This is a genomic window from Nitrosopumilus sp., from assembly GCF_025699255.1.
Lineage (GTDB): Archaea > Thermoproteota > Nitrososphaeria > Nitrososphaerales > Nitrosopumilaceae > Nitrosopumilus.
This window is the reverse complement of record NZ_JAILWA010000005.1, coordinates 1-56,133: the sequence shown is the minus strand read 5'-3', so window position 1 is coordinate 56,133 and position 56,133 is coordinate 1. Positions and strand designations below refer to the sequence as shown.

The window sequence follows — 56,133 nt, the reverse complement described above, 5'->3', positions numbered from 1 at the left end:
TGATTCAGTCAATGTTACTTGGACATTGTTTGCCCAACATCTATGACATATACCCATAAAAATTGGAACATATGGAGAGGAAGGGACTCCCCATATGTTTGAATCAGGTGTTCTATGACTTATGCAAGTGCTGCGACTGTGTGACATAACATCTCCTCACTGTACATGCATTGACTGTGAAATCTAACTTCTGTGGGTTGCAAACATTTTGTACAAACTAGCTGAACTGGTTGATGGCAATGCAAGCATTGCTTTTCTGTATCTAGTTCACCACCACATTGTCTACACAAAGTGTCTGGCATTTTTTTCACATCAGGGAAAGTTTCTCCTGCCAAACTTCCATTTGGAAAAAACTTCCTCACATTCTGAGGAAACTCTCTCCATAGAAGATTTGAAAGAGTCTTTGACTTGCTTTAGGGATGAATTATAATCCATCATTTTTCCCTCCAGTTATTCCACTGACACCAACTTGCCCTGAGGTTTTTCCTTGGCAAGAGATATTGTCAGCTCCAAGACTCCGTTTGTATATTTGGCTTTGGCAGAATTTTCATCTACTTTTGAGGGTAGAGGAATTTTCTTTTTGTATTTTCTATCGCCATGTTCGGCTGAAAACAATACCAGTTTATCTGACACATTTAGTTTGATGTCAGACTTTTCAATTCCTGGCATCTCAGATACTATCTTGAGAGTATGTTCTTGCTCATTGACTGAAACGTCAACGTATGGATCTCTCACTGTAGAATCTGCAAGAGAACTAGATGGTTTTGTATTGCCCCATTCTGTTACATGGGGAATACCATCTTCACCTACAGTCTTCACATAACCATAGTAGTATGGTTCAAAAGTTTGGACTGTTCCATTTGGATTTTCGAAAACATCTCCCATTGAAAAAAAGGGGCTCGATAATCTTCGAAATGTTTTTTCAAAGTGGTCATCAAACATCTTTTAATCACCAAATTAATGTAATAGTGATGACAATATATAAAAATTATGCATATATTATCTATACCTGACAATATGTCATATTTATGACAATATTAAAATATCTGGTTTATTATCACATCCCATGCAAACTGCAATTTTAGAATATGAAAAACAATCAATGCCTAGATCTCAAAGACAGGTAACCTACTTTTGCAGGCTATGTAGAGAATATGGGATAAAGACAAGAAAAGCACATCTGCAAAATTTCCACAACGCAAGTAGAGATACTATAACTAAGAGAAGCAACAATGATCTTGTTGATGTGGTTTTTATCGAATCAAGATAATTAAGATCATAGAAATTTGAATTTTTAAATCAAAATGCAATCAATTATTCTAATTTTAGAGTCTGTCCCTTGGAATTTTTTGTAGGCATTTTGGATGAGGAATTTTTATCACATTCACAAACAGCGTAAAACTGTACAGATTCAAAAAATCCATCTCCTGCCTTTGCATTGTTTCCTCTAAAATGATCTTTCATAGGTCCTCCCAAATTAGAGTTTGAAAAATCAACCACTTTACCATCAAAAGTTGCAGGATGGTTATGACCATAATCCTGATAAGTTATTTTATTTCCGCTAATTGATGTGAGGTCAACCCAATGACCAAATGAAGGGATATCATAGACTAACATTTTGACATTGCAAATATCGTTCCATGCTTCAAGATTAGCAGGAGTTGTGTCTTCAATTTCAGCTGCACAATATTTCTTTCCATTGCCAGTAATGACTTTGTTTCCAAAATTCTTGTTGACATTTTCAACAAACTTTCCCCCTCTTTCACCAAAAGTGTTAGAGTGATCTAGGTTATCTCCTAGCCTGTCCCATTGTGCAGAGTTTGTTCTGATATCATGAGATAATGCTCCGGGGAAAGTCGTTTCCATAGAATGAATAAATGCGCTAATACCACAATAGTTTGCATTATGTCTAGATTTTTCAGGAGGGGTTGGTCCACTTAGAGTACTTCCTGCAGGAGGTAAAAGACATTCAGAGAAGAATAGTTGTTCATTTTTCAAATAATCCATCAATGACATTTCAGATTCATATTCAAATTCAGCAGATGAGAAATCATCAAATGAAGAATATACAGCATCAAAACCAGGTGGAATTTCATAGAGAGGAGTGTTTGTTCCAAACTCAATTAAAGGTGAATCAATAGGAGTCATTACTAATTCAGGATTGGACGTAATTTCAGAATACTCTATGGCAGTTTCAAATGTAGTGTAATCAGAATTCGGATTAGTAAGAGAGATGAAAACCAAATCATGTTCAGCAGGTAAAAAGATGATTTGATGGTCATCATTTGACATTATCTCTACAAAATCAGAAATATTATTTCCGTCAGAATCAAAAATTGCAATTTGGATTGATGAATTCGAGATGAACACAGTGGTTGTAAATGATACAGGTAACCAAAAGTTTGAGGTATCATGAGGGCCAATAATAATTATAGATTGTAAAATTCTTGCCACATCTTCAGGATATTGGTAGAGATCTGTAGAATCTAGTTTGTAAGTAGAGTCAAATGGATTTTCATCAAGTTGTTCAATCATGGAATGAGTTTGAATAATTGAAGGATCAAACAACCGTTCAAGCAAAAATGGTGTCCTTATCTTCACTGTAGAATCTCTTTGATCATTTGAATCCAATATGAGTTTCAAATCAATCCATTTAATACCAGTAGATGTTGTTCCCAAAGAAGAATCATAATTGTATGTGGGATCCCAAATAAAATCAGGATGAGTTCGAGGATATTCTTCATCAGCTTGCTGTTTTAGTTGAATTACTGACTCTTCAGCCTTACGTAAGGCATTTTCTGCAAATTCTTGAATTTTTTCCAAAGCCTCAAAATATTCAGATTCATTTGTTATAGAATCAATAATTTCTAAATCAAATTCCAAAGGAAGATCACGTTCTATTTGCAAATACTCATCTTCAGTAAGTTCAGACAGTTCCTTTATTTTCTTGTAATTTTCAACAGCTAGTAACGCATCACTTTGTGCATTTTCACTTTTTTCTTTGTAAATCAACATTTGGTTCAAATGTTCAAACGTTTTTGATTCAGAATACATCAGTAAAGAATTTTCATAACTTTTTTTGTGAATCTTTTCTTCACCATCTTTTAGTTTGAAAAGCATTTCAGATGCAAGTTTATTCCATTGTTGTGCTTCATTGATTGCAGAAACTGTACCACGCTTTAATGTAATATCAGCGTATTTTTTTAATCCAGGCATTTTTGTTACAGAAACATCTTCAGATCCTGAGCGATAATCAATTGGAGGAGATTCAATTTCCAAGCCTGAAATTTCTGAAAAACTTGTTCGTTTTTCTCTAATTATTTCTGAATCAATTATTCCTTCACCAATAAGATGACCGATAGAATTTACAATTTCACCATCAGATACTAGACCTTCACTCCAAAAACCAAAGACATCTTTTTGATAACTTGGAATGTAGAAAGTTCCACCTTTTTGTACACCCGCCTGATGTTCAATTCCAGAAGAGTCTTTCAAAAAGTTATCAAGAGGAATGACATCTTGCTCAATCAAACTTTCTAGGGCATTTATCATATCAGCATCAGAAATAAGTCCATCTTGCCACCACTTTGCATTTGTTTTAAACCACTCAGGCATCACATTTTGAGAAATTCCAGGATCATGTTCGTTGTAATCAGTCCATTGACCATACGAGAGGATAAAACTTTGAGAAACTAAAATTATTCCAAAAAATACAAGAAAAAATATTTTCATAGATTTGTTTCAAAGATATACTAATTAAAAAATTAGGATTTCTTTATAAACAAAATGGAGCGGCATCAAACCAATTACACACACCCGTTCAGAGTTTTATAAAAAACAAAGATCAGTCATAAAAGATTGTCCTAATTTTTAATGTTAATCCAAATCCTTTGTAAATGAAAATGCAGATTGTACAAATCCTAAATGTTTGTAGAATTCATGAGAGTTTTTTCGTGAATTTCCAGATTCAAGTCTAATTCTATGGCAATTTTTTTCTTTTGCAAATTCAATACAAGAATTAATTAGTTTTTTTCCTATTCCTTGATTATGATATTTTTCAAGAACTACCAACTCTGGAACATACATCTCCAAGGTGTCACGATTTAATCTAGATAAAAACATCATACTTATCATGCCAACAATTTTCACATCATTATAAACTGCAGCAAGAATTTGTTTGTCTGAATCTGTGACATATGTCATTACTAATTTTTTAAATGAATCAACATCAGAATCTTTTTGTGGTTTTGGACGTCCTAGATCATATAACAATCCAAGAATTATCGGAATATCATTTTTAGATATTTTTTTGATTGTAATGTTTTCCATAAATCCAATACACCATTATGACTTAAGAATTGAACACCTAGAAACTAAAATCATTTTTAAAACGTTATTCAATCTAATACCTAAGAATTAATCAGAAAACATTGTCCTAAATCCCTACTTGATTTTATCAAATATTTATCACTCAATATGTTGTAAATTTTGCATACATTTGTTCTTATGAGGATTTTTTAGAAAATGAATGTGAAAAATTTAGAGTGTGAACATTATTGGAGTGCAAATGGAACATATTTTTGCATACATTGCGGAGAAGACATCACAAAGCATTAAAAATTTGGGGTATTTTATCAAACATAATTTTGAATTAACATTTACAGGAATAAAAAATGAAAAAATTATTGTGTAGTTTCCAACAACATTCTATTTACATCAATTACCATACAAGCTGGATGTGCTGTTTTTTCAGCCATTACACCACATGTATGACAAAATAGTCGTGTTGGTTCATCACAAAATTTGCATGTGCTTTCAACTTCTAATGAAGAAGAACATATTTGACATGATTTGTTGTTCATGTAATAGTTTAGTAAAAATTATTTAAAAATCGTTCTAAAATTAGAAGAAGCTAATTAGATAAAGCTAATTAAAAAATAAAAATCAACATGTTGACAAGTCAGCTGACAAGCTTACTATACTCTATTGCTAACTAGAACTAACAATAATCATGAAATCACAACAAATCTCAAATTGGGATAAAATGGTTCATGCTCCCTTCAAAAAGGTTGTAAAATTCGACCTCATCTGCATGGGAATCGGTGTAGTAATGGGAATTGGAATTGGAGCATACTCTGTTGCTAGCGGAATCTTCGGTTAGCAACAAATTTCTTTTTATTATTTACATAAATTAGAAACATTTTGGATTATGATTTTTTTATTCTAATCTGTGCTAAGTGTAACTAGTGTTTTGAATCCCAAATAGCTTTTTCGGCTTTCCATAATGACATTTTAGCTTTCCATTTGTCTAATTTGATTTTGATTGCTTTTCGTTTTTTTGTTAGGGCAAGTCTTTGCGGACTACCAATTTTTGTTGCAGTTCTTTTTGCATCAATTTCCGCTTCGCTAGCTTTTAGCATGGCCTTTTGAGATTTCAAAACTTCCTTTTCAGATTTCCATTTTTCTTTTGTCATATTTTTTCTAATCTTCATGAATTATGTAACACTTCATTGCTATTAAGTCAGATTTTTAAATTAAAGAATAGATTCCTTGCATTCGCATTTACTTTGATTGGCAAATCTTGGATATTTTAGTTTGTGACATACTTCACAGTATAGTTGATTTGACACACATCACCAAGTATGTTATAGTATTTCCCCTTTTTTTATGAAAAATTAGTCCTAATTGTTTTAGGTTTATTCTTTTTCAAGTGGATTTTTTCGTGTTCGCGTACCTCATCAAAGGTATATGAGGTACCAATCCAATGAAAATCGCATTCAGAGCATTGATATTTCATTTTTTAAAACACTTGCACTCGCAATCAAACATTCCAGCTTTCCCCATACATTGATCATGATGTTCGTTATAGCATTTATTACAAATTACCATTATGCTAAAACTCTCTCTTTGTGAGTCTTTTCATGTAAAAGTAATTTTTGTATATTACCTTCCACTGGATCCCAAGTAAAACTACAATATTTGCAATGATATGTCAATTACTTTTCTAAATCCTCTGGATTCTTTGTCTCAGATTCTGCAAATGAATTTACGTCAGTGGCTTTAGTTTTGTAAGAACCAAATTTCAATTTTCCAAGTATTTTTTTAAACATACTTTATCTAGTTTATCTCTGATATATACCGACGTAATATGGCAAAATCCAAGGATTAATACAGATTATCAACAATGCAAAAAAATATGCATCCTTAAGTGCAATGATTTTCTAATACAATTATGTCAAAAAGAATAGAAGAAGAATTAGCAGAGATGAATCGATTAAAAAGATTAGAATTAGAATTTCTATTTTTCCAAGCTAAAATGGATACTGTAACATTCTTGAAATATCGTGATGCATTATCTAATGAAAAGACTGTATCAGAACAGGTAAATCAGGAAATTCAGCACTTAAACGTCTCATAATTTCAAGCAAGATTGGAAAGAAATTTGTTTAAAAAACACAATGCCTGATGAGGAGTTCCTTGAAGCAGTAGAGATAAGATTTACCTGCTGGGAAAATAATGCTGAAAAAATTGGTGAAATATGATAGTTTTGATGATTTGCCAAAACATCTTGTAAACAAGATGAAAGAATTTGAAACGCTAACCTTGTTTGGCAAAAAATGGAAAATTTTGGATATTGATAAGGATCTTCGAGTTCACGGTGAATGAATGAGAATAAGAGTCAGATTGGAAAATATATCACCTAATCCCAAATAGTAGATGAATCTACAATTTATTTATCAAATTTTTAATTTGATAAGTGGATAAATTTGTGGCAACGTGTGCATTCATACATATCCTTGTATCCTGCCATCTTGACTTTAGCATCGTGATAACAAGTTTTTGTAGTCAGTAAACTATTTGCCAAAATTATCTTAAGGTTCCCAATGACAATCACAATTACATCCTTCTCTGCAATGCACTCTCTTACAGTCTGAGCAAATTTTTTGATAGTAGGATCTAGCTGTATTCATGGTTGCAATATTACTTCAAATGCCCTGACAAGATGGTCTGGATCCTATGAATAATATTATTTGGACCTCCAGCATTATCCAGTGTAACTATGAGAAGCATTTCCTCACCAAATGGAAAAATACATCTCATCAAGTTGTCATATACCTGTAGTGTATAATTTGCATTTCCAATTTTTTCTGAAATTGTATTTCTAAAGTTCCAAGACTCTATAGTGTGCTTTAAAGCAGTTTTATTTTCTTCTTCTGTTAGCAAATCTGTCACTCCATCCATTTTACGTTTATGAATCACATTTCCTTTCAAATCATAAATCATGACATATCGTATGTTTGCTGAAACATTCATGATGCTATTTAGGAATTTTTCTTGATCTACAAGTTTTACTTTGTTCATGGGTGATATTATGAGATGATGGAATTAAAGAGATAACAAGTTGACTTGATTCTAAATGAAATCAATTTCTCTCCTCCTTTAATATCAAAATCATGGTAGAATATTCAAAAGGTGAAAAAATGAATATTTATGATACAAAATCAGTTTGTTGTAGAAGCTGTGGAAAAACCATAGGAGAAATTGATTATGATGCAACTGTGATATTGCCTGAATGTGGTCAGTGTGCAAACCCAATGCCTGAAGGAGATAACATATTGTATACTGTTAGTGCCATCAAACATCAGCAAAAACAAATGACTGCATGAAAGAAGATAATCCGAGTAAACCATCTATTTTTATGAGGTGTGAGATGAATCATAGAAAAATGGAAATGATTTGTGTACATTGTGGAAAATCTTTTGAAGGGGATAGAGAAAAATTTTGTTCTCAAGGGTGTAGAGATTCATTTATTGTAAATATTGAAAAGAGGGCCAGAGAAGCAGTTAGAAATGATCCTAGTCACACTTCTAATATGAGTAATGAGTAATTGTTCGATACAAGTGAAAAAGAAAGCAAATAAAGAAAAATTTTGCATGTGCTGTAAATCAAAAGATAACCTACAAGCTAGCATCAATCTCCTTACTGATCCTGCTTATCTTTGTAGCAAATGCATTGCAGATTATGATAGTCAGAAAAATAAAAAAAAGAAAATTAGGAAACTATGATTGTTCCTTGCATACTAGTATGCAGTGCACAAAAATAGTCATACGTTCCTTTCTCATTGAGAGTTAGATCAAACTTTTCTCCAGGTTGCAAAAGACTGCTATCAAACTTTCCATCAAATTCAGTAGTTCCAGATTTAACAGATGTGACAGTGTGTTGATTTCCATCCACATTATCAAAGGTAATAGTTTGGCCAGAAGTCACTTTGATCATATTTGGAACATAAAATGGAGATTCCAATCCTACAATGTCAACGGCATTTTCTTTTACATTTTCTACAGGTCTCATGCTTTGCATGATTTGAGAGGTCTCCTCATTTTCATGAACTTGAATTACAAATAGGGTTGAGGATTCACCAAAATTTGGTATTGAGTAGGGTATGGAACTCAAATCTGCTGTAATCAAGTATGTTCCGGGTTGTGAAAATGTATGTGTAGTTGCCATTGCACCTTTGTGACCATGATATGCACCATGTAATGGAATTGGTGCATCGGGTTGGTCTGCAGAAGATGATGGATAATGATAGTATCCTCTGCTAATAGTCAACTGGCCATCTACATGGGTTGCATCTTCTCCAGTTTTTGCATCATTTACGTCAATGAGTATAGTAGTTGGTTGTCCTACAACAATTCTTTCAGGTTTTGTAGTGAACTTAACTAAGACTTCAGTATCAGGTTGAGAACCTGCTAAAGCAATAGTTTTTCCTTGATTAACTACATCTACTGAAAATTCAAAGGTTCTTGAACCAAAATTGTTCTTTGGGTCTTGCTCAAATTTCAATATGTCTCCTGATACTACTGCTCTTGTTTGACCTAGTTCGGGTATTGGTAACCCAAGCATGAAAGGTCCAGATGAGGACACAGTATACTTTATCGTATATGTTCCAGCTTCAGGAAAACTATCTTTAAAGTTCATTACTCCAAAATGCCCATGAAGTGTGGTGGTTTTATGAACAATTTCTCCATTAAGACCAATTATTGCATATGCCCAATCAGTATGTGAAAGATTTGCATCGAGATTGGAATCAACAACTTTTGCGTTAATTGGAACTAATTTCCCTGCTACAATTATTTCAGGCACATTGAATTCTACTGAAATGTTTTCTTGTGATTGAATCTGCCCTATCATTGGTATAGAATCTTGTATCATAGAATTTTGTTCTGCAAACACTTCTTGTGAGACATTTTCTGAAGGTTGAACAAACAAAGCCATCAAAGATATTGATAGAATTGTTACAGACATTCCCATAAGTTTCGTTCTTGTCATTGAAAAATAAACTTCAATATTGTTTAAGATGTTTTTACCAAATAATCCCAGAATAATACCCAAATTGTATTTTAAAAAAATTATACAGAAATCCTTGATACAATCTCATCAAAGAGGATTTTATTTTTTTCAAAAATAGAAGATAGATAAAATGTCGCACCGTATTGAGCGTTAAACTTTCCAATAATGTTATTTTTTTCTAAAATTTCCATATGATGTTTAATTGCCTTGTAATCCATCATCAATTCTTGAGAGATTTGATGAGTGTTGTAGGGTTGGTTTTGTATTAAATTCATGATTCGAATTCGTGTTTTGGCCCCTTTTGATGTTGCAAATAGATACCAAAAAATTATTTTTGTCTCTGGATGAGACTCTGTATGAATTGAACGCAGAGTTATATTGTTCATTTGCATGCTCCCAAAAGAATAGAATTTGGATCATCGTATTTTACTAAATGACATTGTTCCATAGCATCAAACATATCATAATATTTTGTTGATGTATGAACACTAGTTTTCTGTAAAACACTCACCAAAATCATCACCTACTTTTCTAATCTCACATTAATTGGGGTAGGTCGTGAGACAGTGTTGGCTACAGGGGAGACATTTTTTGCAAGATCAATTAGCTCTTGCAGCGTTTCATCTGAGGCATCAGACTCTATCTTGAATTTGATATCTATTCCACGATATCCAGGATTCACTGACTTGTCAATATGTAATAATCCCTGCAGATCAATGTCACCTTCAAGTGTAGATTCAATTGAATCAATCTTGATTCCTCTAGCTGCTGCATGACAAACCAAACTAGTTGTAACACAGCCGGCTAACCCTGCTAATAGATATTCAACAGGATTTGCACCGTTGTCATTGCCTAGCAAAATTTCGGGTTCGTCTTTTACAAACACATGAAGTTTGCTTCTTTTGTGAGTCTTGCAAGCGCCATAATATTCATTTACAGTGGTACGGTTTTCAGTTCCTCGGATCCACTTGTTTTTTGCACAGAAATTGAACTTTGCAATTTCTTTGTGTTCTTTGATGTGTTCAATCGTATCAAAAAGTTGATTGACGTCCACACCGTTTACTATTTTTGTTTCAAGTTTTGCTGTTTGCATATAATGATATCATGATATCATTATATTAACATTACTCTAAATGCTATCATGATATCATAATTTATATAGTTATAATCATCAATGATAACATTGGCAAAAGACATTCTAATTCGTGGATTTGATAATTCAACTCATTCAGAGCTTGGAAAAAAAGCAGAGCAGATGGGAGTTTCAATAAATAGCATAGTAAAAGATGCAGTGGAACAATGGCTTGATAAAAAAGCACCAACACCGCATGTTCATGACTTGTTGATTTATTCAGATGAGAAATCAATTGAAAGTTTTCTCAAATCTCTTGATAGAATGACAAATGAAACTGAATGGTTTAGGTCATATGCAATTCCACCAAAACACAGTACAGAAAAAACACTTTCAAAACTTGATTGGTTTAATGGAACAATCAAACCATATAAGCCTCATGGAAAAGATGGTTCAAAATATTGTAATAAAATAATTCAAAACATAGTAAAATCATCAGAGAAAAAACCTCTTTGTTGTGTAGATTTTGTCATAACAGATATTGCAGAACATTCATTTTCCCATGCAATGGAGTTAGAAAGAACTTATGATATGACAAGACTACCAGGATTGATGTTTTGTCCATACAAAGCAAGTGATTTGTCAAAATCAGACATAACTGACATGATTGAGTTGTTTTTGATGCATGACAGAATCTTTGTTTTAAAAAATGATGAAATTTACAAACTTAACATCACTAAAGAAAGCATTCACAAAATATTTTTAAATTAATTCAAAGAATCTCGAATAATTTTTGTGTCGGTAAATTGTCTAAATTGAACTATTTTGTTTTGTTTGATTAAATATACATGAGAGAAAGACACATCAAATTCTTTGTTTTTGAATGATATTCCACGATATTTTCCAGTGACCATCACATGATCTTTGAAATCAAGAAATTGTTCTGGAATGGTATGAAATTCTTTGAAATGAGATAACATTTTTGGGAAATATTCCTCAAAAATAGATTTTATGCCAACATATCTTCCACCACTTGGCATTCCATCCATTGTTATCCATTCTATATCATCATGACAAAACTTTGAGAAATCATTCTCTTTATTTTTAAAAGCAATATAGAAATTTTTTATTAATTCTTGGTCTGTCATGGTTTTGCGACATAGAAATAATTCATCGGATCATGAGGGAGTTGTTTTACTTCAACACTCGAGAATCCAGCATCTTTTAGCATTTGAGTAGCAAGTTCTTTTCCCCACATTGCACCTAACCCCTTTCCATCAAGGGATAGAGAAACAGTCATGCAGTGAAGACAAGATATGGTATACAGAAATGGTGCAAAAGGATGAGCCATGTTATTTTCAAGATTTGAGGAACCAGCAATGTCTTGCATCAAGAAAACACCATCAGGTTTTAGGGAATTTCGAATATTTTTGAGAACTTTTTCGGGATCTGCCTGGTCATGAATTGCATCAAAAGCAGTGATTAAATCAAATTGTTCATGATGATCAAAGTTTGCTGCATCTTGTTTTTCAAAAGAGGTATTAGAGATTCCTAGTTTTTGAGATTCATTTTTTGCATTTTGAATTGCTTCATTTGAAAAATCATATCCAATAAAATGAGAAGAAGGAAATGTTTTTGCCATTAGATTAATTGCTTTTCCACTTCCACATCCCACATCCAGTACTTTGATTTGTTGTTTAAGCAAATCAGTTAATCCTGGAACAATAGGTAAAATTCCATCAATTAATTCAGACAATACTGTCTGATTACTATCTTCTGCCATTACATCATGGAATCTATGAAATGATTCGTATGGAACTCCACCGCCATTCTTAAAACAGTCAAGGATTTGTTCTTCAACATTTGCCATTACAGGAATAAATTGCATTGATGTTGCAAAATTAAAAGAGCCATTACGGGTAAGAAGGTCAGCCTTTTCTTTAGAGATAGAGTATAGTTTAGGTTCAGGATCATAATCAATTATTCTTGCAGTGACTAGTGCACCTAGCCATTCTCGAACATACCTTTCATTAAGGCCAGCCTTTGCTGCAATATCATTACTTGTAGATGGTGGAAGTTCAGAGATAATATCAAAAAGTTTTGTTCGATGACCAATTGATATCATTAATGCCAAAGCAGACTTGTTCATAATATCTACAAGTTCTTCATCAAAAGATTTCTCCAACATAATTGAAGAAAAAGTTATTGAAAATATTAATCTTAGAAAATTGAACTGTTATTGAAGAGATTTTGAGCCATCAAATGGATTGAGTATACTAGTTTGACTCAAAATTTTAAAAAATCTAATTTTGTTTATAAACAAAATGGGTGGGCATATAGAAGAAAAAGAGAATATTTGGACTAAAATCAAATTACAAAAATAAAAAATATCAGTTTCCTGATATTAAATCCCAGATAAATTCAAAGAATTTTTTTATCATGTTGCTTTATTTGTAAAAAAGTAGTTAATTTTGAATCTGAATATTCTTTGACAAATCAATATCAAAATAGCTATTCATGTCAATCTAGATAAAATCAAGAATCCTAATTTTCATTTCAGGGTATTCCTACAGTAATCACACCACTATCCCCCACAATATGATCTTGAAAATTTGTTATCTGGATAGTACTCATTTTGTGTAATTTTGTTAATTTCACCTATAGAAATCCAACTGTTTTGTACAGGTTTCATGGCAACAGCCAAAAAAACAACCATTAAAAAAACAGCAGCAAAAAAAACAACCAAGGCTTCAAAAAAGAAATAGTCTCTTGAGGTCTTTATTTTTTATCTAGAATAAAAAAAGAATATTTGGACTGTAAATCAAATTACAAAAATAAAAAATGAAGATAGATCATTTAAGATCCTGAATAGTTTTGACAATTTTATTCATCTCAAATACCATCTTCTTTTGTTCTATGACATTTTTTGACTTTAAGAAATTGTTTTGAATTTCAGAAAGGGATTCTCTTAGATTATCTATTTGTGTAGGTTTTGAATCAAGTGACGTTCTCTTTATTGGAACTGATTGTTCGGAATTAATTTTTACTTTGGAAATTTTAGCATCACATCCATAACAGGGAGTTTCAAGATCATTTTCGTATCTTGGAAGTTTGCCATTAATATCAAAATGTGATTGTATGTCACTTTGTGCAAGGTTATGTTTTATGTTGAGTTCTCTGACGATATTTTGCATTTCAACTTTTGGCATTTTTGCAAATTCAACATATTTCTTCATTGCGTCAAAATATGTGCCTCCCTGACTAAGAACTAAATCTCGGGCATCTTTTGCTAAAGATATTTTTGTTTGTAGATAGTCAAATTGATCCCAGAAAATGTCATGATTTGTTGCATTCAGACTCGAAACATATTTTGCAAATGCATTTCTAGGCGTAAATTCTTCATAATTTTTTTCCATTCTTTGAAGTTCTTGTTTTGTTGATTCTTGAGCAGCAATACGTTGTTCATCAATGAATTTTTGATGTTTATCACGTGCAATCTTCTCTTCTTGGGATTTCAGATATTGTTTTTTTGAAAATTCTATTTTGTCAAGAATGTCTCGAAAGACAGGATTGTTTTGTATGTCACTGCCTTCAATTTTGTTAAAATCAGACTGAGCAAGAGCATTTGGAGTAAATGCAGATAGCGTGATTATAGCAGTAATAATGAAGGCAGGAAGTAGTTTTGTCATTGAACATAAAAATTAAAAATTACTTAAGAGGAATTCGTAGAAATAATTAGAATTAGTTCTACTAATTGTTTTAATATTCATGAATAATGCAATATCCAAAATTAACTAGAAAACTAAAAGGAGTAAAAAAGATACTATCGTTAGGAAGTGTGTCGAGAAAAATAGTTGAAAATGTAAATTGTCCTGTCACATTAATAGACGTAGAAAATTTGTAGTTGTGTTCTCAAATCAAATTATATTTGATCGCTGACCTATATAGTTACACATAGATGCCATAGATTAGTCTTTAATTACATAATTTTTGCAACAATTCATGGGTCAATGGTTATCATGGATAAAATCCAATGAAAAAGAACTATTAAAAATTCTAGATGATTTGGCAAAAAAAGCAGTTGAAACCTCTGAAGCAGTGGTGGTTTTATTTGAAGATCTATCAGATATAGAACAAGGAAAAAAGATTCACGAACTTGAAACTGAAGCGGATGTTTTGACACGAGATATTTTTTCTGAGTTAAACAAGACATTCATCACTCCACTAGATCGTGAAGACATGCAAAGAATTGCATCTAAAATTGATGATGTGATTGACTTTATGGATGGAATTGCTGCCAGAGTTTACAGCTATAAAATCACCACCCCTCCCCCATATACTGTTGAGATGGCTCATGAACTGGTTAAAGCCACAAAAGAAGTTGAGTACATGGTTTCAAAGCTACAACGTATCAAAAATCCCAGAGACATGATTGAACATTGTAGAAATACAAGCGATATTGAACACACGGTAGATGATTTGTACAGAGAGGCAATCAAAGAACTATTTGAAACCGATGATCCAATCAAAATCATCAAGCTAAAAGACATCTATGAAACGATGGAAACAGCATCAGACAGATGTGTTGATGTTGCAGATGTCATTGAAGATATTGTTCTAAAATATACATGAGATGGCAAAATGATAGAGATAGCAATAGGTGCAATCATTGTTGCATTAATCTTTGATTTTGTAAATGGTTTTAATGATTCTGCAAATTCTGTTGCAACTGTAATTGGAACCCGTGTTCTAAAACCAATTCATGCTGTAGGCTTGTCTGCTGCAATGAATTTCATCGGACCCTTTGTTTTCGGGGTTGCAGTTGCAACTACCATTGCAAAAGGAATAGTCAGTCCTGATGACATTACTGTTTACATGATTGTGGGTGGATTGGCAGGAGCAATAGGATGGAGTACTCTTTGTACTTATTTTGGATTGCCAATTTCAAACAGTCATTCGTTAGTTGGTGGAATAATGGGGGCAGGTATTGCAGGGTTAGGATTTGAAAAACTAGTTTATGGGGGATTAACCAAAGTATTTGCAGGAATTGTAATTGCCCCAATTGGCGGAATTATTTTCGGTCTATTGTTAACAACTTTGATAATTACAATATTTGCTAATTACAAGCCAGGACCTGTCAACAAAACGTTTGGTAAATTACAAATTATCTCTTCAGCTTGGTTTGCTTTAACTCATGGAGCAAATGACGGACAAAAGACCATGGGTATTATTGTATTAATTCTATTTTCAGCAGGAATGATTCCTGAACTAGATATGCCATTATGGGTAATTTTTGCTGCTGCAACTGCCATGGGTTTGGGTACCTTCTTTGGAGGATACAAAGTAATCAAAACTTTGGGTGTAAAAATTACTAAACTTCGACCATATCAGGGATTTGCAGCAGAAACTGGTGGAGGATTAATGCTTGCAATATTTGCAGTATTGGGTATTCCTGCTAGTACCACACATGCAATTACTGGAACAATAATGGGTTCAGGTGCTGCAAGAAGAAAACGTGCCGTAAGATGGAAAGTCAGCAGACAGATAGTATTTTCTTGGCTCATCACCATCCCTGGTGCGGCATTAATGGGAATTGGTTTTACATATCTGATTCACTTGTTTGTTTAATCCATTTCAATTTTGTATGTGATTTGAAGTTTGGTCGTAGCATTATTGATACCGTCATCAACTATCACAGTATAAGTGTCAGGAGTCAAAGATTCTGGAACTTGCCATATTTCAGAAAAAGTACCATCTTTTGTAACCTCTGGAATTAATTCAAAGTTTTTTTCAGGAGACGTAATCTGAATTATAGCTTGAGATTCTGAATTTATTCCTGTTCCTGAAATGGTTACAAATTCCCCATGTCTGTATGGTTCGTCTTTATCTAATTTTACAGTTAGGATTTTTTCTTCTCCTACCACCTCAAAGGTTACTTCAGAAAGTCTTTCACCATTGCTAACCTGAATTCTCCACAATCCGTTTTGTTTTCCAAGTGAAAGCTCTAATGGATATGTGAATTTACCATCATTATCAGTATAATATTCAATTTTATCAATAACTTCTCCAGTAGGATCAATCAAGTCTATTCTAATTCGTGTATTGTCTGAGGATTTTCCAATTAGAAGAACTGTTTCACCAATTTTGTAATAATTATCATCTACTTGGATTTCAATAGGTGCAGTTCCTACACCCAGTCCAACTGTAAACTCCTCAATTGTTTCTTCAGAAGCATGGTTCAGTGCTAAGTAATAATTCCCTTTTTTGTAGCCTGAAAGATCAAGCAAATATTCAGCATAGCCTGTTTTGTCAAGCAGTATTGTATCCTCAAAACGTACATTATCACGAAAGTCAAAAACCGTTAATGAGATATTTGATGAAACAGGTCCAAAAATTTCAATTGAAGCTTTTGAGTCAAAATCAAAGTGGAATTGTTCAATAACAGCTGCAATTTCTCCTGTCGATTCACCAATTTGGATAGGCACTATTTCAGAGTCATCTTCTTGTTTTAAAATTAAAAAATATGCCCCTTGAGTAAAAGAATCATCAGTTTTTATCTCAAAACGTACTAGACCAGAATCATCAATCTCTAAAATATCGGCGTAAACCTTATTGCCTTTGGAATCTTCTAGTTCTACCTCAAGACTTGTGTTTGGCACAGATTCTCCTGTAAAAACCATTGTAGAACCTAAAACATACGTATCACGTGCAGACTGTATCATGATTTTTTCAGGGGAAATGTCTGTATCTATTTGGACTTCCTCTAATGTTTCTTCCTTGTCATTTTCTACATCTCTAAGAGAAACATCTACAATTTCTGCCCTTTTTGAGTCAATCCATTTTTCTACAGAGAGTAATTTTACACATATTGCAGTTCCATTACTTCGAATCATTAATTGTAATTCTTTTTTACACACAACATCTTCTGCAGCTATGCCATTTTCCATTTGTTTTCGTGGAGAATCTATGTTTGCAAAGGCAGTAGAAGAAATTAAACCAGTAAATAATACCAAAAAAAGAAAAATAAGAAAAGGTTTCATATTTTGATAAAACCATCTGCAAATAAAACCATTGATACACAAAGATACTTTTGTTTTTATTCAGAATCTAATTTGGGAATAAATTTTTGAACAGAATAAGACTCACAGGCGTAGTTGGTTTGTATGGGTTAAATGAAATTCAGTTTTTTGGTAATACTGAATTAGGGTTTTGGATGATATAATGAAACATACACACAGAATTATCAGTACATTGACATTTCATATCGGAGAGACAAAACAGAAGTATTTAAGATATGTGTGAATTGACTTTGTTTAAAATAAGATCAACCCATATTGAATTTAAATAATTTTTAATTTAAAAACAAAAATATCTATGTTGATGGGTAGGACTCTAGTTGACTGCATTTTTAGTTAATAAAAAAATCAAACTACTGTTAGGTTTACTGATCATCAGTATGGGAATTTCATTTTTAGCATGGTCTGAAATCATATCTTTTGCAGATTCAGACAAAGACGGAGTCATAGATTCCATCGATAATTGCCCCACAAATTCAAATTCTGATCAGGCTGATTTTGACTTTGACAAACTAGGGGATGAATGTGATACTGATGATGATAATGATGGAATTTCAGATGATATAGATTTGTTTGACACAGATCCTACTGATTGGGCAGATTTTGACTTTGATTTGATAGGAGACAACAAAGATACTGATGATGATAATGATGGAATTTCAGATTCTCTTGACCAATTTGATACAGATCCTGCTGATTGGGCAGATTTTGACTTTGATGGCATAGGTTCATCTCAAGACCCTGATGATGATAATGATGGAATTTTAGACGAAGAAGATTCCATTCCTTTGTTATCTTCTGAAGCCCTAGCCATTAGATATCTGCAGGATATACGTACATGTGCAGACATGGATGATGGAACACTACGCCTTGTATGCTACTCTCAGTTTTTTGGCAAGCTTGCAGAACAGGAGGAAAACAACACGGATGCACTTGAGCTGTCAATAGCACTATCCAAGATTGGCACGATAGATGATTGTCACTTTGTTTCTCATGAGATAGGACATGTTGCATTTACTGAAAAACCAAATGTAATTGAAAATCTGATTGGTATTGATGGTACCATGTGTAGAGGTGGATATTATCACGGCGTATTGGCTGCATATTTTCATGATGTACAAGAAAAAAATCAATCCCTTCCATCAGACTACAAAACAATTTGTAATGAATTGATAGGCTCTTCAAACTATCAAGACTGCATTCACGGATTAGGACATGGATTAGTTCACTATTTTGGTGATGACCTGTCTTCTTCATTGGAAATGTGTCATGACATGTCATTTTATCAAAACCGATTATGTGTCAAAGGAGTCATGATGCAATACACTGACAACATGTTAACAAGAAATGGTATAACAGAAGAAACAATGTCTGATCTTTGCAACGAGTCTGAATTAAGCGATATTGATTTTATAGAGTGCAACATGTCTACAGGAACAACATTAGCATTTTTCACTAACCATGACATGGAAAATGGTTCAAAATCATGCAAACTGATTGAAGATGATCAAGGTCAGAAATACTGCATTGAAGGATTAAGGTTAGAGATTCAAGATTCAGAAAAATATGAGGTTACACCACTAACAGAAGATACAAGAGAAAAATTTCAACCTCAGTTTATTGAAGGTACTGTAAAGGTAATCGACATACAAAGTCCAGCAAAGATTTCGGACTTTAAATTCATCCCAGAAGCTGGAATCATCTCGTTTTCTATTGACAGACCACAGTATGTTGCAATGTATGTTCCACAAGAATTTGTTACTGCAAAAATGATTGTGACAGTAGACGGTCACCTTCCAGAAGACATTAGTATAGAAAGAGATGTTTTGGGAGAAAAAATCACAATGATAAGATTTGTTCCAAATGATGCAGGATTGGTAATGATCACATTGTTATGAGAAGAAATTAAATAAAAATTACATAGAATATAAAAAAATAGATGAAGAGAATCTAGACATGGTCTAGATCATCTCTTGGTGTATTTACCACCTTGAAGATTTTTACAACATAGTCACCTTCAAAAAAACGGTTTACATTGCCTTCATCTATTGACAACACTCGAAACTTGTATTCAAAAGAGTCATCACCTCTCAAATTTACCTGTGCAACATGAATAGGATCGTCTTCTACTGATTTGAAGAATTGGATAATCACAGGATATCCTTGAGCAGGATCATTGACTTTGCCTTTGACTGCGCCCCATGGCAGGGTATTGTCTTCAGGAATACTCATGACAGTTACAGTTTTTTCAAGACTTAACTCATCATCCAATTTCAATGTTGTAGTTTGAGATGTCTCTGCAAACACTGGCACGTCAAACAAAAAAACAGACATGCTCAACATCATTCCAAAAAAACACAATGTTGCTAAACTTTTTGCGTATCCAGAGTTACAAGTTCTCAAGGGGTTAGAAGCAGAAATTACACTCATGCTGACAAACCACACTCAAATCTCAGATGACTTTTTGACTTGTTTTGATGCTTTTTGAAATCATCACAGTATAGATGACTCTTACAAGAGGTATGCATCAGATTGTCATCATTTGTTTTTTTGCAGTTCCATTGTGAAGATGAAAATCCTCCTCTGGGGAAAAATCTGTTGTCCAAAGGATTCATCTAATCATCTCCTCATTATTGGCTAGTCGGTGCAGTTGTCTACGACAAATCATCATGTCACATACAATCTGATTATTAGGGGACAAGGATTGTACAGGCATTTTAATTTCTCTCCTCAAACAAAACCCAAGATAGACCCATTAGATCCTCAACAGAGAATGTAACTTGTTTTGTTTGTTGCAAGTGTTTTTGCACTGCTTTTACAGGGTTGCTTGCAACCTGAATTTCAGAAGGCGAGTGTTGCCAGTTGTGCATGATTTGCTGCTTCATGGAATTATTGTGCCTGAGTTATATATAACAAGAGATACCGTATATCGGTATGCCTTTAGAAAATGATGTGACATATGGAAATTTACAAAATTACAAACTGTATCTCCGCCCCAATGCACATGCACATTATGGTTCACCAGAAAAAAAGAAATCAGCATTAAGCAAGCACCAACAAAATGTTCAGAGTCTGCTAAAAATAATGAGTAAAAATGAACCGATGACGACTTGGGATTTGGCAAAGATATCCATACCAAACGACACATCCAAACTGCGCGAACGTGAAAAAATTTACAGAAGACTGTTAATTGGCAGAAAAGAAAAAGGAAGACATTCAGATGGAATTTTAGATTTAGGGTTGGCAGTAAAAGACGGGAAGAGTTTCAAGACAGGAGTAGCTGACAAGTACAGACTATCACTGTACGGTATTTTGTATTGCATTGATGTGTTAGACCTAGATAAAAAAGAGATGGATAAAATTGCAGAAAAATACCACAACGTTCTACCAAAAGTTTTTGGCAAGTGGGAATCTGTCAAATCAAAAATAGGAGACAAGATATACGGAATCAAATTGTTGGCAAACGGATTACTTGCAGACAATCCTCAAATTCAAGTCCAACAAGGAATTCCATTTTATGAATTAATGTCATATGTGCACATAAAATATCAAAGAAATTTTGAAAACATTTCAGAAGAAAAACTTGCAGAACAGATATCATATTGGTTTTATATCAATTTGCTATATCAGCCGATTCAAAAAGAGAAAAGCAAGATATACAGTTTAAATAAAATATTTGAAGAAGATGCAGAGTTGAAAAAATGGTTTCTGGTTTTTTTTAGAGAATCAAAAAAATATTATTATGAAAGATACAATGTTTTAAAAAAATCAGAGATAGGAAAATAGAATCAACTTTTGGAATCAATAATGTCGTTTAATTCATTAAGATCAAAGGGCTTTGTAAGCAAACCAAACAAACCTGAATCCTCTGCCTTTGCAAATTCCTCATTGTTGATAGCATATGAAGATGTAAAGACAATTTTTGCATCAGGATCATCTCTTTTGATTCTAAAAAATGCATCATATCCGTTCATTATGGGCATCTTCAAGTCCATCAAAACAATATCTGGACTAGATTCTTTGTATTTTTTGATGGCTTCCTCCCCGTTTTTGGCAGTAATTACCTCATAATTTTCATATTTTAGCATGTATTCTGTAGCCTCCAAAAACTGAGTGTCATCATCAACTAACAAAATTCTAGGATTTGACATCTTTTCTCCTCAATTTTGGACTGGTAAATAATGGAATATTCATTTTGGCAACCTAACTGAAAATATCACGGGATCTGTAGATGCCTGTATTGTTCCTTTATGTTGTTCTACAATGTTTTTACAGCTAGAAAGGCCAAGTCCTGTACCCTCCAGCTTGGTAGTAAACAACGTATCAAAAATATGCTTCAAATCTTTTCTAGGAATGTTTGGACCAGAATTTTCAAATATTATTGTTACATAAGAGGAGGTCTCAGTTAAGATAATTGCAACAGTCCCATCATCTTTGCCAATTGATTGTATTGCATTTAGAATTATGTTTACAAACACTATTAGCATCTTTTCATGATCAAACTTTATGGTTACATCATTTTTAGGAATGTTAATTTTGATATTTGATGGCACGTCTAATGCATCTATTGCCTCCTGAAGAGTTTGGTTTACTGAATGGGGTTTTAATATCAAAGGTGTTGTTCTGACATAGTTTAACACCTCTTCAATTTGGTGTGAAATGCGTCGTACAGATAGGTTAATGCGGTTTAGTTCTCTTGAGATAATTTCATTTTCGGAGTCATTTTCTTTTCCGATTATAACTCCTGCATTTTTTATTGTTCCCAATGGATTGCGTATATCATGAGCAATGTTAGATGAGAGCTGCCCGATAACAGTAAGCTTTTCTTTTTTAAAGTTCTGTGTACGTTTTAACAAAAAGATCAACAAGACAGTAATTGTAGATAACAGCAAGAAAACAGTCTGAATTTTTGTGAAAAAGATTATTTCATCAATCTCTTGATTGATTGACTGGGTAGGTGTGACTACTCCAAACATAAACTCATGTTTTCCATTTACAGTAACAGGTATTGCAGAATTTATCCTCTCACCAATGTTATCATCTAATGTAAAAATTATAGTTGATAAATTACCTTCTAAAACATGTAAAATGTGCTCATTTAAGAGCGAATTGTGATTGATGTTTTGTTGGATTTCATCTTCAAAGAAGTTTTTCCCCACATTTTCCATATTAGGATGAATGAGTAACACATTGTTTTCATCCATCACCATTAGAAATTGTGATTCTACATCATAGATATTTCCATGTCTTTTGAAAAATTCACTAGACGGGAAGGTTACAAGTAGCAATCCCTTGGAGATGTTTGTTTGTTTATCAATTACTGGAAACGTTATTGCAATTTCAGGTTCGTCAAACAGAGACGTATCAATTGACAGGATTTTTGGTTCAGATTTTATTCCATCATTTTCTGAATCAATCAGTTCTGATAATCCTTTGACAGTTGCTCCAACAAAAGAGTCATGGTTTTTGCTTGCCTGAGAAAGAACTACAAAATTCTCATCTAATGCGAGGATTTGTGCAGTGGGAGATATGGAGTTTAATCGACTAAACGTTTGAGCTATCAATTGATTTGATTCTTCTGTACCAAGATCATGTTGTAACTCATCATATTCTGCAAGTAAAGATAGCTCAAATACAATTAATTCTAATTCAGATGTAATATTCTTAGAAATAGACTTTGTGATAATTTCTTGGATTGTAATTTGGTTTTTTATAATGGTAGTTTTGATATTTTCTTCCTCTATACTGTAAATTTCAATAGTGATAGCCATCAGTAAAATTATCACTCCAGCTGTTATTGCATACCACGTGAATTTTTTGTTCTTTTGAGACAGCAATCAGAATCAAACTGTTTTATCGGATTGGGATTCATAAAGTGTTCTCATAATTACCAAAAATCAGGGTAAAAATCATCAAATTCATGCTCAAAGGAGAGACGGCATCAAACTAATTTCACAAAACTCGCCCCCGGCACACACAACTTCATTCTACTATCCAATGTGAAACATTCTATCTAATTATTTTGTCAAATTTTGATGGGTTTTTTCATGTTCCAATACAGCATAAAATGAATCAGTACTTCCTTCCCATTTGAACTTGCATTCTCTACAATTGTACTTCATTTTTAACAATTACACTACATTATTCTAAGAGATAAAGAACAAGCTAGTTGACTTGATTTAGGATCATATCAACTAGCAAGGATCTTAATAATTTGAATAGAGTACAACATACAAGTGAATTAGTGATAAGACAGCTGCTATTCATTGTAGTTTGTCTCGTTTTCTAAAGTGGGTCTGCCTTCACATAATTCACTTTGCAGAATGTTGGGAATTTGATTTCAAATCCTGTTTTCAAAGATGATTTTCCTAAATACATTAAATTATTTGAAAATTTATCTTAGAAGATATGGTATTGTTAGAAGAACTAAGGGTGTGCAAAACATGTGGAAATGTATTCTCAAAAAAAACTAGAGTGACAATCATTTCAGAATGTCCTCAATGCAAGGGAACAAGTTTTGAATCCATAGATATTGGAGAAGTCTAATAGTTTATTTACATAATAATCAATGTCAAATTATGTATAAGACAATTCTAGTACCGCATGGAGGCACTCCAGAAGGAGATGAATCGTTAAAGCATGCAATTTATGCTGCAAATGAATCTTCAAAAATTATAATTTTACATGTTGTAGAAGAAATGCAATATCCACCATCATTTGCATTATCATCATCCGAACGAGAAGACCTATTCAAAAGTATTGATGAGGCAAATGAATCAATTAGAAAAGACATGGATAAAAAGATGGAAAAAATATCTCATCAATGTAAAGAAAAAGGAATTACTTCAGAAGTTAAAGTAGTAATTGGAAATGCAGCAGAACATATTTTGGATATAGTAGAGAAAGAAAATGTGGATCTTATAGTCATGTCAAAGAGAAGAAAATTAAAAGGAATGAAGAAATTATTGTCTCTTGGAAGTGTATCTAGAAAAATAGTAGAAAATGTTACATGTCCTGTAACATTAATTGATATTGAAAATATCAAATAGTAAATTTGAATATCAAAAAAAGAAAAAGAAGAATTGAAATTTATTTTAAAAATGCCACAGCTTTAACGATGTCAGTTTTACTAATGATTCCAACAATATTTCCATGTCTAGATAATACTCCTGCCCCATTGATGTTTTTCTCCAATAGTATTTTTCCAGTTTTTGCCAGATCATCATCATAATTCACAGAAACAATATCTTTACTCATAACATCATCAGCCTTTACACTTCCACCAAATCCAGATTCTGAAATGAATCCCTTTCTGGGAAATATTACAGATATTATTGGATCCGTATTGTCAAGGACATCTTCATAGTTTCCTTGTTTTAATGCCAATGCGAATAAATCTCGAAAGGTTATGATCCCTACAGGTATTTCATCATGATTTCGCAGTATTACTCGAGAGATCTTTTCATCAATCATTTTCAAAACTACTTTGTATAGAGGAGTGTCAGAATATTGCCATGCATAATAAGGAGACATGTATTCTCCAACAATTTTCTCACCAGAATGTGTTTTAGTATAATACCTCACAAGATCGGTTTTTGTTAATATTCCAACAACATCATCTCCAGATTTTACTACTAAAGAACCAATAGATTTTGTAAGCATTATTTCAGCACATTCTATCATACTAGTGTGTTCATCAACAGAAATTATTTTTTTCATAATTGTAGATAACGGAATCTCATCTAATTTTTTTTCAGTATCATTTGTTAGAAGAAAGACACCCAAATCTTTTTCAGTTACAATACCTGTGATTTTATCATTTTCTGTAACTAAAAGCCTACTCTTTTTTTCATCAATAATTTTTTTTAAAACTTCAGCAAGATTAGATTCAAATTTTATTGTTCTTGGTGAATTTTTATAATCTAAGGCATGTTTCATGATTTCATCAACTCAATTAGTTATAAAAAACACAAGACAATTACCACAGATGAAAATTGATTAGAGGAAGTTTTCAAGTTCTCAACAAAAATCTACTTTTCTTTAATCGGTTCACTTACACTGGTTCTCTTGTCAAAGAACAGACAGGCAGTAAGATCTCCTGTAACATTTACCATTGTTCTAGTCATATCAAGAACTCTATCTACGCCTAAAAGTAATACCACTGCAACTGGAGGTATTCCTGCGGCAATGAGTATGGTAGATAAAATTACAATACCAGTTCCAGGTGCTGAAGGTGCACCAATTGATGCTGCAAGTGCAGTTAATGAAATCAAAAGAATAGTAGTAAATCCTAAATCAATACTGAAAAGTTGTGCCAAGAAAAATACTGCTACGATTTGATAAAGAGCAGTACCATCCATGTTAATAGTCGCTCCTAAAGGAATGATAAATTGGGAAACTTTGGGTTTGACTTTTAGTTTTTCCTCGGCAGTTTTAATTGATACAGGCATTACTGCAGCTGAACTAGAAGTGGAAAATGCTAAAAGTTGTGCATCTTTCATCATAGCCAACGTAGAACGTATTGGTCTCTTTGCAAAAATTTTGATAATAATGATGTAAATTAACAACATTGCAAAAAGACCTATTATCACAGTTCCCATATATGCACCAAGACCAGTTAGTGCAGATAGACCTAGTTTGGATGTAATACCTGCCATAAGACCAAAAGCAGCAAAAGGAGCTAAACGCATTGCCCATGATACAACTTTCATGGTGATTTTTTGTACAGATTCTAACAAATCAAGAATGGGTTTTGAGCTTTCCTTTGGTAAAGTAATCATTGAGACGCCAACAATTAATGCAAATACAATGATGCTTAGCATTTCACCGGACATGAATGATGCTAAAGGATTACTAGGAATTACTCCCAATATACTACTTGGAATATCATTTATTGATAATTCAGATTGTTCAATTGGTTCAGTAGATTCAATATCAAAACTTTCTCTTATCAAAGAGCTATCAATAAAATCTCCAGGTGCAATCATCGTTACAACAAGAATTCCAATAGTAAGTGCAATTGCAGTTGTTGCAACAAAGTATAATGCAGCTCCTAGACCTAATTTTTGGAGTTGTTCCATACTACCTGATGATGTTAGACCTCTAATGATGGAGGCAAAAATTAATGGTACAATTATCATTTGAATAATTTTTAGAAATAGATTTGCAGGGATAGATAACCAATCAGTGATTATTTCTGCAGTTTCTTTTTCAAATATCCCAACTTCAGGTCCCAAAACTATTCCTAATGCTAAACCTAAAAACAATGCAATAATCACCTGAGCCCATAATTTTTTCTTGATGAGATATGTGATTTGAGGAGTGGTGAATTTGAAAGATTTTATGACCATGCTATGATAATATGATTTCTCAGTCTTATTTATTACAAAATCATGTAATTCTCAACAATGAATATCAAATGTGATTTATTTTAAGAACAATGTTACTCTAGAAATGAAATTGATATCTATTAAGAACAATATAGAGAGGGATTACAGATGAATTCTAAAAGAAAAAAAGAGATCATAGACGATATTGAAGATGCATTACATCACGAAGAGAATTTACAGAATGATGATAATGAAAAACCAATTACGTTTGTTAAGAAAATTGAGAGACATGAAGATATTTGAATATACATAGACTAATAGAATTCTAGAGTAAAACGAGTGTAATTATATAGATTTTATATATTTTTGAACTAAAATCTAGGAAAAAATAGAAGAGAAAGGAAGTAAATTAGGCACAACATCAAATTTCACCTCTGCAAATAAGAATCAGAGTTTTATTAGAAAATTATTGGTGACTAATGAATGGTTGCAGAATTTGATGTAGTACCAACAATTATTGGAATTTTATTTCTAGTCTTACCAGCATTACTTTTGGGAAGATTATGTTCTCATTTTAAAATCCCAGAAATTATAGGATTTGTCTTTGCAGGAATGATTCTAGGTCCAACCGCATTGGGTGGGATAATTCCAATTTTTGAAAGACCTATTGTAGAACTAAATGAGGTAATGATGGGATTATGGCAGATATCTGGAATCATTATTTTGTTTTCTGCAGGATTACACTTTACATTTCATGATCTAATTAAAGCAGGTCCAAAAGCTGCAATAGTTGGAGTGTTTGGTGTTATGGTTCCACTTGTTGCAGGATATTTTATTGTACTTTGGATGGGATTTGATTGGACTGTTGCGATACTAATAGGTGCTGCAATCAGTGCAACAAGTATAGCAGTTTCTGTTGTAATTTTAGAAGAACTTGGAAAAGAAAAAACACAAGAAGGAAACATTCTGGTAAATGCAGCAGTATTAGATGACGTATTAGGTCTTGCAATTCTTTCAGCAGTAATTTCCATAGTTGTTTTGAAAACAATTCCAACATTAGAGTCAGTTGTAATAATGACAGTTACAGAGATAGGATATTGGATTTTAATTTTGTTAGGAGCAGTATACCTGTTACCCAAAATAGTTCATTTGGTTTCAAAAACACATCCAACAACACTAGAAGCTAGAGGAACAAGACAAGGTATTGCATTAGGCTCTGCATTTGGTTTGGCTGCAATTGCATCTAGTCTTGGATTAAATCCTATTGTAGGGGCATTTGCTGCAGGTATGGGATTAGCTGGTTCCAAATTAGCTATTCAAGTGCGTGAGTTTGTTGGAAGATTAAAGACGATTGTGGCTCCATTATTTTTTGCTGTAATTGGTGCGCATGTAGATATTTCACAAATATCTTCTATTAACTGGGTTTTATTTTCAGTGATTTTAGGAATAGCAGTGTTTTCAAAGGTTCTTGGATGTGGAATTCCAGCCTCAATTTTGCTCAAAAATAAGAAAAGTGGTTTTTTGATTGGGTATGGAATGATTGCCAGAGGAGAAGTTGCATTTATTGTTGCAGGAATTGGATTAGCATTCCAAATACTTTCTGATGAAATTTATTCTACGATAATCTTTGTAATATTGGCAACTATTTTCATTGCACCAATTTTGTTAAGAAACTCATTTAGAACAGAATCCAAATAGATTCAAAAAATTAATGAAATAAATCAAACATCTTTATCTAAATCATGAGTTTCGTCATCTTTCATTAGACTTTCCATAATGTGTCCATGAGATAATTTTTGAAATACAAATACAGCGTCAGCAATTAACAATATTGCTACTGCAAGACCAATTCCAGAAATAAGAAATGGTAAAAATGGTAAATATTCAATATCGCCAATATATGGTTGAATAACAGCAATCAATATCAAAATTAATCCTATAAAGAAAATATCACGTAACAATCTATGCAGTGGTTTTTCCTCTAGTTGTTTTGTGTCAGCAGGTATTAATTTTGTAGATAAAATATCAGACAAACTAGTAACAAATTTTTCAATTTTTCCAAGCATTGCAATAATTGGATAAATGATTAACAAAACACTTACAATTGTTAGTAGTAATTCAGGTTCAATTGCTAAAGGAATTCCTAATTGATTGATGGTAGTAACAATATCATCATTAAAGTAATCAATGATTGCCAAGATTGCAATAACAATCATCAGATTTACAAAAAACTTTGGACCGTTTGATCTGAGTAGTTTATTGAATTGATTGTCATCCTCAGATGTATCTAATAGTTTATTGAAAAATCTGCCTGTGATGAAAATTGGATTAAATAATTTCATAGGTATCAAGCTACGAGGATTTGCAAGTGTGGGGAAAATCTTCAACAACAATGGCATACATAGCATAGTTGCCAGAGTTACAAGCATTGTAACTGGATACAACATGTCTCTTACAGCACCACTATCTACTGCCTGTTTTGCCATGATGAATGAGAATTCTCCACGAGGCACCATTACAGAGCCTATTGTAGATGCGCCTGTTACATCATGCCCACCAATTGAAGATCCGAAAAAGTTTCCTACAAACTTTCCAATTACGCCAAGTATTATGATAGGTATAGAGATCAATGCAACTTCTGGAATGGCCATAATGTTTACCAACATTCCAATAGATACAAAGAAAATTACTCCGAAAAAGTCTCTTAGAGGTAGCACTTTTTGAATAATATGTTCTGAATGTTTTGAGGATGCAATGATCATCCCCATGATAAATGCCCCAATTGCAGAACTCTGACCAAGAAAATGTGCCAGTACTGCTAAACCAAATCCCAATGCGAGTGCGGTGATAAATGGCCCTTCAGGAATATCCAAGTCATGGATTTTTTCTAAAAGTTTCGGAATTAGTTTTATTCCTAATCCCAGCGCTATTACAAAGAAAGTTAAACTTTGTAATACTAAAATTCCAACTCCGGTAAAATCAAGTTCTGCACCTGCAGATGCATTTCCTAAAATTACTAAAAGTAATACAGCTGCAAGATCTTCTACGATTAAAATAGTAATTATTGTATCAAATTCTTTTGTCTTAACTAATTTGAGGTCTCTCATTATTCTCAAAGAAATTGCAGTGCTGCTTATTGACAATATTCCTGCAAGATAAAGAGCTTCCAAATGAGACCAACCAAAAGAAAAAGCTCCAATGTACGCCAAAAAAAACATTATTGACAATTCAGACATTCCCACAATGATTGCTTTAATTCCTGCTTTACGTAATTTCTGTAAACTAAATTCCAATCCAACTACAAATAATAAAATAATAATTCCAAGTTCTGCTAAAAGATTGATAAGTTCAACATCTTCAACAACACCTAAACCATATGGTCCTGCAATCATTCCAATTAAAATAAATCCAATAATAGTTGGAAATTTTATTTTTTTCATTATTCCTGCGCCAATCATTCCACCGCCTAACAACAATGCTAACAATGCAAGAAAATCAGTTACTCCAGCTGTCATAATCTATGTTCTTTTGATATTAGAAAAGTCAATGAGAAATATCTTTCCCACAACAAAGATATTCTATTTTTAACTCATAAATTGTTCTTTATGCAAGTGTTTGAGGCTCTAAATTTTTTGATTATTTTTGTTGCAAATATTCAATCATGACAGTACAATGATCAGTCATAAACGCATCCAAATTTCCCAATTTTCCTTCCCATTGATTGATTGAATTAGTTGTACAGGTCTCAATAGGATCTGAATTCAATGAATCTAAGGCGTTCTTTGCATTTTCCATGACAGATAAGGTGAATATTTTATTTGTCTCAATATGCTCTTTTGTTGCTAATAGTCCAGTATGACCAGAAATCAGAACTTGAAAGTCAAATTCTTGTAAATCATCATGAGATTTCAGGTACAAATCAATGTCAGGGGTCACTCCAAACGCTCGGTAAGGAGATTCTGCAGGGCGTATCAAATCAACTAACATTGCGACGTCATGTTGTGGTAAGAGTATCAACAAATTTCCTTTAGAATGAAAATTCCCAATGTCATACAACTCAATAGTTTTATTGCCAATCTCTAAAGAGTTGAAATCACCTTCAAGAACCATGTTTGGAATAGGACGATTAGGATCATTGTCAGATACTAACAAGTCTGCAGCATCTTTGTGTGCAATGTATGTTATATTTTCAGGAAATATAACACCTGCTGCTCCGGTATGATCCTGATGATGGTGAGAGTAAATCATATGAGTGATAGGTTCTGAAGTTACTTCACTGATTGCAGCCAAATATTTTTCTCCAATTGGTTTTGGTGCATCAAAGGCAACAACACCTTCTCCAGTAGTTAGAAACATCGTTTGGTAACCGCTGCCAATCAACCAATAGACACCATCAGCAATTTCTGTTACAAAGTATCCTTTATCAGAATCAATGGTAGGTGGTTTAGTAGTATATTCATAGGTTTTTTCAAATATTCCCATTGTTTCTTTTATGGTATCAGAACATTCTCCAGAATAATCTAATTGGATGCCAGCACTGTCAAGCATACACATGTTACCATAAGTAATACCATCAACTCCACAAACAGGTCTCCAATCAGATGTACATGGTGTGAGGTTTTCAGATACTTTGCATTCGCCTTTATTTTTCATTGCAACATGATCTGCATTTAATGCACACATATTCCCATAAGTTTTTTCATTAACACCACAAACTGGAGCATATTCTAAAGTACATGCAATAACAGGAATTTCGGAATACCACCCTCTCTGTTCTAATTTATCTATAGATTTTGGTTTTACACAAACTGGAGTTGCATCTGATTTGAACATCAGTTTTCTATCTTCAGCACAAATCACATCTTTTGCAGGAATTCCTGCATTGCTTTGTTGTGAAGGTCTAAGATAGGGTTGTTTTTCTCCATCCATTACACAAACTTTACCAGGATATGCGCCAGGACCACATCTATCATTTAGTACACAAATTTTCCCGAGAGAAACAAACCCAGGTGCACAATTACCTTGGTATGGAATATGTTTGGAATAAGATCTTGTTTCAAGAATATCCATTAGCTCATATTTTTTACTTGATGCATCTGCAGGAGGATTTTCAACATCAGAAACCTTTACAGAAATCTTGTAAGATTTTCCTTCAGAATACGTAAATCCTTCTATTGAATTGTAAAAATTTTGCCAATCAGAATTTTCATTTTCACGAATTTGCATGCATTTTTGCTTGCCAACACCTACACAATCAACTAGTTTTGAATCAACATACAAAATCTTTTCTTCTGATGGCATTTCTAATCCCAATTCTACACGTACTTGATGTCTCAATTGGTCTAGCTCAACTTTTGGGAGATCTAGACTAACCATCTTTCTGATCTGATTCATCAAAACTAATCCGTCTCGATCATATGATAGAACATTTCCTGTTTCTTCAAACGCATAATATGCTTTCATAATTTCTAGACGTTGATCAGTGTCATCTTTATCTGGATTCGACATCCATGCCTCAACCATTTCTTTTAATTCAGATTGAGTAACAAAAGAGTTTGGTTCTGAGTTCATCTCTTCAGAAAGAGATTCCTGTATTCCTACAATCCCTAATAATATCAAAGGAATTATTGCCCAAATTGATTTCATGTATTTCATAATTAATTATACTTTAAAGAGTTTGATGAAAAATGATTTTTACCAAAAAAGGCAATGTTTGGTTTTTGAACAAGAGAAAAAGTGATCCTATTTTTTGTTTTTATTAGATGGTTGATTAAACTGTGAAATCATTTTGGCATAAGATTCCATCATAGAATGCAAGAAAGAATCATATGATTTAACTGCTGAAATTCTCATTTTGAAATATTCATCCCAAAACTTTGAATTCATATCTATAATTTCTAGAGAACTTTTCTTTATTGATTCAGAGTTTTTCTTAATTTGTTTTAGCACAATAGGATCAATATTGAGTTTGTCAAAGAATTCTTTTTCTGATATGTAGCAAGTTCCAAAAAGATCATCCCACATGTGAAGATATTGTGAATATAGATTAGAATAATTCTGAAATATCAAAGGAGTCTGAGATTCTAATTTTTTGATTATTTCTGAAGTATCAGATTTTAAAACATCACAGATGGATGCATCTTTTTCATTTGATAGTTTATCATTATCTGTCATTAATGTATAAAGAACATTATGAAATTTAAGCCATTTCCATGTCCAGAATTAAATTAGATCCTCAACAAAATACTCTTTCGTGTAGGGGCTTATTTTTGAAAATTTAGAGAAGGTTAAGAGTAATATTCCTTAAACCCTTTATCAGTAGGATAAAGTTCGGTTTTAGGACCAAATAATCCCTGTTTGTGAACAACCTTAAGCAATCCATCATTCTCCAAATGTTCCAAGATAGAATCAAGTTCTTGATTATCTAGTCCAGTATTTTTTTGAATGTTTTCAAATGTTTTTGAACCTCTGTGCAATGCACCTAAAACAAGATCATTTTTTGATTGAGGTTTAGAATGCTCGATTTTGGTTTTTTCTGACATATCGAATTTATTATCAGCAAAATCAGAGGATTCGTTTTGTATATTAGGTTGAGAGAATTTTTTTCCTATTCCTCTTTTTGCTAAAATGCGAGGAATGATTCTTGCTAAAGGAATTGCCAAGAAAATTATGATATAAATCCAAGAAAAGTTGGGATCTGCCATGGGTTTACAGATGCATAGATCTCATAAATTTGTTAAGAGATCAAATTGATATTGATAGATCCGTAATATGGTATAATAGTAGTAAATACATACGGTAAACACTTGTCAAAGTATCAATCACCTAAAGTCAATGTCAACATGAGTGCTGCCAAAGGAGTGGTAGCAGCAATCATCATTTTAATTATAATAGGCGTAGTGGCAACAGCATCGGTTAAGATAGTAGATTCTGGTCACAGAGGAGTTTTGCTTCATTGGAATGCAGTTGATTTGACACAGCCACCACTTGACGAGGGTCTGCATTTTGTTGTCCCATTCCAAGACGAAGTAGTCAATATTGAAGTTCGTACACTAAAGTATGCAAACGATGCTAGAAGTGCATCAAGAGATTTGCAAACAGTAGAAACTACTGTTACTGTAAACTATCACCCAGATAAAGAATCAGTGCACAGACTATACAAGAATCTAGGATTAGATTATGAGGACAGAGTGATTCAGCCAGCAATTGAAGAGACGGTAAAACAAGTAACTGCAAGATATAATGCTGAAGAACTAATTACAAAAAGACCTTTAGTTAAAGATGATATAGAATCATCTATTCGTGATAGATTAAATCAATTTAATGTGGTAACAGAAGTTATTTCAATTACAGATTTTGAGTTCTCACCATTATTTGCTCAAGCAATCGAATCTAAAGTAGAGGCGGAACAAAATGCACTCAAAGCGGAAAATGACTTGAGAAGAATTGAAGTAGAGGCAAGACAGAGAGAGGCCAACGCCATAGGGGTAGCAAATGCCAACATTGCCGAAGCAAAAGGTGAGGCCGAAGCAATTGCAATCATCAACAAAGCACTTGCCGAAAATCCAAATTATCTAGATTGGCTAAAAACACAAGCATGGGACGGTAAATTGCCTCTAGTTGTAGGAGAGGGCGGAACACCATTTATACAAATTCCGACAAACCCATAGATAGATGGCTTCAATAATCATAATACCCATACTCATAGTTGCAATAATTGGACTATCATCTTATCTTATTCATAAATTTGTATTAAGAGATCTGATGGCAAAAAAATCCATTAATCAAACTCTTCAAAAATACAACATCAAAAAAACACCCTCAGAAATAATTAAAGAATACTATAATAATAAAGGAGAATCTTTATCGCACCAAGAAATTCAAAATCTTGAAAAGAACTATAGACTTAACGAACCTGAACAGTTTCTTGCAATGTATGATGCAATTCGAGATAATAAAAATAAAGAAAAATAATTTTCACTTTATCAGAAATACAAAATTTTAACTAGTTTCTTAAACTAGAAAATACAAGTTAACATATAGAATTGAAATCAAATGATAAGATCTTGATTATTGGAGCAATGATTGCAGGCATGATTGGATTAGCTGCAATCATAGGGTTTGTAGGACAGGGAAATGTAAGACATGTAGACATATTTTGGGCCGAAACAGTAGAACAAACAATAGTTTTTGAAGACATTAATGGTATTACAGAAGTTAGAGGAGTTAAAGGGATTAAAGGAGATATAAATCCCACATTATTTTCTCGAACATCATTTGCATATATTCTAACTGTGATCAATAATGGAACAACATTACATAGACTTTACATTGACGGATTCAATGTTCAAACAGAACTATTAGAACCAGGCCAACAAGATACCATTACGATATATCCAGACAAAGAAGGAGAATTCACATATTACGATAAGAGGCAAGATCTGTGGCCTTTAGGGAAAATCAAAATTGTGTCAGTTGTACCTAGTGATGATTTTCAAGGAATTTGGAAAGATTTGATTTAGTTTGAGTTGTTTGTGCAAATAGAATATGACAAATTTCTAAATAATTTCAGAACAAAAATTTTTTGATTTAATATTTTGGGGGGAATGGGATGACAGATTCAAACGAATTATATCATAAAGAGATGGATGAATTAATGTCCGAAATCAATCAAAAAACAAAGTCATGGTTTCATAAATTAAAAGAACAATCAAAAAATACCAGAATAGATATGTGATTTTCTAATATAGAATAGTTCTATTTTTCACCAATAATCAAATCAACATCATAATTTAGTGTAGCACGCGAATTTAATTTCAAATTCCAAGTAATGTGAGAAGGAGACTTTGTGTTTGAGGTGATTTTAAAGCCTAATTTCTTCAAATTCATTCTTAATGATTTTTCATCTAATGGGTTTTTTACAGAATTCATTCCTCGTTCAAAATCATAAGGATCACTAATTATGAATCGACCAGTAGAAATTTGTTTTGAAATATGAGTCAATAATTTCAGAGGTTCAACTAGTTCTAATACATTTAATGCCAAAACTAGATCAAATTGTAATTTTCCAAATACAGGTGAAAGAAAATCAGCTACAACATAATCAAGATTGTTTTTACAGAATTTTTTTGCCACTCTTAATGCAGCAAATGATCTATCAATTCCAAAAACAATTCTATTTGATTCAGCTAAAGAAGAAGTCATTATACCGATTGAACAACCATATTCTAAAACTAAATTAGATTTTTTTGTCAAATCAATATTTTTTTTAATTTGTGAATAAAATATTGAGGATTTGCTAGTTTGATAAATTTTTGACCATCGTTCTTCAAGTTGAGTTCTATCATCTTCAAATTGATGAATTTGTGATAGAGATGTTTTACAAAATTGTTTTAATGTATGATTTTCAATTAACTGATAAATCTGGCCACCTAATTTTCTACGTGAAGATAAATAATTGGAAAAATTATCCCAAAGAATTGGAATTTTCTCAACAATTGGGAATTTAGAATTGCATTTTTTGCATTCTAAAATTCCCTCTAGAATTTCTTTATCACTCTTAAGTACATTTAATTCTAATTTTGAACAACATCTAACACATCTCAAAAATTCAAGACTAGATTCAAACATTTTCAGATAATAGTATCATAATTTTTGAATTAATTATTTGTTTGATAAAAAAATCAAGATAATCTTAAATGGAGTATTTTCAGATTTTATGCAAAATGGGAGAATTTCAAGAGTTTGCAGAGGCATTATTTGGTCAATTAGCAGTGGAATTAAACGAGGAAAAAGAGATTATTGAATTAGCAGTTAAAGCCAAAGAGGACATTTCAAATAAAGTTCAATTCAAAGAATTAGATGAAATTGCTAATTCAGTATTTCCTAATTTTAAAGACAAAGTTGAAGGATTTTTAGGCGTTAAAGTTCCAGACAACATAGTATTAAAATTTCCAGAGTTAGCAGAATTAAAAAGAATTAAGGGAAATAAAGTATTTGCAGATAATGAATCAAAAGAATTTGTTTCAGAATTATTTAATGCAGTAGCAAAAGAAGATCTTAAAAAAATTGCAGAGCTTATGCAACAAGACACTGCAAAATATTTAGTATATTCAACATATGCAATACAGTACATTTCTAAAATCACAACAACGTATGGAGATTATCTTGATTCTGTAATTTATTTAAACAAATTTATTTTATCTAGGTATCCACAAATAATTCTCCATAAACAGGGGGAACCATACGAATTACGATTTGAAAATGTTAATTCAGGGTATCTGGGAGCAGTTAAAATGACAGTATTAGAAGAGTTAATTCATTCTACTCAAGAAAACCTACAACAAGTAAACAAAAATGCTGCAACAGAAGTCAATAAAATTAATGAAGAGTTAGCAAAAATTATCTTATCATTAGATACAGAAGTGGTGAATAAATTATCAGAATATTGTCAATTACAAGCAGTTCCAGATGATTTTCCATTTGCAAAAAAAGCAAACCTGTTTTTCTTTTTGAATCCAGATCATTTCTTAATTGAACAAATTGGACCAGATGTAATGACATTTACACATGTTGAAATAGATCCAAAAATTGGAGAATTAATACCAGAATTATTAGACATTTACAAAAAATGGCTTGTTCCAATTCAACAACATCATGCCGCGTTTACTGCTATGGAAGGCATGGCTGCTTTTGCAATTGAGAGCATCTTAAAAGAGGATAAAGATTTTCAGAATTATCTTTCGACGTTTATGGGAACAGATTTTTCATCATATCAAGTTAGAAAAAACATGGGTAAAGATTTTACAGAAATCGTGTATGAAAAACTAGGCAAAGATACATTCAAAAAAATGATAGAAATTCCTCCAAACACTAGAGAACTTAAAGATCCTCAACTATATCTTAAAAAACTGAGTTTGTAACAATTGGAAGAAAAATTTGATCCATTAGTTGCAGAATGGGTTTCATTTGTAAATAATCCAGGTTTCAACTTAGTTGAAAAATGTCTAAAATTTGCTCAAATTTTAGAATATCCAGATCTTGATGTGGATGAATATGTAAAAAAGATAAATCGAATTGGTAAATCTCTAAAAGAATCAATCAGCGATGTTAAAAATCCAACATATTTAATTTCAATGTTAAATGAGCATCTTTTTGAAAATCTAGGTTTTAGTGGAGATGACGATGATTACTATAATCCAAAAAATAATTTTCTAAATGAAGTAATTGACAAAAAAACAGGACTTCCAATTACAATTTCTATTCTTTATGTAGAAATTGCAAAGTTTATTGGTTTAGATCTCAAGATTGTAGGTTTTCCCAGTCATATCTTAGTAAAATACAATGAAGAAATGATATTAGATCCATTTTATGATGGACGATTACTTGATGTAGATGATTTACAAGATATTTTGGATGCAAATTATGGAGGTCAATTGGAATTTCAACCAGAATTTCTTGATGAAGTGAAAACAGAACAGATTTTAGTTCGTCTTACAAGAAATTTAAAAAACTCTTATGTCCAATCTTTTGTTTATGAAAAAGCATTACGTTGTGTCAATATGGTATTAGCAATTGAACCAGAATCCCCAGAAGATATTAGAGATAAAGGAATTTTAGAAGAAAGATTACAAAATTCTGAAAGAGCTTTAAAATATCTGAATAAATATTTGGAGATCAATCCAAATGCAGAAGATGTAGATTTTATTTTAGAATTGATTAGAAGTATAAAGACAAAAAATTAATCAATGATAGAATCTACGTCAGTTCCTTTCTTGATCATTGATATTTCATGACGGGCAATTTTATTTCTCAATGCTCGTTTTAGAATATCTACTTCACTTCTGAGCAATGCAATTTCATCTTCAAGTTTTGCAACTCGCTCATAGATAGTTTCAGCTTCTGAACTCATGATTATCTTTCTGGAAAAAATTGTCTTAAAAAGTTATGGGTAAATATTTTGACGGACAGGCTAGCTTTTTGAACTATAACTCAAATTCTTGACGACATTTTTCACATTTTGCTCTCTCTTCACCTGGAGAGCCAAGAATGAAAATTTTACCAATTGTTTTACAAATAGGACACATTCCAGTAGTAGCATTTTTTGGACCAGTACGAATGATTTTTTGTGTTTTTCTTCGTCCCATGAAAAAACTTCTCGAATCGGTCTATTAAGTTTTAATGGCGCGGGGAGGGGGATTTGAACCCCCGTGTCCTTGCGGACATAGGATTAGCAATCCTACGCCCTACCAGGCTAGGCGATCCCCGCATAATGAGCCCTAGAATTAATCTGTAAATAAATTCATTCGTCGCGAAATTGGCTATAATTATTCACAATATCATCAATTGGAAGTCTTTTTCCACCAACAATCTTGAGATCAACCTGAACTTTTTTATCAACAATGGTAAGTATATTGTAAGTATTCTCAAAAAAGCCTCTAACTCTTTCAGATGTAGCAGTACCTGCATTTACAACAGTAAGAGATCTGAAATTCCAAGCCCAAGGTCTGTGCTTATGACCACATAACACAACATCAACTTTTGAATCTAAAATAGTTCTTAGAACATCACCAGCGTCAACAACAGTTAGCTGATCAGAACCAGTATCAGGAATTGCAATCAAATGATGGTGCATAGCAACAATCTTGACTTTATCTTTGTATTTCTTCATAGTTCTTTCTAACCATAAATTTTGTCTGTATCCTACTTCACCTTCATTTCTATCAGGCCTAGCGGTTCCAACAGTTACCAAAACAACATCATCTCCCAATTCATTTACAGTTTCAAATGGAAAAAATTTTTTGAATAATAGATAGCCTGTATTTCTATAATCATGATTTCCACTAATTGTAATAATTTTTTTTGTTTTGAATTTTGTTAAAAGAGATTTACATTTCTCATATTCTTTCATCAGTCCCTCATTTGTCAAATCGCCAGTGATGATGATTACATCAGGATTTAATTGATTTACTTCATCAACTAATGTATCAAACTTATCTTGTAAGAATTGAGACCCTACATGTAGATCAGAGATTTGAACTATCTGCATTTAGTAACTAGTTAACAAATTAGGTATTAAATCATCACTATAGAAAATATGTAAAAAGATTTCTTAGATTCAAGGTAGAATTAAATAATAAATGTCTCAAATTCATGCAGTTTTGAGTAAAAAAGCTGCTGTGATGAAAGGAGACGGTATTGGACCTGAAGTTGTGGATTCAATGCTCAAAGTCCTTAAGGAATGCAATTTTCAATCAGAATTAGTTCTTTGTGAAGCAGGTTCAGAACAATGGGACAAAAATGGTAGAAAAGATGCATCATACATTCCTGATGCAACTATGAAAACATTAGAGGAATCAGATTGTTGTTTTAAAGGTCCAACTACTACAATCCCAGTTCCAGGAGCACCCAGAAGTGTGGCAGTTACATTAAGACAAAAATTTGATCTTTATGCAAATATTAGACCAACCAAAACATATGATAGATTAACACCGGATAGAAAATTAGACTGTGTGTGTTTTAGAGAAGCTACTGAAGGTCTCTATACAGGAGTTGAAGCAAAAATTACAGATGATGCAGCAATTGCAATTAGAAAGATTACAAGACAAGGCAGTAGAAGATTGCTGGATTCATCAGTAGATTGGGCAAATAAATTTAATATGAAAAAAATGGTTGCAGTTACAAAAAGAAATATCCTAAAGCAAACAGATGGAATATTTTGGGATGAAGCGCAAAAGGCAGTAGAAGGAACCGGAATTGAGCTATCTGAAATTTACATCGACAACATGGCACAACAGATGGTTATTGCAACTGAGCAATTTAATAATTCAGTATTAGTTAGTACAAATTTGTTTATGGATATTATTTCAGAATTAGCATCAGCTCTTGTAGGATCAATTGGATTAATTTATTCTGCAAACATAGGTGATAATTATGCAATGTTTGAAGCTGCACATGGAAGTGCTCCACAATTTGCAGGGCAAAATAAAGTAAATCCAACTGCAACTGTCTTGTCAGGAGCTTGGATGGCAGACTATATGGGTGAAAGAGATGTCAGAGATGCAATATTTGCTGCAACAGAACAAGTAATCAATGAGGGAAAAGCAGTGACATGGGATATTGGTGGAAATGCGTCAACTACACAAATGACAGATGCAATTATCACATATGCTAAAGAAAAATTAAGAAAATAATCACCTAGTAGTTTCGACTAGAATTAACTCTTCAAAAAATAGTTTCTTTTTTGCCAAAATTCTTGCTTTCAAACCTAATTTTTGAGCATATTCTATCAATTTTTGATAGTTAGACAAAGACGAAGTGATAAAAATAAATTTTCCATCCTCAGTTAAATTACAAATTACAGAATCAAATATTTTTTTAGGAATTTCAAATCCTTCTGCACCTCCATCTGTTGCAATATCTATAATTTCGTCAGTTGCAAGATATGGTAAATTACATACAATAAAATCAAATTTAATTTTTAATGCATCCGAACCATTGCAACAAACTATATTTTCAGTTTTGTAAGTTTGATTTTTTAGCACATCAAAATTAACATCAGTTCCTACAACATAAAAGAAATTCTCAGAAAGTAAATTTGTCAAATATCCTGAACCACTCCCAACATCTAAAGCAAAGCGACCTTTTTCATTTTCAATATTTTCAGCAATAAAAAATGTATCCTCAGATGGAGGATATTCATCATTTTTCAAGTATTTTGTTTGCAAGATTTATTATTTCGTCTCCAGAAAGATCATCTACTCGTTTATCTATTAGAGTTTCTTTATTGAATTGTTTTAAAATATTTTTTACAGTTTTTCGTCTATATGAAAAAATTTTATTTATTGTTTGAACAAGATCTTTAGTCATATTATTTTTTTTGACTATTTTAAGAAGTACAGAATCTACTTTTGGAGGAGGGGAAAAATTATTTTTTCCAACTTTAGATAAAAAAGTAATTTCAAACCCATGTGTTGCAATAATGCTTATAGCTTTTCTAGTCTTTGATGACGTAGTAAGAAGTTTCTCTGCAAATTCTTTTTGAACCATTATTACACCATGAGAAAAAGAAGTTCTCGCTAACCATTCAATTGCATCCCTACTCCTAGAATAAGGAAGATTAGATACAAAAATGGTGAAAATGTCTTTTTTCTTAAAACCATCACCAGACTTCAAAACAAGATTCTCAATTTCAGAATACTTGGATTTTGCATTTTTTACTAAAGATTCATCTAAATCTACAGAAATTACTTTTTTAGCATTTTTACACAGTAAGGGAGTTAAAATTCCCTGTCCAATTCCAACTTCAAAAACAACATCATTTTTTGAAATATTGGCCTCAGATACTATGAATTTAGCTATAGAATCAGATTTTAGAAAGTGTTGTCCTAATCGTTTTCGTTTTATCATCTCTTAACAAAGAGATTCATACGGCTTTCGCCAGTTATTTCATCCATTATACGTTCTGAAATATGTTTTATTGGTTCCTTAAACCCAACACGTTCTTGTAAATCTTGATAGCTTTCAAACTTTTGTTTTTCTCTTTCTTCAAGCATAGTTTTCATGTATGTTTTTCCAATTCCAGGAATTAATTCAAGTGCATGAATCCTAGGAGTCAGTGGTTGTGCATTGTTTAGATATGTAACAAATTTTTCTTCATTGTCTGTGACAATTTTTTCTACAACATTATCAAGTTCACTTTGAGCAGATGAAGAAATTCGATCATAATCCATTTTTCCTAAAACAGACAAAACTTTGGTTCGTCCTTCTTTACCAATGTAAATTTTTTCTCCAATCTCAAATGTAGAGTTTGGAATTCCAAGAATTTCTAAAATAGTTAATCTATCTTCTCCAATGGCAGTAATTATTATTCCATCTCTTCCTCTAACTGTAGAGGATTTTCCTCGAGGATTAAAATCTAAAACATACGCATACTCTTCATACTTTCTAGGTGGGGGTTGTGCCCTATACAAAATAGAATGCTCCTAAAGAACTTACGAATGCTCCTTAATTATTTTGAGCATTTTTTCCAATGTTTCTGCGAGAATTAATTTTTTCCAACCGAAAGTGAAGGAGCGTAATTCAGCTAAACTTGTAGGTCTAATGTTAACTATCTCAACAGCTTCATCTTCTGTTAACTCACATTCTTTGATTAATTGTTTTTTCATTTCTTTTGCATCTTTAGGTTCTGTTGATACAAATTTTGAAACATAATCATAGGTCCAACGTTGAATTTGATCCATTTCTTCAACATCAACTTTACCTAAAATTTCTTTTACCTCTGAAAGAGAAATAGCTTGTTTCTTTTTTACTTCTTCCATATTATACACCGAATGGTTTAATGTGATCCAATCTAGTGATTAAGGTTTTCGATTTCTCACCTAATTTTACATCTAGTGTGATTGCTCGTCTACCAACATTTGTAATAACACCAACTTTTCCATGGTATCTTCTATGTGGTAATCCTTTATGCTGTCTTGGATCAATAATGACAAGTGCTTGTTGACCTTCTTGGTATTCACGCAATAGGAATGAGACTCCTCGCGGTGCCTTTTTCTTCATTACGGATCTAGATTTATGCTTAAATCCATGTGAACGACCATGGGATTTCTTAGTTGCCATTTAGTGTAAAACCTTCGAAAGCCCTATTTTAAGACTTAGAACATCATTTTGGAGATTTTTGGCTAATTAGATCGGTTCTAAGTTGACCACATGCTGCTGAAATTTCAGTACCTTTTTCAATTCTGATTGTACAGTTGATTCCTGCTCTAGATAAAATTCGTTCAAATTCAAGCACATTTGTCTCGGATGGACGTTGGAAATCACCAGCTGTTGGGTTTATCGGAATTAAATTCACATGAGAACCATTGCCTTTCAACAAGGTAGCCAATTCTGTTGCAATTTCAGGAGAATCATTGATTCCCGCCATAAGAGCATATTCAAATGTTACACGACGACCAGTTTTTTTGAAATAATTTCTCCCTAATTCAATAATTTCTTCTACTGAATTTGGTGTGGCAGTAGGTACTAATTTTTTTCGTAATGTGTTATTTGGAGCATGAAGTGAAATGGCTAAACCAATCTGAAGATTTTCGTCTGCAAGTTTTTCAATTCCAGATTTTATTCCAATTGTAGAAATTGTGATGTGTCTTTGACCTAAACCAAATCCTCTATCATGTGTTAGAATTTTAACAGCTCGAATCATTTCATCATAATTAGCCATTGGTTCTCCCATCCCCATGAAAACCAAATTGGTAACATGTTCTCCTCTTTGTTCAAGGAGTTTTGCAAAATGAATTACTTGTGATATTATATGTTCTGCTTTTAGATTTGTTTCAAATCCCATTTGTCCTGTTGCACAAAATACACAACCCATTGCACATCCAATTTGAGTAGAAACACATATTGTAGATCTTGGGTGGCCTCCAATCTTTTTTGGATCATATTGCATTAGAACAGTTTCTACAGAATTATTATTTGATAAATTAAGTAATAGTTTTGTTGTATCTCCATCATCACTTACAACTCTATGAGTTTCTTTTGCTGAACCAATTGTATAACCTGCTTCAGTTAATTCTTCTCTAAGTTTTTTTGGGAGTTGAGGAATATCATTAAGATCTTTTGGGAATTTGTAATATAGTGGAAGTAAGATTTGATCTGCTCGATATCTGGGATAACCCATACCAATTACAAGTTCTTCCATTTCTTCTGGAAGTAACCTATACAGATCTGTCATGATATAGGGATTAACAAAAAGGATATTTTATAATTTAAGTAAAATAGAAAAAGTGGGAAAAAGAGTGGTTACTCTTCTACAGGATCCAAATCATCAGATTCTGTTTCTACTGTAGCCTCTACCTCAGGTGTTTCTACTGTAGCCTCTACCTCAGGTGTTTCTACTGTAGCCTCTACCTCAGATGTTTCTACTGTAGCCTCTACCTCAGGTGTTTCTACTGTAGCCTCTACCTCAGCCTCTTTGGTTTTTTTAGTAGTTTTTTTGGCTGCTGCTTTTTTAGTAGTCTTTTTTGTCTTTTTCTCAGCTTCTTCAGGATCCATAATACCTGCTTCACCAAGAGCAAAGATCACTTCCTCTTCAGGGTGATGAGGACTATCTACCATTCTAGCGATTCGTTTCTTACCTGATTTCTTAAAGTAGATTCTGTAAGTGCTGGTATGTGCAACCACATTTCCACCAATTGGTCGAGTTGGATCTCCAAAGAAAACATCAGGAGATGCCATAACTTGATTGGTTGCAATTGCAGCACAATTGTATGTTTCTGCAATTCTTGACAACAAATGTACAAAGTGATTTAATTTTTGTTGTCTAACAGACAATGTTCCTCTACCTAGATATTCAGCACGAAACAATCCAACTGCAGAATCTGCCACAATTAGTTTAACATTGTTTTCTTCAATTACAGGACCAGCTTCTTCTAAAATTAGTACTTGATGTGCACTGTTGTATGCACGTGCTACTATTATGTTATCCAAAACTTTCTCAGGATCCATCTCATGAGCTTGTGCAATTGCTACAATTCTTTCAGGTCTGAAAGTATTTTCAGTATCAATATACAAAACAGAGCCTTCAAGACCACCTTCTTCTTTACTTTTTTGAACCATTACTGACATGGTATGTGCAAATTGTGTTTTACCACAACCAAACTCTCCATATACTTCTGTTAATGCTTGTGTTTCTAAACCACCATCAAACAAAGTATCAAGACAGTTTGTACCAGTTGTAATTTTGCCAATGCTTTGTCTGTATTTGTAAATCTCACTTGCACTAACAAAATCTTTAGCTATTAATCCACCTTCAACTAGATGTTGTCTGGCTTTATTGACAATTTTTTCAGCAGTATCCTTTTCCATTCCAGTAATTTCTGCAATTTCAACAGGACCTCTAACGATGAGATCCATGACGTTGTGGACACCTGCATCGGATAATTTTCTTGTAGTTACAGGACCTACGCCCTCTAAACTATCTAATCTTAAATCTTCTACCATACCGTATAGTACGGTACCAGTACTTTATAAGGTTATTGTTTTAGAAAATGATCGTAAGATGATAAAATTTTAGAAAATGGACTATCGTCTCTTTCTTCTTTGTCCAGGTTTATTTTGACCAGGAAATCTGCCTAAAACAAATCTTTTCTTGAAGTTACTTTTGTTTCCAACACTAGAACTAGTGCCTACAATTTTTCTACCTTCAACCTTTGGTGTTTGTCCTCTTACTTTACCAGCTTTGGTAAGTGAACCGTGTGTTGCCATGTTATAAAATAAGAATTAGTGAATTTATGTATTTGGATAACTACCAATATTTGGCTTTAACAGTCTCAATAACTTTTTCGTGTTCCTTACTCTTCCTGCGGGCATATTTTTCCATTGCACCAAGAGGAACACCTCCAAGAGATCTTGCGATTGCATTAAAGAAGTATCTTTGTGGGCCTTTTGAACCAGTTTTAGTCATGAATTTTTGAATACCATATTTGAAATTGTGTTGCCATGTTTTGTAAAGAACACCAAGTTGTGCAGGAGTCATTTCATTTCCAATGTGGAAAAAGTCAGATTTTTCAAGTAAGCCAATTGGAACAAATGTCAATGCAGTAGCAGTAAACATAGAATCAGGTTGCTCACGTTCTAACTCACTAAGTAGTTGTATAGTTTCCCAAGAATCTTCAGGAGTCTCATCGTTATCAAGTCCCATAATTAATGTAAATGCAGGAATCCAATAATCCTGATTCAAAGTCTTGACACCTTCTTTTACAACCCAATGCCATTCAGATGGGTCATATGGTGCAAGTTTTCTATCTGCATATTTACCGATTAGCCTAAGACTTCCAGTTTCAAATCCTGCTTGAATACCAATCATATTATCAGGACTAGCTTTCATAATTTTGGATAAATTAGGAATTAATTTTTCATCAGCAATGGCACCTGCCAATGTACCGTGAGTTGGATTGGTATGTTCAACTCCAGTAGACATGATTGCAGTAAATAGTTCTTCTAATGCTTCTCTGTTTGGTTCCATTCCTTTTGCAGTTCGAGGATCCATCCCATAAACGAAAATATCATCACTGTGAATCCATGCAGATTTAGAACCACCTTTCTTAATGTTAACTTCAATTTCTTTTTTGACTTTTTCTGGAGAATAATATCTTAAAGATCTTAATGTGACATCACAGAATTTACAACCTCTACCACATCCTCTCATTACTTCAACCATTCCATGCATACTTGGTTCAACAATATCAGGAATCTCTTCTAGTTCTGGTCTATCCCAAAAATTAACAAATCTTCCATGAAGTTTTTTGCCGTTTCTTTCAAATTCTTTAATGTTAACTTTAAAGTCACTTCTTTTGCGGAAAGGATCCATATTTTCAAAATCTCCATTAATCAAATAATTAAAGAAGCGACCTGCATGTCCATCAATTTCAGGAGCAATGCCACCAAGTTCTCCTTCTAAAATTGCATAAATTCCAAATTCTTCAATCTTTTCAGGATCGTAATTATATTGCCAAGTACCAGATGCTCCAGAAATCACTTTTGCTTTACTTCCAGTTCTTGCTTTTGCAGCTTTTATTCTACGATGTAGTTCTGCATTGTAAAATTCATCATAAGATGTTTGTTTTCGACCATAAGTAAATGTCATAGTAACTGGACCCATACCAAGAGGATCCATCTCATAAGTTCCAATGACCTGAGTTTCAGGTCCAATAAATTTTTCAATATGATTTGGATGAGCAACAACTACATCTTGTCTACTAAAACCATCTCGAAGTAAACCAGCTTCTAATTTTCTTAGTCCATAAGGAGCATATTTTGCAACACCATCAATATCAGGAGACCAATTACAAATGAAATCAAATAGAACTTTTGGAGTGACCTGATTTTTAAGAATCTTGTACCAAAAACTGTTTTTATCTCTATGAGGGTCAAGTGCTGGAGCACATCCAAAAAACGTTGCAAGTGATAATCCCCTATACGGTGACATTAATGTTCTATCAGCCGTTAAGACTATCTTTGGATGACCCATACCCTTCACGGAAATAATTTTCTGATTTATTTTAAACCTTGCTAGTCAAACCTAGTAATTTTCTAAAATTCCAGCCTTATTACGATGTAAATGACCAAATTCCTTATTTGTTGACAAATGTTCCCCGTCAAAGACAGTTCCATCTCTGCATGCAAGATCCTCACCTACACAGCAACTACCACAGATACCAACCCCACATTTCATCATCCTCTCAAGACTGGCTTGAACAAAAATATTTCTAGAATGAGCGGATTGCACGGTTTTATACATCATGATTTCAGGACCACAAACATACACAGCGTCAAATTGGGTTTCATTAACTAATTTTTCTACCATATCAGTGACAAATCCTTTCTCACCATAACTACCATCATCAGTAGAAACTATCACTCGATGTGGATTATTTTTCAAAAGATCGTTTGCTAATTCCTCAAAGAAAACTTCATCTTTTGATTTTGCACCCATTAACACAGTAACATCATCAGTAGGTTTTAGAAAAGTTAGTAATCGCATCATAGGAACAAGTCCAGTTCCACCACCAACTAACAATATTTTGCCTTCTTTTACATCAAATGAATTTCCATAAGGACCTCTAATTCCAATTTGTCCACCCACAGGTACGTTAAACAATCCAGTAGATGAAGGCCCATGTTTTCTAACAGTGAATGCAGCTTTACCAGATTCTTTGGATATCATTATACTCATCGGTAATTCATTTACTCCAGGTATCCAAACCATGGCAAATTGTCCTGGAAGAACATTAGGCATAATATCATCAGAAAAAACCAGAGTTCTAACTGTAGGAGTTTCTTCAATAACTTTTTCAATTGTTACAATTGTTGGGTGATTAAGATTTCTTTGCAAGACCCACCATCTCCTTGATTGTAGAATAATTTTTTCTTTTCATGTAATCCAGTATTCCTTTGTTAATGTCATCAAAAACTCCAACCCAATTATCACCAATTGCACTTCCAAGTTGAACAGCAGAAGCTCCTGCCAAGAAAAATTCTACAGCATCTTCCCAAGAAGAAATACCACCACAACCAATTATTGGAATATCATATTGGGAAGAGATTTCATACACGCATCTTAACGCAATTGGTTTGATAGGAGTTCCAGATAAACCTCCAAATTTGTTGCTAAGTATGGGTCGTTTCGTTTCAACATCAATTGCCATTGCACGTACAGTGTTAATTGCAGTAATAGCATCAATTCCTGAATCTATTGCGGTACTTACGGTATTTAGATAATTACTGGTACCCAAACCAACTTTGGCAATTACAGGAACATTAGTAGATTTTTTAACTGTAGATACAATTTCTTTTACTAATCCAGGATCATCCCCAACTTCTAAACCAACTTTGGCAACATGCGGGCAAGATAAATTTAGTTCATATGCTTTAACTTTACATTTTTCAAATTCTTTGATCATAGATTCAAAATCTGAAGGTATTGAACCTACTAAACTGACAATAATTGGAACGTCTTGGTTTGGCTCTATCATTTTTGCAAAATATGCAGCTCCGGGATTAGAAAGACCAACAGCATTAATCCATCCACCTCCTTTCACACTAAAGATAGTAGGATTTGGATATCCTTCCCAAGGGGCTGTGCTAAGAGATTTAGTTACAACAGCACCAGCGCCAGATGCGTAAAGTCGATTAAAAACATCAAGAGATATGCCTAAAATTCCAGATGCTAACATTACAGGTTTGTCTAATTGAATTGGACCGATGGAAGTTGCAATACTGGGTTCCACATTCATTAATTATCTTAGGTTTGAATATAACAGTTGATTCTAGATTCTGGTACCTTTTTTAAAGGTGGTTTAGAATCAACTAGTCATGTATTCTGTGATTTTAACAGAATTGGGAATCTCAGTCTTCAATGATGGAAAACTAGATAGAGCATTTCCTTTCTCAAATGCAGTTAAAGAGTATCTTTTAGTTAAAAACAAAGAATCAAAATTAAATGAGCTTGTAAATTATCTAGCATCAACCCAAAGAGGATTTTCTGTAAGTGACGATTCTTTGCTTGCAATTTTAAAAAAATATTCTATTGATTGTCATTTAATGGAAGCATCAGAATTAGATACAATTCAGGCAAATAAACCTCAAATCATTGTAGATTCAGGTTTTGCTTCTAACTTACAAGATACTCTTGGGAAATTAAGAGAATTTGCTTTAGGGTTATCTTCATCAAAAGTTACAGAGGTATCACAAAGTCCAGATCTACATATCATTCAAGCAATAAATTCACTAGATGAAATTGATAAAATAGCAAATGGATTGAGTTCTAGACTTAGAGAGTGGTACGGATTACATTTTCCAGAATTAGACAACATTATTGATAGTATTAACGGATATGCACAAATCGTAATGGCAGGTAAAAGAGAATCACTAACTAAACAAGTTTTTGAAGATGCAGGTTTTCCTGAATCTAAAGTAGAAATGTTATCTTTAATTGCATCAAAAAGTAGAGGAGGAGATATTTCAGATGTTAATTTATCAATTGTTCAATCAATTGCAAAACAAGTTTTAGATTTTCATGAGTTACGTAAAAAACTTGAAGAACATGTTGAAACAGAGATGCAAGATATTGCACCAAATCTTTCAGCAATTCTTGGAACTGCAGTAGGTGCAAGAATTCTAGGAAGAGCAGGAAGCATCAAAAGACTCGCATCCCTTCCTGCAAGTACAATACAAGTGTTAGGAGCTGAAAAAGCATTATTCAGATCATTGAAAACAGGTTCTCAACCTCCAAAACACGGATTATTATTCCAACATGCAATGGTTCATTCTGCTCCAAGATGGCAAAGAGGGAAAATTGCTCGTGCAGTAGCTGCAAAAGCAGTAATTGCTGCTAGAGTGGATGTTTACGGAGAAGGACTAAACAATACTTTACTTGAAAAACTCAATGTCAGAGTAGATGAAATAAGTAAGAAATATGAAAATCCTACTGAAAAAGACTCCAGACCACCTCAAACTTTCAGAGAAGATCGAGATAGAAGGAGAGGAGGATATAGAGATAATCCAAGAAGAGATGGCGGAGATAGAAGGAGAGGAGATAGAAGAGAAGGAAGCTATAGAGATAATCCAAGAAGAGATGGCGGAGATAGAAGGAGAGGAGATAGAAGAGAAGGAAGCTATAGAGATAATCCAAGAAGAGATGGCGGAGATAGAAGAGAAGGAAGCTATAGAGATAATCCAAGAAGAGAAAATCAAAATTCAAATAAAAAGAGAAAGAAGTTTGGAAGAAGATAATAAATCATTTTTTTGGATTAAATCAGAGGGACAAAATAAATTAGCTACGGAAAATTTGATCCCCGGCAATCAAGTTTACAAAGAAAAATTAATCATTAAAAAAAATATTGAATACAGGTTATGGGATCCCTTTAGGAGTAAATTAGCTGCAGCAATAATGAATGATCTTGATTATTTTCCTTTTGAAAACAAAAGTCAAGTTCTATATTTAGGGGCGTCAACTGGAACCACAGTTAGTCACATATCAGATATTGTAGGACCTAACGGAATGGTTTTTGCAGTAGAACATGCAAGTAGAGTTGCAAGAGATTTCTTAGACAGAGTTGCGGCATATAGAAAAAATATTATTCCTATTCTACAAGATGCAAGAAAACCTAAAGAGTATTTTTCAGTGTTTGGAAAAGTGGATGTTGTGTATGTAGATATTGCACAACCTGATCAAACACAAATTGCTATTGATAATTGCGAAATGTTTCTAAAAAAAGGAGGTTATTTCTTTTTAGTTATCAAAACTAGAAGTATTGATGTGACAAAAGCGCCAAAAAGAATAGTTGAAGAAGAAATTGAGAAACTAAAACCAATGTTTGATGTTTTACAAACTATTGATTTACATCCTTATGATAAGGATCATGCAATGGTAATTTCAAAGTTTAAAAATTAATTATTTTCAATAATTTTCTGTACAGGTTTCCAGCTTTTACGCACAAATTTGGGCATCTCTTGATTTGTTTTATAATATTTTGTAACAAATTTCACAGTTACAGAGTCAGATGGATATCCACTGCCCAAATTATGTTCTTTTTTTAATCTCATAATTGCTCTATCTCTAGTGACTTTTGCCAGAATTGATGCTGCAGAAACTACAACAAATCTACTATCTGCACGATGATATGATTTTATCTTATGATTATCAGATAATTTAGAAATTTCTTTTCCAAATCTAGTAGGATTAACATCGCATGAATCAACATATGAAATATCAGGATTTAATTTTGAAACTACTTTTGCCATGTATTTAGCTTCTAAGTCATTTAGACAGTGTTTCTTTACACTAGCATCAATGGATTTGGGAGAAATTTTTGTGATATAATAATCATCAACAGTGTTGATAATTTTTTTGTAAAGCACTTCTCGTAATTTTGGGGTAAGTTTTTTTGAATCTTTTACACCCAGAGCATTTAGTTCTTTTATATTTTTTTTATCTAATGATATTCCAGCTATCACCAAGGGACCCAACATAGGACCACGTCCTGCATCATCTATTCCACAAATTTGCACGAATTGTATCTTAAAGTACAAGTATTAAACTAATTTAACACTGTAAAACATACACAAAGTTTCTTTATAGAGGGAATGAACTGAATATGTTATTCCGCATACTTTTGAAACAGTCAAAGGGATTTTCGTAGGGTGTCATTGACTACTTTAGAAAAACTAACAGATTTTGAGGATTTTTTTATTGCAGTTGCTTGTTTTGCACATAATTTTTTTAAAATTTCATCATCCAATGTAATAGTAATTCTTTTTGACATTATTTTTTACCCCTTGATTTTGTTCGTAAAAGAGCACTGCAACAAGGGCAGCGAAAACCAGAAACAGTCATAAAAATACTACACAGAGTACATCTCTTTTGTCCATATCCGTACTTGGACCCATTTGGAATTTTTTCTCCTTTAAGACTCTCACATACTCCTTTACAGATATACACCATTAGGATCTGACCTCAAAGGATTTGTGACAGCAAGGACAATTTGAATATCTAGAAACTAATTCCAAGTCGCAAAGTGCACAATATTTTCTAAATATGCTATTTGTTGAATTTCTAAATTCAGCGTCAGCATCATAATATCCACAAACACTTCTGCAAGAATGTTCATTCATCATGGTTTTGCTCCACATCAAAGAATGAACCACAATCTTTGCAAAATATGCCATGATTTTGTATTTTAATGGCTATATTACCACACTCAATACAAATTCTAATTGCATTGTTTACGGTTTTTTTGTTTGATTCTAACTGATTATCCTGAAACGTTTGTATTTGCATATTATTAATAGGAACTATTCCTAATTAAGTGTTATTATTAATTAGGAATTATTCCTATTAAAGAAAATAGATATTAAATAGAAGAATATGCTAATTGTAATATGCAACAGTTAGAACAGATCGTTGAATCATTGAGAGATGATGGATGCAGAATAACACCTCAGAGAATGGCAATAGTAGACTACCTATTAAAAACAGAAGATCATCCAAGTGCAGATCTAATACACAAGATTGTAAGAAAAAAATACCCAATGGTTAGTCTATCTACAGTATACAAAACACTTGACTTACTCAAAGAAAAGAAACTAGTTAATGAAATAGAAGTAGATGGAGAGGCTAGATTTGATGCACATACAAATGAACATATCAATATGGTATGCGTGATATGTGGTAAAATTGACGATGTAGATGAAGAAACTCTGAAAGATATTAAAATCAAAGCTAGTAAAAAATCAAAATTTCTAATTTTAAAAAGTAATTTTGAATTACATGGTTATTGTAACAGTTGTAAATCAAAGATAAATTCCTTTTAGAAACTCTAATTTAAAATTAGAATAGCAAAATATAATCATAGAATAAACATTATGTTTCGTTATTAATGAACCACAAGTATTAAACCATATTACGTTTAGAAAAATTGAAACATAATTGAAATTTCCAGATGAAACTTTTCAAGAGATAATTGAAGGAAAAACAAAACTGTTGGTCCCAAAAAAATCAATTACGGATAAAGTCCCTCCAATGAGACCGGCATTTTTCAACCCCAAAGCAAAAATGAATAGAGATTTTTCGATTATTGTATATGCAACATTTCTGAAACAATTTCAAGGTCCAAAAATTTTTTTAGAAGGACTTTCAGGGATTGGAGCAAGAGGTTTACGTGTTGCAAATGAACTAGATGTTGAAAGAGTTGTAATCAATGATCTAAACCCATCTGCGCTAAAAATGGCAGAATATTCAGCAAATCTAAATGAAATAAAAAATATAGAATTTTCTGAAAAAGAAGTATGTAGATTTTTTAGCAATTATTCAAAAAAAGGGAAACGTGGGTCAATAGTAGATATTGATCCTTTTGGTTCGCCTGCAGCTTTTTTTGACTGTGGTATAAGAGCTACCATGCATGGTGGAATTCTTTCAACTGCAGCAACCGATCTTCAGGTCCTAAATGGCCTCTTTCAATCTGCATGTAAGAGAAAATATGGAGGAGTTCCAGTCAGAACAGAATACGGGAATGAAATTGCCATTAGATTAATTCTAGGTTCCCTAAGAACAGTAGCAGCAAGATTAGGAGTAGAGATTATTCCAATATTTGTAGAAAGTGAAATGCATTATTACCGAACATATGTCACAGTTCGAAATAGGCCAGATCAGCAAGAGAATTTAGGATATATTCTACATTGTAAAAATTGTGGGCATAGAGAAATTAGATTAGAACAAGAACAAGAATGTAAACTATGTAGATCAAAAATCAGCATAGCAGGACCATTATGGATAGGTAAACTTTTCGACAAAGATTTTGTTCAAAAAATGTTAGAAGAAAATAGAAATTTAGAAACGGATAAAAGTTGTGAAAAAATACTTAACAAATGTTTAGATGAGTCAGAAATGCCAGGAGCATACTATACATTAGATGAAATTGCATCAATAATGAAATCATCACCACCAAAATTAGAAAAAGCAATTTCAAATTTACAAGAGAATAATTTTTTAGCTAGTACCACAGTGTTTTGCCCAACTGGATTTAGAACTAATGCAAACATAAATGAAATTATAGAAATTTTTAAAACTATCCAATAAAGCCTAAACAAACATAGTATAATTCACTACTTTGTTTTCTACTAGCTTTTGGTTTAGTAAGATTAATTCTTGCAAATTTTTTCTTTATGTAATCTTTAAACTCCATAGAAAATTCTCCATCAAAGACTTTGAATACAGCATTTCCTTTATGTGCTAAAACTTTGTCCATGATTTTAGTACAATCATAATTTAGAGAAATTTGTTTTGCATGATCAACAGACCAATTTCCACTAACTTGTGGAGAAAGATCACAAACTACCGCATTTACTTTACGTCCAAAATAAGACATTACTTCATCTACAACATGCTCATCTTCAATATTTTCTCGAATTATATGAGCACCAGGAATTTCTTCAACATAAGACAAATCAATTCCCATAACTTTTCCTTGATTTCCCGCTAATTTTACAGCCATTTGAGTCCATCCACCTGGAGCACATCCAAGGTCTAATACATAAAATCCAGGTCCTATAATACGATATGATTGATTTAATTCCTTTAGTTTGAATGCAGCTCTACTTCGAAACCCCTGTTCATGAGCTAATCTGCGATAATGATCTTTTCGCGCTTCTATGAGTTTCATTTAGATTTCACAGGTTTTTTCAATTCGGCAATTACCCAATCTTCAATGAATTGGCAATTTGTAGGGCTAATCTCACCTTCAAGTGAACATTTTTGTTCAACCGGACACACTAAACATGGTGCATTTTCTATTGATTGTGTACTGATAGGAGTTTTCTTTAAAATTAATTTGTAAGTCCAACGATTGTTCTCCAAAAGTTTTTCTCTTGTAATTGTACCCATTCTTTCAAGCTTTAATGCTAATCTTGAACCAATCTGGTTTGTAAGTTTAAGTTTTTTCCACAGTTCTCCTTGAAGCATGCCATCAGATTCTTTTTCTGCTAAAATATCACAAACTTTGTTTGTTAATCTCTCCATGTCAACTTTTTCAATTTGGAAATTTTCAATTTCTTCATCAGAAAGTTGTTCTTCTAGTTCTTCCTCAAGTGTTTTTTCAGCTTCTCTTTTAGCTTCTTCTAATTCCTTTTTAGTTAATTTTTTTTCTTTGATAGGTTTTTCGGCTTTCTTTGCTGTTTTCTTTGCAGGTTTAGTTTCGGCTTTCTTTGCTGTTTTCTTTGCAGGTTTAGTTTCGGCTTTCTTTGCTGT

70 protein-coding genes, 1 tRNA gene and 1 pseudogene are annotated in these 56,133 nt (G+C 32.8%); 27 read left to right on the top strand and 45 right to left on the bottom strand.

Annotated elements, in window-relative coordinates; genetic code table 11:
• Nucleotides 1-119: 119 nt before the first annotated feature.
• On the bottom strand, nt 120-362 hold the full coding sequence (locus tag K5781_RS06265) for a hypothetical protein (RefSeq protein WP_297441872.1): 243 nt from the start codon (nt 360-362) through the stop codon (nt 120-122).
• Between the two features lie 88 nt (nt 363-450).
• Nucleotides 451-942: an archaeal heat shock protein Hsp20 gene (hsp20, locus tag K5781_RS06260; RefSeq protein ID WP_297441871.1), complete on the bottom strand. Its 492-nt coding sequence runs from the start codon at nt 940-942 to the stop codon at nt 451-453.
• 124 nt (nt 943-1,066) lie between these two features.
• On the opposite strand from hsp20, the gene K5781_RS06255 reads away from it, so the two are divergent.
• Entirely contained in the window at nt 1,067-1,270 is a 204-nt protein-coding gene (locus K5781_RS06255) for a hypothetical protein (RefSeq protein ID WP_297441870.1), read from the top strand.
• A gap of 44 nt (nt 1,271-1,314) precedes the next feature.
• Here K5781_RS06255 and K5781_RS06250 read toward each other — a convergent pair whose 3' ends face one another.
• From K5781_RS06250 to K5781_RS06240, 3 genes are all read right to left on the bottom strand, one after another.
• Nucleotides 1,315-3,732 carry a phage tail protein gene (locus tag K5781_RS06250; RefSeq protein WP_297441869.1) on the bottom strand — a complete coding sequence of 806 codons (2,418 nt, stop codon included), beginning with the start codon at nt 3,730-3,732 and terminating at the stop codon, nt 1,315-1,317.
• Nucleotides 3,733-3,876: 144 nt separating this feature from the next.
• Complete coding sequence (locus tag K5781_RS06245) at nt 3,877-4,329, bottom strand: GNAT family N-acetyltransferase (protein ID WP_297441868.1); 453 nt, start codon at nt 4,327-4,329, stop codon at nt 3,877-3,879.
• Between the two features lie 353 nt (nt 4,330-4,682).
• Nucleotides 4,683-4,862 carry a hypothetical protein gene (locus tag K5781_RS06240; RefSeq protein ID WP_297441867.1) on the bottom strand — a complete coding sequence of 60 codons (180 nt, stop codon included), beginning with the start codon at nt 4,860-4,862 and terminating at the stop codon, nt 4,683-4,685.
• Nucleotides 4,863-5,011: 149 nt separating this feature from the next.
• Here K5781_RS06240 and K5781_RS06235 point away from each other — a divergent pair, with 149 nt between their 5' ends.
• Nucleotides 5,012-5,161, top strand: coding sequence for a hypothetical protein (locus tag K5781_RS06235; protein WP_297441866.1), 150 nt, complete (start codon nt 5,012-5,014; stop codon nt 5,159-5,161).
• Nucleotides 5,162-5,243: 82 nt separating this feature from the next.
• On the opposite strand, the gene K5781_RS06230 is transcribed toward K5781_RS06235, so the two are convergent.
• Nucleotides 5,244-5,492 (bottom strand): hypothetical protein, encoded by a 249-nt coding sequence (locus K5781_RS06230; protein ID WP_297441865.1) that lies wholly within the window; start codon nt 5,490-5,492, stop codon nt 5,244-5,246.
• A 740-nt stretch (nt 5,493-6,232) separates the two neighbouring features.
• On the opposite strand from K5781_RS06230, the gene K5781_RS06225 reads away from it, so the two are divergent.
• Both K5781_RS06225 and K5781_RS06220 read left to right on the top strand, forming a co-directional pair.
• A complete protein-coding gene (locus K5781_RS06225; RefSeq protein ID WP_297441864.1) occupies nt 6,233-6,418 on the top strand; it encodes a hypothetical protein in 186 nt (61 codons plus the stop codon).
• A 113-nt stretch (nt 6,419-6,531) separates the two neighbouring features.
• Complete coding sequence (locus K5781_RS06220) at nt 6,532-6,666, top strand: hypothetical protein (RefSeq protein ID WP_297441863.1); 135 nt, start codon at nt 6,532-6,534, stop codon at nt 6,664-6,666.
• Between the two features lie 315 nt (nt 6,667-6,981).
• On the opposite strand, the gene K5781_RS06215 is transcribed toward K5781_RS06220, so the two are convergent.
• A complete protein-coding gene (locus K5781_RS06215) occupies nt 6,982-7,362 on the bottom strand; it encodes a hypothetical protein (protein ID WP_297441862.1) in 381 nt (126 codons plus the stop codon).
• 92 nt (nt 7,363-7,454) lie between these two features.
• On the opposite strand from K5781_RS06215, the gene K5781_RS06210 reads away from it, so the two are divergent.
• The gene (locus K5781_RS06210) at nt 7,455-7,667 is read left to right on the top strand and encodes a hypothetical protein (RefSeq protein WP_297441861.1); all 213 of its coding nucleotides are present in this window, start codon (nt 7,455-7,457) and stop codon (nt 7,665-7,667) included.
• A 44-nt stretch (nt 7,668-7,711) separates the two neighbouring features.
• Nucleotides 7,712-7,888, top strand: coding sequence for a hypothetical protein (locus K5781_RS06205; RefSeq protein ID WP_297441860.1), 177 nt, complete (start codon nt 7,712-7,714; stop codon nt 7,886-7,888).
• 164 nt (nt 7,889-8,052) lie between these two features.
• On the opposite strand, the gene K5781_RS06200 is transcribed toward K5781_RS06205, so the two are convergent.
• From K5781_RS06200 to K5781_RS06185, 4 genes are all read right to left on the bottom strand, one after another.
• Nucleotides 8,053-9,330: a plastocyanin/azurin family copper-binding protein gene (locus K5781_RS06200; protein WP_297441859.1), complete on the bottom strand. Its 1,278-nt coding sequence runs from the start codon at nt 9,328-9,330 to the stop codon at nt 8,053-8,055.
• 80 nt (nt 9,331-9,410) lie between these two features.
• Complete coding sequence (locus K5781_RS06195) at nt 9,411-9,737, bottom strand: winged helix-turn-helix domain-containing protein (RefSeq protein WP_297441858.1); 327 nt, start codon at nt 9,735-9,737, stop codon at nt 9,411-9,413.
• Entirely contained in the window at nt 9,734-9,862 is a 129-nt protein-coding gene (locus K5781_RS06190; protein ID WP_297441856.1) for a hypothetical protein, read from the bottom strand. Before K5781_RS06190 ends, K5781_RS06195 begins: the two co-directional genes overlap by 4 nt.
• A 12-nt stretch (nt 9,863-9,874) precedes the next feature.
• Nucleotides 9,875-10,444, bottom strand: coding sequence for an OsmC family protein (locus tag K5781_RS06185; RefSeq protein WP_297441854.1), 570 nt, complete (start codon nt 10,442-10,444; stop codon nt 9,875-9,877).
• Between the two features lie 90 nt (nt 10,445-10,534).
• On the opposite strand from K5781_RS06185, the gene K5781_RS06180 reads away from it, so the two are divergent.
• Nucleotides 10,535-11,194 (top strand): hypothetical protein, encoded by a 660-nt coding sequence (locus tag K5781_RS06180; protein WP_297441852.1) that lies wholly within the window; start codon nt 10,535-10,537, stop codon nt 11,192-11,194.
• Here the strand turns inward: K5781_RS06180 and K5781_RS06175 are convergent.
• From K5781_RS06175 to K5781_RS06165, 3 genes are all read right to left on the bottom strand, one after another.
• The gene (locus K5781_RS06175) at nt 11,191-11,571 is read right to left on the bottom strand and encodes a ketosteroid isomerase (protein WP_297441850.1); all 381 of its coding nucleotides are present in this window, start codon (nt 11,569-11,571) and stop codon (nt 11,191-11,193) included. The two genes, K5781_RS06180 and K5781_RS06175, sit on opposite strands and share 4 nt — an antisense overlap.
• The gene (locus K5781_RS06170) at nt 11,568-12,611 is read right to left on the bottom strand and encodes a class I SAM-dependent methyltransferase (protein WP_297441848.1); all 1,044 of its coding nucleotides are present in this window, start codon (nt 12,609-12,611) and stop codon (nt 11,568-11,570) included. Before K5781_RS06170 ends, K5781_RS06175 begins: the two co-directional genes overlap by 4 nt.
• Nucleotides 12,612-13,275: 664 nt before the next feature.
• Nucleotides 13,276-14,112, bottom strand: coding sequence for a hypothetical protein (locus K5781_RS06165; RefSeq protein ID WP_297441846.1), 837 nt, complete (start codon nt 14,110-14,112; stop codon nt 13,276-13,278).
• A gap of 107 nt (nt 14,113-14,219) precedes the next feature.
• Here K5781_RS06165 and K5781_RS06160 point away from each other — a divergent pair.
• The 3 genes and pseudogenes from K5781_RS06160 to K5781_RS06150 form a co-directional block, all read left to right on the top strand.
• Nucleotides 14,220-14,327, top strand: a pseudogene (locus K5781_RS06160) (universal stress protein); the annotation flags it as partial.
• 98 nt (nt 14,328-14,425) lie between these two features.
• Entirely contained in the window at nt 14,426-15,055 is a 630-nt protein-coding gene (locus K5781_RS06155; RefSeq protein ID WP_297441844.1) for a DUF47 family protein, read from the top strand.
• A 9-nt stretch (nt 15,056-15,064) separates the two neighbouring features.
• The gene (locus tag K5781_RS06150; RefSeq protein WP_297441842.1) at nt 15,065-16,051 is read left to right on the top strand and encodes an inorganic phosphate transporter; all 987 of its coding nucleotides are present in this window, start codon (nt 15,065-15,067) and stop codon (nt 16,049-16,051) included.
• Here K5781_RS06150 and K5781_RS06145 read toward each other — a convergent pair.
• Nucleotides 16,048-17,463, bottom strand: a complete 1,416-nt coding sequence (locus tag K5781_RS06145) for a hypothetical protein (RefSeq protein WP_297441841.1) — start codon at nt 17,461-17,463, stop codon at nt 16,048-16,050. The genes K5781_RS06150 and K5781_RS06145 overlap by 4 nt on opposite strands.
• 356 nt (nt 17,464-17,819) lie before the next feature.
• Between K5781_RS06145 and K5781_RS06140 the strand changes: the two genes are divergently transcribed.
• A complete protein-coding gene (locus tag K5781_RS06140) occupies nt 17,820-19,397 on the top strand; it encodes a thrombospondin type 3 repeat-containing protein (RefSeq protein WP_297441839.1) in 1,578 nt (525 codons plus the stop codon).
• 52 nt (nt 19,398-19,449) lie between these two features.
• Here the strand turns inward: K5781_RS06140 and K5781_RS06135 are convergent, their stop codons facing one another.
• Together K5781_RS06135 and K5781_RS06130 are read right to left on the bottom strand one after the other, a co-directional pair.
• The gene (locus K5781_RS06135) at nt 19,450-19,929 is read right to left on the bottom strand and encodes a hypothetical protein (RefSeq protein WP_297441837.1); all 480 of its coding nucleotides are present in this window, start codon (nt 19,927-19,929) and stop codon (nt 19,450-19,452) included.
• Nucleotides 19,930-20,216: 287 nt separating this feature from the next.
• On the bottom strand, nt 20,217-20,369 hold the full coding sequence (locus K5781_RS06130; RefSeq protein ID WP_297441835.1) for a hypothetical protein: 153 nt from the start codon (nt 20,367-20,369) through the stop codon (nt 20,217-20,219).
• A gap of 64 nt (nt 20,370-20,433) precedes the next feature.
• On the opposite strand from K5781_RS06130, the gene K5781_RS06125 reads away from it, so the two are divergent.
• Nucleotides 20,434-21,285: a hypothetical protein gene (locus K5781_RS06125; protein WP_297441833.1), complete on the top strand. Its 852-nt coding sequence runs from the start codon at nt 20,434-20,436 to the stop codon at nt 21,283-21,285.
• A gap of 2 nt (nt 21,286-21,287) precedes the next feature.
• Here K5781_RS06125 and K5781_RS06120 read toward each other — a convergent pair whose 3' ends face one another.
• Nucleotides 21,288-21,650: a response regulator gene (locus K5781_RS06120; RefSeq protein WP_297441831.1), complete on the bottom strand. Its 363-nt coding sequence runs from the start codon at nt 21,648-21,650 to the stop codon at nt 21,288-21,290.
• A 39-nt stretch (nt 21,651-21,689) separates the two neighbouring features.
• Nucleotides 21,690-23,270: an ATP-binding protein gene (locus K5781_RS06115; RefSeq protein ID WP_297441829.1), complete on the bottom strand. Its 1,581-nt coding sequence runs from the start codon at nt 23,268-23,270 to the stop codon at nt 21,690-21,692.
• Nucleotides 23,271-23,907: 637 nt separating this feature from the next.
• Between K5781_RS06115 and K5781_RS06110 the strand changes: the two genes are divergently transcribed.
• On the top strand, nt 23,908-24,045 hold the full coding sequence (locus K5781_RS06110) for a hypothetical protein (protein WP_297441827.1): 138 nt from the start codon (nt 23,908-23,910) through the stop codon (nt 24,043-24,045).
• A gap of 32 nt (nt 24,046-24,077) precedes the next feature.
• Nucleotides 24,078-24,548 (top strand): universal stress protein, encoded by a 471-nt coding sequence (locus K5781_RS06105; protein ID WP_297441825.1) that lies wholly within the window; start codon nt 24,078-24,080, stop codon nt 24,546-24,548.
• Nucleotides 24,549-24,588: 40 nt separating this feature from the next.
• Here K5781_RS06105 and K5781_RS06100 read toward each other — a convergent pair whose 3' ends face one another.
• Entirely contained in the window at nt 24,589-25,437 is an 849-nt protein-coding gene (locus K5781_RS06100; RefSeq protein WP_297441824.1) for a CBS domain-containing protein, read from the bottom strand.
• A 92-nt stretch (nt 25,438-25,529) separates the two neighbouring features.
• Nucleotides 25,530-26,849 carry a dicarboxylate/amino acid:cation symporter gene (locus K5781_RS06095; RefSeq protein WP_297441822.1) on the bottom strand — a complete coding sequence of 440 codons (1,320 nt, stop codon included), beginning with the start codon at nt 26,847-26,849 and terminating at the stop codon, nt 25,530-25,532.
• A gap of 147 nt (nt 26,850-26,996) precedes the next feature.
• On the opposite strand from K5781_RS06095, the gene K5781_RS06090 reads away from it, so the two are divergent.
• Together K5781_RS06090 and K5781_RS06085 are read left to right on the top strand one after the other, a co-directional pair.
• Complete coding sequence (locus K5781_RS06090) at nt 26,997-27,131, top strand: hypothetical protein (protein WP_297441820.1); 135 nt, start codon at nt 26,997-26,999, stop codon at nt 27,129-27,131.
• Nucleotides 27,132-27,311: 180 nt separating this feature from the next.
• Nucleotides 27,312-28,526: a cation:proton antiporter gene (locus K5781_RS06085; protein ID WP_297441818.1), complete on the top strand. Its 1,215-nt coding sequence runs from the start codon at nt 27,312-27,314 to the stop codon at nt 28,524-28,526.
• 23 nt (nt 28,527-28,549) lie between these two features.
• Here the strand turns inward: K5781_RS06085 and K5781_RS06080 are convergent, their stop codons facing one another.
• The 4 genes from K5781_RS06080 to K5781_RS06065 all read right to left on the bottom strand — a co-directional run bounded on the left by K5781_RS06080 (nt 28,550) and on the right by K5781_RS06065 (nt 33,532).
• Nucleotides 28,550-30,343, bottom strand: coding sequence for a cation:proton antiporter (locus K5781_RS06080; RefSeq protein WP_297441816.1), 1,794 nt, complete (start codon nt 30,341-30,343; stop codon nt 28,550-28,552).
• A 121-nt stretch (nt 30,344-30,464) separates the two neighbouring features.
• Nucleotides 30,465-32,474, bottom strand: coding sequence for a DUF4377 domain-containing protein (locus K5781_RS06075; protein WP_297441814.1), 2,010 nt, complete (start codon nt 32,472-32,474; stop codon nt 30,465-30,467).
• Between the two features lie 96 nt (nt 32,475-32,570).
• A complete protein-coding gene (locus tag K5781_RS06070) occupies nt 32,571-33,002 on the bottom strand; it encodes a hypothetical protein (RefSeq protein WP_297441812.1) in 432 nt (143 codons plus the stop codon).
• Nucleotides 33,003-33,115: 113 nt separating this feature from the next.
• Nucleotides 33,116-33,532, bottom strand: coding sequence for a hypothetical protein (locus K5781_RS06065; protein WP_297441810.1), 417 nt, complete (start codon nt 33,530-33,532; stop codon nt 33,116-33,118).
• A 102-nt stretch (nt 33,533-33,634) separates the two neighbouring features.
• On the opposite strand from K5781_RS06065, the gene K5781_RS06060 reads away from it, so the two are divergent.
• From K5781_RS06060 to K5781_RS06045, 4 genes are all read left to right on the top strand, one after another.
• Nucleotides 33,635-34,498, top strand: a complete 864-nt coding sequence (locus K5781_RS06060) for a prohibitin family protein (protein WP_297441808.1) — start codon at nt 33,635-33,637, stop codon at nt 34,496-34,498.
• Between the two features lie 4 nt (nt 34,499-34,502).
• On the top strand, nt 34,503-34,802 hold the full coding sequence (locus K5781_RS06055) for a hypothetical protein (protein WP_297441806.1): 300 nt from the start codon (nt 34,503-34,505) through the stop codon (nt 34,800-34,802).
• Nucleotides 34,803-34,873: 71 nt separating this feature from the next.
• Complete coding sequence (locus tag K5781_RS06050) at nt 34,874-35,350, top strand: hypothetical protein (RefSeq protein ID WP_297441803.1); 477 nt, start codon at nt 34,874-34,876, stop codon at nt 35,348-35,350.
• A gap of 89 nt (nt 35,351-35,439) precedes the next feature.
• On the top strand, nt 35,440-35,565 hold the full coding sequence (locus K5781_RS06045) for a hypothetical protein (RefSeq protein WP_297441801.1): 126 nt from the start codon (nt 35,440-35,442) through the stop codon (nt 35,563-35,565).
• Between the two features lie 20 nt (nt 35,566-35,585).
• Here the strand turns inward: K5781_RS06045 and K5781_RS06040 are convergent, their stop codons facing one another.
• Nucleotides 35,586-36,458 (bottom strand): methyltransferase domain-containing protein, encoded by an 873-nt coding sequence (locus K5781_RS06040; RefSeq protein WP_297441799.1) that lies wholly within the window; start codon nt 36,456-36,458, stop codon nt 35,586-35,588.
• A 95-nt stretch (nt 36,459-36,553) separates the two neighbouring features.
• Between K5781_RS06040 and K5781_RS06035 the strand changes: the two genes are divergently transcribed.
• Both K5781_RS06035 and K5781_RS06030 read left to right on the top strand, forming a co-directional pair.
• Nucleotides 36,554-37,750, top strand: a complete 1,197-nt coding sequence (locus K5781_RS06035) for a hypothetical protein (protein WP_297441797.1) — start codon at nt 36,554-36,556, stop codon at nt 37,748-37,750.
• A 3-nt stretch (nt 37,751-37,753) separates the two neighbouring features.
• Nucleotides 37,754-38,572, top strand: a complete 819-nt coding sequence (locus K5781_RS06030) for a SirB1 family protein (protein WP_297441795.1) — start codon at nt 37,754-37,756, stop codon at nt 38,570-38,572.
• On the opposite strand, the gene K5781_RS06025 is transcribed toward K5781_RS06030, so the two are convergent.
• The 4 genes from K5781_RS06025 to K5781_RS06010 all read right to left on the bottom strand — a co-directional run bounded on the left by K5781_RS06025 (nt 38,569) and on the right by K5781_RS06010 (nt 39,876).
• Nucleotides 38,569-38,739: a hypothetical protein gene (locus tag K5781_RS06025; protein WP_008299658.1), complete on the bottom strand. Its 171-nt coding sequence runs from the start codon at nt 38,737-38,739 to the stop codon at nt 38,569-38,571. The two genes, K5781_RS06030 and K5781_RS06025, sit on opposite strands and share 4 nt — an antisense overlap.
• 73 nt (nt 38,740-38,812) lie before the next feature.
• Complete coding sequence (locus K5781_RS06020; RefSeq protein ID WP_185736594.1) at nt 38,813-38,974, bottom strand: hypothetical protein; 162 nt, start codon at nt 38,972-38,974, stop codon at nt 38,813-38,815.
• A gap of 35 nt (nt 38,975-39,009) precedes the next feature.
• A tRNA-Ser gene (locus K5781_RS06015) sits at nt 39,010-39,096 on the bottom strand.
• Nucleotides 39,097-39,129: 33 nt separating this feature from the next.
• Nucleotides 39,130-39,876: a metallophosphoesterase gene (locus K5781_RS06010; protein ID WP_297441788.1), complete on the bottom strand. Its 747-nt coding sequence runs from the start codon at nt 39,874-39,876 to the stop codon at nt 39,130-39,132.
• Between the two features lie 112 nt (nt 39,877-39,988).
• Here K5781_RS06010 and K5781_RS06005 point away from each other — a divergent pair, with 112 nt between their 5' ends.
• Nucleotides 39,989-41,020 (top strand): isocitrate/isopropylmalate family dehydrogenase, encoded by a 1,032-nt coding sequence (locus K5781_RS06005; RefSeq protein ID WP_366848043.1) that lies wholly within the window; start codon nt 39,989-39,991, stop codon nt 41,018-41,020.
• On the opposite strand, the gene K5781_RS06000 is transcribed toward K5781_RS06005, so the two are convergent.
• The 11 genes from K5781_RS06000 to K5781_RS05950 form a co-directional block, all read right to left on the bottom strand.
• Nucleotides 41,021-41,554, bottom strand: a complete 534-nt coding sequence (locus tag K5781_RS06000) for a HemK2/MTQ2 family protein methyltransferase (protein WP_297441784.1) — start codon at nt 41,552-41,554, stop codon at nt 41,021-41,023.
• Nucleotides 41,529-42,236: an rRNA adenine N-6-methyltransferase family protein gene (locus K5781_RS05995; protein ID WP_297441782.1), complete on the bottom strand. Its 708-nt coding sequence runs from the start codon at nt 42,234-42,236 to the stop codon at nt 41,529-41,531. Before K5781_RS05995 ends, K5781_RS06000 begins: the two co-directional genes overlap by 26 nt.
• Nucleotides 42,233-42,799 carry a DUF655 domain-containing protein gene (locus K5781_RS05990; RefSeq protein WP_297441780.1) on the bottom strand — a complete coding sequence of 189 codons (567 nt, stop codon included), beginning with the start codon at nt 42,797-42,799 and terminating at the stop codon, nt 42,233-42,235. Before K5781_RS05990 ends, K5781_RS05995 begins: the two co-directional genes overlap by 4 nt.
• A 21-nt stretch (nt 42,800-42,820) precedes the next feature.
• A complete protein-coding gene (locus K5781_RS05985) occupies nt 42,821-43,147 on the bottom strand; it encodes an RNA polymerase Rpb4 (protein ID WP_297441778.1) in 327 nt (108 codons plus the stop codon).
• 1 nt (nt 43,148) lies between these two features.
• Entirely contained in the window at nt 43,149-43,448 is a 300-nt protein-coding gene (locus K5781_RS05980; RefSeq protein WP_297441776.1) for a 50S ribosomal protein L21, read from the bottom strand.
• Nucleotides 43,449-43,491: 43 nt separating this feature from the next.
• On the bottom strand, nt 43,492-44,562 hold the full coding sequence (gene rlmN, locus K5781_RS05975) for a 23S rRNA (adenine(2503)-C(2))-methyltransferase RlmN (RefSeq protein WP_297441774.1): 1,071 nt from the start codon (nt 44,560-44,562) through the stop codon (nt 43,492-43,494).
• Between the two features lie 68 nt (nt 44,563-44,630).
• Entirely contained in the window at nt 44,631-45,830 is a 1,200-nt protein-coding gene (radA, locus tag K5781_RS05970; protein WP_297441772.1) for a DNA repair and recombination protein RadA, read from the bottom strand.
• Nucleotides 45,831-45,911: 81 nt separating this feature from the next.
• Nucleotides 45,912-46,094, bottom strand: a complete 183-nt coding sequence (locus tag K5781_RS05965; RefSeq protein ID WP_179360494.1) for a 30S ribosomal protein S30e — start codon at nt 46,092-46,094, stop codon at nt 45,912-45,914.
• Between the two features lie 40 nt (nt 46,095-46,134).
• Nucleotides 46,135-47,859: a radical SAM protein gene (locus K5781_RS05960; RefSeq protein WP_297441769.1), complete on the bottom strand. Its 1,725-nt coding sequence runs from the start codon at nt 47,857-47,859 to the stop codon at nt 46,135-46,137.
• Nucleotides 47,860-47,910: 51 nt separating this feature from the next.
• Nucleotides 47,911-48,723, bottom strand: a complete 813-nt coding sequence (locus tag K5781_RS05955; RefSeq protein WP_297441767.1) for a dihydroorotate dehydrogenase electron transfer subunit — start codon at nt 48,721-48,723, stop codon at nt 47,911-47,913.
• The gene (locus K5781_RS05950) at nt 48,707-49,624 is read right to left on the bottom strand and encodes a dihydroorotate dehydrogenase (RefSeq protein ID WP_297441765.1); all 918 of its coding nucleotides are present in this window, start codon (nt 49,622-49,624) and stop codon (nt 48,707-48,709) included. The genes K5781_RS05955 and K5781_RS05950 overlap by 17 nt, the downstream gene beginning before the upstream one ends.
• Nucleotides 49,625-49,703: 79 nt before the next feature.
• Here K5781_RS05950 and K5781_RS05945 point away from each other — a divergent pair, with 79 nt between their 5' ends.
• Nucleotides 49,704-51,122, top strand: a complete 1,419-nt coding sequence (locus K5781_RS05945; protein ID WP_297441762.1) for a ribonucleotide-diphosphate reductase subunit beta — start codon at nt 49,704-49,706, stop codon at nt 51,120-51,122.
• Nucleotides 51,109-51,783 carry a fibrillarin-like rRNA/tRNA 2'-O-methyltransferase gene (locus K5781_RS05940; protein WP_297441761.1) on the top strand — a complete coding sequence of 225 codons (675 nt, stop codon included), beginning with the start codon at nt 51,109-51,111 and terminating at the stop codon, nt 51,781-51,783. Before K5781_RS05945 ends, K5781_RS05940 begins: the two co-directional genes overlap by 14 nt.
• Here K5781_RS05940 and rnhB read toward each other — a convergent pair.
• Nucleotides 51,780-52,400 (bottom strand): ribonuclease HII, encoded by a 621-nt coding sequence (gene rnhB / locus K5781_RS05935; protein ID WP_297441759.1) that lies wholly within the window; start codon nt 52,398-52,400, stop codon nt 51,780-51,782. The two genes, K5781_RS05940 and rnhB, sit on opposite strands and share 4 nt — an antisense overlap.
• A gap of 113 nt (nt 52,401-52,513) precedes the next feature.
• A complete protein-coding gene (locus K5781_RS05930) occupies nt 52,514-52,654 on the bottom strand; it encodes a hypothetical protein (protein WP_297441757.1) in 141 nt (46 codons plus the stop codon).
• 616 nt (nt 52,655-53,270) lie between these two features.
• On the opposite strand from K5781_RS05930, the gene K5781_RS05925 reads away from it, so the two are divergent.
• Both K5781_RS05925 and K5781_RS05920 read left to right on the top strand, forming a co-directional pair.
• Nucleotides 53,271-53,702 carry a Fur family transcriptional regulator gene (locus K5781_RS05925; protein ID WP_297441755.1) on the top strand — a complete coding sequence of 144 codons (432 nt, stop codon included), beginning with the start codon at nt 53,271-53,273 and terminating at the stop codon, nt 53,700-53,702.
• Between the two features lie 115 nt (nt 53,703-53,817).
• Complete coding sequence (locus tag K5781_RS05920; RefSeq protein ID WP_297441753.1) at nt 53,818-54,966, top strand: tRNA (guanine(10)-N(2))-dimethyltransferase; 1,149 nt, start codon at nt 53,818-53,820, stop codon at nt 54,964-54,966.
• Here K5781_RS05920 and K5781_RS05915 read toward each other — a convergent pair.
• Nucleotides 54,956-55,549, bottom strand: coding sequence for an RlmE family RNA methyltransferase (locus K5781_RS05915; RefSeq protein ID WP_297441751.1), 594 nt, complete (start codon nt 55,547-55,549; stop codon nt 54,956-54,958). The two genes, K5781_RS05920 and K5781_RS05915, sit on opposite strands and share 11 nt — an antisense overlap.
• On the bottom strand, nt 55,546-56,133 hold a 588-nt coding region (locus tag K5781_RS05910; RefSeq protein WP_297441749.1), incomplete at its 5' end, for a transcriptional regulator. The genes K5781_RS05915 and K5781_RS05910, both read right to left, overlap by 4 nt.

What these genes read in the sequence shown, in the direction of transcription:
- hsp20 (WP_297441871.1), bottom strand. Translation starts at nt 942, where the DNA reads ATGTTTGATGACCACTTTGAAAAAACATTTCGAAGATTATCGAGCCCC.
- K5781_RS06255 (WP_297441870.1), top strand. Translation starts at nt 1,067, where the DNA reads ATGCAAACTGCAATTTTAGAATATGAAAAACAATCAATGCCTAGATCT.
- K5781_RS06250 (WP_297441869.1), bottom strand. Translation starts at nt 3,732, where the DNA reads ATGAAAATATTTTTTCTTGTATTTTTTGGAATAATTTTAGTTTCTCAA.
- K5781_RS06245 (WP_297441868.1), bottom strand. Translation starts at nt 4,329, where the DNA reads ATGGAAAACATTACAATCAAAAAAATATCTAAAAATGATATTCCGATA.
- K5781_RS06240 (WP_297441867.1), bottom strand. Translation starts at nt 4,862, where the DNA reads ATGAACAACAAATCATGTCAAATATGTTCTTCTTCATTAGAAGTTGAA.
- K5781_RS06235 (WP_297441866.1), top strand. Translation starts at nt 5,012, where the DNA reads ATGAAATCACAACAAATCTCAAATTGGGATAAAATGGTTCATGCTCCC.
- K5781_RS06230 (WP_297441865.1), bottom strand. Translation starts at nt 5,492, where the DNA reads ATGAAGATTAGAAAAAATATGACAAAAGAAAAATGGAAATCTGAAAAG.
- K5781_RS06225 (WP_297441864.1), top strand. Translation starts at nt 6,233, where the DNA reads ATGTCAAAAAGAATAGAAGAAGAATTAGCAGAGATGAATCGATTAAAA.
- K5781_RS06215 (WP_297441862.1), bottom strand. Translation starts at nt 7,362, where the DNA reads ATGAACAAAGTAAAACTTGTAGATCAAGAAAAATTCCTAAATAGCATC.
- K5781_RS06210 (WP_297441861.1), top strand. Translation starts at nt 7,455, where the DNA reads ATGGTAGAATATTCAAAAGGTGAAAAAATGAATATTTATGATACAAAA.
- K5781_RS06205 (WP_297441860.1), top strand. Translation starts at nt 7,712, where the DNA reads ATGAATCATAGAAAAATGGAAATGATTTGTGTACATTGTGGAAAATCT.
- K5781_RS06200 (WP_297441859.1), bottom strand. Translation starts at nt 9,330, where the DNA reads ATGACAAGAACGAAACTTATGGGAATGTCTGTAACAATTCTATCAATA.
- K5781_RS06195 (WP_297441858.1), bottom strand. Translation starts at nt 9,737, where the DNA reads ATGAACAATATAACTCTGCGTTCAATTCATACAGAGTCTCATCCAGAG.
- K5781_RS06185 (WP_297441854.1), bottom strand. Translation starts at nt 10,444, where the DNA reads ATGCAAACAGCAAAACTTGAAACAAAAATAGTAAACGGTGTGGACGTC.
- K5781_RS06175 (WP_297441850.1), bottom strand. Translation starts at nt 11,571, where the DNA reads ATGACAGACCAAGAATTAATAAAAAATTTCTATATTGCTTTTAAAAAT.
- K5781_RS06170 (WP_297441848.1), bottom strand. Translation starts at nt 12,611, where the DNA reads ATGTTGGAGAAATCTTTTGATGAAGAACTTGTAGATATTATGAACAAG.
- K5781_RS06165 (WP_297441846.1), bottom strand. Translation starts at nt 14,112, where the DNA reads ATGACAAAACTACTTCCTGCCTTCATTATTACTGCTATAATCACGCTA.
- K5781_RS06155 (WP_297441844.1), top strand. Translation starts at nt 14,426, where the DNA reads ATGGGTCAATGGTTATCATGGATAAAATCCAATGAAAAAGAACTATTA.
- K5781_RS06150 (WP_297441842.1), top strand. Translation starts at nt 15,065, where the DNA reads ATGATAGAGATAGCAATAGGTGCAATCATTGTTGCATTAATCTTTGAT.
- K5781_RS06145 (WP_297441841.1), bottom strand. Translation starts at nt 17,463, where the DNA reads ATGAAACCTTTTCTTATTTTTCTTTTTTTGGTATTATTTACTGGTTTA.
- K5781_RS06135 (WP_297441837.1), bottom strand. Translation starts at nt 19,929, where the DNA reads ATGAGTGTAATTTCTGCTTCTAACCCCTTGAGAACTTGTAACTCTGGA.
- K5781_RS06130 (WP_297441835.1), bottom strand. Translation starts at nt 20,369, where the DNA reads ATGCACAACTGGCAACACTCGCCTTCTGAAATTCAGGTTGCAAGCAAC.
- K5781_RS06125 (WP_297441833.1), top strand. Translation starts at nt 20,434, where the DNA reads ATGCCTTTAGAAAATGATGTGACATATGGAAATTTACAAAATTACAAA.
- K5781_RS06120 (WP_297441831.1), bottom strand. Translation starts at nt 21,650, where the DNA reads ATGTCAAATCCTAGAATTTTGTTAGTTGATGATGACACTCAGTTTTTG.
- K5781_RS06115 (WP_297441829.1), bottom strand. Translation starts at nt 23,270, where the DNA reads ATGGCTATCACTATTGAAATTTACAGTATAGAGGAAGAAAATATCAAA.
- K5781_RS06110 (WP_297441827.1), top strand. Translation starts at nt 23,908, where the DNA reads ATGGTATTGTTAGAAGAACTAAGGGTGTGCAAAACATGTGGAAATGTA.
- K5781_RS06105 (WP_297441825.1), top strand. Translation starts at nt 24,078, where the DNA reads ATGTATAAGACAATTCTAGTACCGCATGGAGGCACTCCAGAAGGAGAT.
- K5781_RS06100 (WP_297441824.1), bottom strand. Translation starts at nt 25,437, where the DNA reads ATGAAACATGCCTTAGATTATAAAAATTCACCAAGAACAATAAAATTT.
- K5781_RS06095 (WP_297441822.1), bottom strand. Translation starts at nt 26,849, where the DNA reads ATGGTCATAAAATCTTTCAAATTCACCACTCCTCAAATCACATATCTC.
- K5781_RS06090 (WP_297441820.1), top strand. Translation starts at nt 26,997, where the DNA reads ATGAATTCTAAAAGAAAAAAAGAGATCATAGACGATATTGAAGATGCA.
- K5781_RS06085 (WP_297441818.1), top strand. Translation starts at nt 27,312, where the DNA reads ATGGTTGCAGAATTTGATGTAGTACCAACAATTATTGGAATTTTATTT.
- K5781_RS06080 (WP_297441816.1), bottom strand. Translation starts at nt 30,343, where the DNA reads ATGACAGCTGGAGTAACTGATTTTCTTGCATTGTTAGCATTGTTGTTA.
- K5781_RS06075 (WP_297441814.1), bottom strand. Translation starts at nt 32,474, where the DNA reads ATGAAATCAATTTGGGCAATAATTCCTTTGATATTATTAGGGATTGTA.
- K5781_RS06070 (WP_297441812.1), bottom strand. Translation starts at nt 33,002, where the DNA reads ATGACAGATAATGATAAACTATCAAATGAAAAAGATGCATCCATCTGT.
- K5781_RS06065 (WP_297441810.1), bottom strand. Translation starts at nt 33,532, where the DNA reads ATGGCAGATCCCAACTTTTCTTGGATTTATATCATAATTTTCTTGGCA.
- K5781_RS06055 (WP_297441806.1), top strand. Translation starts at nt 34,503, where the DNA reads ATGGCTTCAATAATCATAATACCCATACTCATAGTTGCAATAATTGGA.
- K5781_RS06045 (WP_297441801.1), top strand. Translation starts at nt 35,440, where the DNA reads ATGACAGATTCAAACGAATTATATCATAAAGAGATGGATGAATTAATG.
- K5781_RS06040 (WP_297441799.1), bottom strand. Translation starts at nt 36,458, where the DNA reads ATGTTTGAATCTAGTCTTGAATTTTTGAGATGTGTTAGATGTTGTTCA.
- K5781_RS06035 (WP_297441797.1), top strand. Translation starts at nt 36,554, where the DNA reads ATGGGAGAATTTCAAGAGTTTGCAGAGGCATTATTTGGTCAATTAGCA.
- K5781_RS06025 (WP_008299658.1), bottom strand. Translation starts at nt 38,739, where the DNA reads ATGAGTTCAGAAGCTGAAACTATCTATGAGCGAGTTGCAAAACTTGAA.
- K5781_RS06020 (WP_185736594.1), bottom strand. Translation starts at nt 38,974, where the DNA reads ATGGGACGAAGAAAAACACAAAAAATCATTCGTACTGGTCCAAAAAAT.
- K5781_RS06010 (WP_297441788.1), bottom strand. Translation starts at nt 39,876, where the DNA reads ATGCAGATAGTTCAAATCTCTGATCTACATGTAGGGTCTCAATTCTTA.
- K5781_RS05995 (WP_297441782.1), bottom strand. Translation starts at nt 42,236, where the DNA reads ATGATAAAACGAAAACGATTAGGACAACACTTTCTAAAATCTGATTCT.
- K5781_RS05985 (WP_297441778.1), bottom strand. Translation starts at nt 43,147, where the DNA reads ATGGAAGAAGTAAAAAAGAAACAAGCTATTTCTCTTTCAGAGGTAAAA.
- K5781_RS05980 (WP_297441776.1), bottom strand. Translation starts at nt 43,448, where the DNA reads ATGGCAACTAAGAAATCCCATGGTCGTTCACATGGATTTAAGCATAAA.
- rlmN (WP_297441774.1), bottom strand. Translation starts at nt 44,562, where the DNA reads ATGACAGATCTGTATAGGTTACTTCCAGAAGAAATGGAAGAACTTGTA.
- radA (WP_297441772.1), bottom strand. Translation starts at nt 45,830, where the DNA reads ATGGTAGAAGATTTAAGATTAGATAGTTTAGAGGGCGTAGGTCCTGTA.
- K5781_RS05965 (WP_179360494.1), bottom strand. Translation starts at nt 46,094, where the DNA reads ATGGCAACACACGGTTCACTTACCAAAGCTGGTAAAGTAAGAGGACAA.
- K5781_RS05960 (WP_297441769.1), bottom strand. Translation starts at nt 47,859, where the DNA reads ATGGGTCATCCAAAGATAGTCTTAACGGCTGATAGAACATTAATGTCA.
- K5781_RS05950 (WP_297441765.1), bottom strand. Translation starts at nt 49,624, where the DNA reads ATGAATGTGGAACCCAGTATTGCAACTTCCATCGGTCCAATTCAATTA.
- K5781_RS05945 (WP_297441762.1), top strand. Translation starts at nt 49,704, where the DNA reads ATGTATTCTGTGATTTTAACAGAATTGGGAATCTCAGTCTTCAATGAT.
- K5781_RS05930 (WP_297441757.1), bottom strand. Translation starts at nt 52,654, where the DNA reads ATGTCAAAAAGAATTACTATTACATTGGATGATGAAATTTTAAAAAAA.
- K5781_RS05925 (WP_297441755.1), top strand. Translation starts at nt 53,271, where the DNA reads ATGCAACAGTTAGAACAGATCGTTGAATCATTGAGAGATGATGGATGC.
- K5781_RS05915 (WP_297441751.1), bottom strand. Translation starts at nt 55,549, where the DNA reads ATGAAACTCATAGAAGCGCGAAAAGATCATTATCGCAGATTAGCTCAT.